We start from the raw sequence: 56,079 nt of genomic DNA, 5'->3' as shown, positions 1-56,079 counted from the left end.
GCCGTGTTTGCCGGCCTGTGCGGCGCCTTCTACGGCTTCGCGCTCGCGCTGCGTGCGCCGGCACTCGGCGGCGCCGTGCTGGGCGCGGCCAGTGTGTGGCTGTTGCTGTCGGGCAGCCTGTTCGAGGTGTTCCTGGTGTGGCTGATCGCGCTGATGCTGCTAGCGTTCTCGGCGTGGCGCACGCGCCGCCACCTGATCACGCTGGCAATGGCGCTGCTGGTCGCCGTGCCGCTGGGGGCGATCTGGCCGGTCGAATTCATGCAGGCCGAGCCGGCGGCGTTCGCGCGCTGGTGGAGCGAGTTCGCGCTTGGCCCATTTAACGGCTTTCACCGGGTGGCGTTCTTCCATGAGGCGGGTTACTACCCGAAGACCGTGCTGTGGTACGCGTTCCCGGCGTGGCCGCTGGCGGTGTGGTCGTTGTGGCGCTCGCGGACCCGGCTCGAACTGCCGAGGTTCCAGTTGCCGGCGCTCGCCTTTGCCGTGATGCTGGTCGTGCTCACCCTCTCTGACCGGCAGTCGACCGAGTCGGCGATGCCGCTGTTGTTGCCGCTGGCCCTGCTGGCGGCCATCGAACTCGATTCCTTGCGCCGTGGTGCGGCGGCCTTCCTCAACTGGTTCGGCGTGATGACCTTCGGCTTCTTCGGCCTCCTGGTCTGGGCGGGCTGGCTCGCGATGAACTACGGCTGGCCGGAACGCTTGGCTGGGCGGGCGCGCTACTTCAGCCCTTACTACACGCCCGAGGTGTCGTGGTGGGCGGCCTTGTTCGCCCTGCTGGCGACCCTGGGCTGGGTGTGGGCGGTGACGCGCCGACACTTGCGCGGCCGTCAGGCGGTCACCAACTGGGCGGCCGGCATCACGCTGTTCTGGTGGCTGGGGATGACGCTGTGGCTGCCCTGGCTGGACGCGGCCAAGAGTTACCGCCCGGTTGTCGAGCGGATGGCCGCCGCCTTGCCGGCCGGACACGGCTGCGTTGCCGTCGCCGAGCAGGCGTGGTCGGCCCGCCTTGCCTGGCCGTACTTTGGCGCACCGGCGCTGACACCGTACGCCGAGGGGCAGGCGGTTCCGTGCGAACTCGAGCTGGTCGTGCGGCACCGGGACGAGGGGGTTGCCGAGCCGGGCTGGCAGGTGTTGTGGAGCGGTAGCCGCCCGCGCGACAAGGATGAAAACTACGCGTTGCTCGAGCGTCTGCCCTGAGCGGTTGGCGCGGGCTTGTCGCTTTGTTTATTCTTTAAAGGTATTTTGTTTCCGGATTTTATTCCGATTAAGATTGTGTTGTCGGCAAGACAGCCCATCTGACAAGGAGACAACCATGCGCATCGCCAATTCGGTCACCGAACTGATCGGTAACACCCCGCTGGTCAAACTCAACCGCGTGACCGAGGGTTGCGTGGCCGAGGTCGCGGTCAAGCTCGAGTTCTTCAACCCTGCGCATTCGGTGAAGGACCGCATCGCGGTCGCGATGATCGACGCGGGCGAACGTGCCGGCAAGATCGGCCCGGATACCGTGATCGTCGAGCCGACCTCGGGCAACACCGGCATCGGCCTCGCGATGGTGTGCGCGGCGCGCGGCTACCGGCTGGTGATCACCATGCCGGAGACGATGAGCCGCGAGCGGCGCATGCTGCTCAAGGCCTATGGCGCGGAACTGGTGCTGACGCCGGGACCCGAGGGGATGGGTGGGGCGATCGCCAAGGCGCGCGAACTGGTCGAGGCGAACCCGGATACCCATTTCATGCCGCAGCAGTTCGAGAACCCGGCCAACCCGGCGATCCACCGCGCGACGACCGCCGAGGAAGTGTGGCGCGATACCGACGGCCAGGTCGACATCTTCGTCGCCGGGGTCGGTACCGGCGGCACCATCACCGGGGTGGGGGGCTTCCTGAAGGAGAAGAAGCCCGGCGTGCAGGTGGTCGCGGTCGAACCTGACGCCTCGCCTGTGCTCTCCGGCGGCGCCAAAGGGCCGCACCCGATCCAGGGCATCGGCGCGGGCTTCGTGCCGCCCATCCTCGACACCGGCGTGTACGACGAGATCGTCCGCGTGAAGAACGACGACGCGTTCGCGACCGCGCGCGCGCTGGCCGCGCAGGAGGGCTTGCTGGTCGGCATCTCCTCGGGGGCCGCGGTGTGGTCCGCGCTCGAACTTGCGCGCCGGCCCGAGAACGCCGGCAAGCTGATCGTCGCGGTGGTGCCGTCGTTCGGCGAGCGTTACCTGTCGACGCCGCTCTACCAGGATCTGGCATGACATCGTGCCAACTTGATTAAAAGGGCTAGAATGAGGGGCATGAAACGACATCTGATATTCCTGCTCCTTGCATTTGTGCTGACCGGCTGCGCCCAGTTGGGCCTCAAGCCGGTCAAGCCGGCGCCGGTGGTGCCGGCCAAGCCCGCGCAGCCGGCGCCCTTGCCGGCGGACCCAAGCGAGCGCCTGCTGTTCGAGGCGAACCGTCTGGCCGAAGAGGTCAGGGATGCCCGGCTGACCCGTACCCAGGCTGCCGACCAGCTGGGTCGCGCGCGTCTGGCGTGGGTCGGGCGCAATCCGGTCGACGACGAGACCTTCCGCCTCTACCGGCAGATCTCGGTCGAGCGGGATACCGGCCAGATCGGCCAGGCCGAGGCGCAGCGCCGGATGGATGAAGCGCTCAAACGCTGGCAGCGGCGCTGGGTGCAGCTGCCGCTGTCGGCACGCCCGGCCAATCCTGCGTTCACCAATTTCCTGATGAAAGTCTACGGACTGCCTCCCCTGCAATGAAAAAACGCGAGAAGAGCGCCGCTTGCCCGTGCGGTAGCGGCTTGCTTCTGTCTGTCTGCTGCGCGCCCAGGCTTGCCGGCGAGCGAGCGGCCGAAACTGCCGAGGCGCTGATGCGCTCGCGCTACACCGCCTACGCGATCGGTGACGAAGCCTACCTGCTCGCCAGCTGGCACCCGTCGACCCGGCCAGACTCACTCGATCTTGCGGCTGACCCGGTCAAGTGGGTGGGGCTGTCCATCGAGTCGTGCACCGACGGGCAGGCAGCTGACAGCACCGGGCGGGTGCGCTTTGTCGCTCGTTACAAGGCAGGCGGCCGCGCGGGGCGCCTCGCTGAAGACAGCAGCTTCGTGCGCGAGGATGGCCGCTGGTATTACGTCGACGGCGAGGTCGCTTAAGGTCGCGCGCGACACCCATCCGCCTTTTGTGCATCAAACCCCTTGGAAAAGCCGGCGGGCGTCGCCAAATGAACGCTTGCCCGTCGCGTGATATACTGCGAACCTTTTGCGGCCGGGTTCGACGGCCGAGGCCGTTTCGGCTGGTAGCCCGTGGGTGCTTCCGGCCTGTCGCGGTCCGGTGCGCGCTCCCCCGTTCACTCCAACCTGTACCTACAAAGTTCAAGGATTCAACATGCAAGTTCAGCTGGAAACGTTGAGCAACCTCGAGCGTCGCCTCAGCATTGCCGTCCCGATGGCAGAAATCGACGCCAAGGCCGCCGAGCGCCTGAAGCGGGTCGCCCGCACCGCCAAGATCCAGGGTTTCCGCCCGGGCAAGGCGCCGCTCAAGATCGTCGAGGCCAACTACGGCCCGCAGATCCGTGAAGAAATCATCGGGGATACCGTCCAGCAGAGCTTCTACCGTGCCGCCGCCGAGCAGAAACTGCGCGTCGCGGGCTACCCGCGTTTCGAGCCGGCAACCGGCGAGGAAGACAAGGAAAACTTCCGCTTCGCGGCCGTGTTCGAAGTGTTCCCGGAAGTGGCTGTCGGTGACCTGTCCGCCGCCGAAGTCGAGAAACCGGTGACCCCGGTGACCGACGCGGAAATCGAGAAGACCATCGATATCCTGCGCAAGCAGCGCACCCGCTTCAACTACGTCGAGCGCGCCGCCCAAGCGGGTGATCGCGTGATCATCGACTTCAAGGGCACCATCGACGGCGAGCCGTTCGCCGGCGGTTCGTCCGAGAACTTCCCGTTCGTGCTGGGCCAGGGCCAGATGCTGGCCGACTTCGAGACCGGCGTGACCGGCCTGAAGGAAGGCGAGGGCAAGTCGGTCGAAGTGGCTTTCCCGGCTGACTACCACGGCCAGGAAGTGGCCGGCAAGACGGCCGTGTTCGAGATCACCCTGAAGAACGTTTCCGAGCCGCTGGTGCCGGAAGTGGACGCAGAGTTCGCCAAGGCGCTGGGCGTGGCCGACGGTGACGTCGAGAAGATGCGCGCCGAAGTGAAGAAGAACGTCGAGCGCGAAGTCAAGCGTCGCCTGGCTGCCCGCACCAAGGAAAACGTGATGCAGGCGCTGATCGACAGCACCAAGATCGAACTGCCGAAGGCGCTGGTCGAGATGGAGATCGGCCGCCTGATGGACCAGGCCCGCCGTGACCTGGAACAGCGCGGCATGAAGGTCAAGGACCTGCCGTTCCCGCCGGAAATGTTCACTGCACAGGCGGAACGCCGCGTCGCGCTGGGCCTGATCCTGTCGGCCGTGGTCGAGGCGAACAAGCTGGAAGCCAAGCCCGAGCAGGTCAAGGCGCTGATCGGCGAATTCGCCGAGAGCTACGAGCAGCCGGAAGACGTCGAGAAGTGGTACTACGAGAGCGCTGACCGCCTCGAGGGTCCGACCTCGATGGTCCTCGAAGACAACGTCGTCGAGTTTGTGCTGTCGCAGGCAAAAGTGGTAGAAAAGGATGTCGCGTTCGACGCCCTGATGGGTAGCAACGCCTGATATTGATGACCGGAGTGGCCGAACTATGTCGATGATGGATCCCAAGGCCCTGGGCCTGGTGCCGATGGTGGTGGAACAGAGCGGGCGCGGCGAACGCGCCTACGATATTTACTCGCGTCTCCTCAAGGAACGCATCGTGTTCCTGGTGGGGCCCGTCACCGACGAGTCGGCCAATCTGGTCGTCGCGCAGCTGTTGTTCCTCGAGTCGGAAAACCCCGACAAGGACATCTATTTCTACATCAATTCGCCGGGTGGTTCGATCACGGCGGGCATGTCGATCTACGACACGATGAACTTCATCAAGCCCGACGTTTCCACCCTGTGTATCGGCCAGGCGGCCAGCATGGGCGCGTTCCTGCTGTCCGCAGGCGCCAAGGACAAGCGCTTTGCGCTGACCAACAGCCGGGTCATGATCCACCAGCCGCTGATCGGCGGCCTGTCTGGCCAGGCGACCGATATCGAGATCCATGCGCGCGAGCTCTTGAAGATCAAGGCGCGCATGAACGAACTGATGGCCTTGCATACCGGCAAGACCATCGAGCAGGTCGAGCGCGACACCGAGCGCGACAATTTCATGTCGGCAGACGAGGCGCAAGCCTACGGACTGATCGACAAGGTGCTGTCCTCCCGCCGGGACGTGACGGCCTAAGCTGACGGATTGATGCATGTCTGAAAAAAAGAGTGGCGACAAACTCCTCTACTGTTCCTTCTGCGGCAAGAGCCAGCATGAAGTGCAGCGGCTGATCGCCGGCCCCCAGGTCTATATCTGCAACGAGTGCGTCAAGCTGTGCGACGACATCATCCTCGAGGAGATGGACAAGGCCGTGCCGGCCGCCATCGAGGGCGAGGCCTCGCGCAAGCTGCCGACGCCACAGGCGATCCGCGACGCGCTTGACCAGCACGTGATCGGGCAGGAGACCGCGAAGAAGTCGCTGGCGGTGGCGGTGTACAACCACTACAAGCGGCTCTATACACCGTCTGCCGCGCAGGACGAGGTCGAGCTCTCCAAGAGCAACATCCTGCTGATCGGGCCGACCGGCTCGGGCAAGACCCTGCTCGCGCAGACGCTGGCGCGCCTTCTGGACGTGCCCTTCGTGATCGCCGACGCGACAACGCTGACCGAGGCCGGCTACGTCGGCGAGGACGTCGAGCACATCATCCAGAAGCTGCTGCAAAAGTGCGACTACGACGTCGAGAAGGCGCAGCGCGGCATCGTCTACCTCGACGAGATCGACAAGATCTCCCGCAAGTCGGAAAACCCGTCGATCACGCGCGACGTGTCCGGCGAGGGCGTGCAGCAGGCGCTGCTCAAGCTGATCGAGGGCACCGTCGCGTCCATCCCGCCGCAGGGCGGGCGCAAGCACCCGAACCAGGAGTTCATCCAGGTCGACACGACCAACATCCTGTTCATCTGCGGTGGCGCCTTCGACGGGCTGGAGAAGATCATCCGCCGCCGCTCCGAGAAGGGCGGCATCGGCTTCGGCGCCGAAGTCTCGTCCAAGGACGAAGGCAAGAGCGTGTCGACGCTGTTCAAGGAAGTCGAGCCGGAAGACCTGATCAAGTTTGGCCTGATCCCCGAACTGATCGGCCGCCTGCCGGTGGTCGCGACGCTGGAAGAGCTCGACGAGGAGGCGCTGGTCTCCATCCTGACCCAACCGAAGAACGCGCTGGTCAAGCAGTACCAGAAGCTCTTTTCGATGGAAGACGTCGAACTCGAGCTCAAGCCTTCCGCCTTGCGCCTGATCGCCAAGCAGGCGATGATCCGCAAGACGGGTGCGCGCGGCCTGCGTTCCATCCTCGAGCGTGCCTTGCTCGACACCATGTACGAACTGCCGTCGATGCAGGACGTGCAGAAGGTGGTCGTCGACGAGAAGGTGATCGACAAGGGGGACAAGCCGGTGTTCGTCTACCGTGAAAACGCGGACGAACGCTCCGCCTGACGGTGATGCCCCCGTCCGGAAACCGCCCCTCGGGGCGGTTTTTTGTTCGTTGGGGGTCGCTTGAAATGCGTCGGCGCTTCCCCATCTGAAAGCTTATTGAAATCCATTTCGGAAATGGTCATACATCATGTCGCAGAGCACCGAACACATTGAAGCGACCACCTTGCCGCTGCTGCCGCTGCGCGATGTCGTCGTCTTCCCCCACATGGTCATTCCGCTGTTCGTCGGGCGGGCCAAGTCGATCCGTGCGCTGGAAATGGCGATGGACGAGGGCAAGGAAATCCTGCTGGTCGCCCAGCGTTCGGCGTCCAAGGACGAGCCGTCCGCCGAGGACCTGTACCAGATCGGCACCGTCGCGCAGGTGCTGCAGATGCTGAAACTGCCCGACGGAACCGTGAAGGTGCTGGTCGAGGGGCGTCACCGCGCTTACGTGCGCGACATCAGCGAGGAAGCCGACTGCTTTGTCGCGACCGTGCTGCCGGTCGGCGCCGAGCCTGCCGAGACCACCGAGAGCGAGGCGATGCGCCGCGCGCTGCTCGGCCAGTTCGAGCAGTACGTCAAGCTCAACAAGAAGATCCCGCCCGAGGTGATGGCGTCGCTCTCCGGCATCGAGGCGTCCGGCCGGCTGGCCGACACCATCGTCGCCCACCTGCCGCTGCGTCTGGAGCAGAAGCAGGAAGTGCTCGAGCTGATCGACGTGCAGCCGAGGCTCGAACACCTGCTCTCGCAGCTCGAGGGCGAGATCGACATCCTGCAGGTCGAGAAGCGCATCCGCGGCCGCGTCAAGCGGCAGATGGAGAAGAGCCAGCGCGAGTACTACCTGAACGAGCAGGTCAAGGCGATCCAGAAGGAACTGGGCGAGTCGGACGAGACCAACGAGCAGGAAGAGCTGCAGAAGCGGATCAAGGCCTCCGGCATGAGCAAGGAGGCGCGCGAGAAGGCGAACGCCGAGCTCAAGAAGCTGGCGATGATGTCGCCGATGTCGGCCGAGGCGACCGTGGTGCGCAGCTATATCGAGACGCTGCTCGAGTTGCCGTGGAAGAGGAAGTCCAAGGTGCTCAAGGACATCGACCAGGCCGAAGAGGTGCTCGACGAGGACCACTACGGGCTGGAGAAGGTCAAGGAGCGCATCCTCGAGTATCTGTCCGTGCAACAGCGCGTCGACCGCCTGAAGGCGCCCATCTTGTGCCTGGTCGGCCCGCCGGGGGTCGGCAAGACCTCGCTCGGCCAATCGATCGCCCGCGCCACCGGACGCAAGTTCGTGCGCATGGCGCTGGGCGGCGTGCGTGACGAAGCCGAGATCCGCGGCCACCGCCGTACCTATATCGGCTCGATGCCGGGCAAGGTGCTGCAGAACATGAGCAAGGTCGGCGTGAGGAACCCGCTGTTCCTGCTCGACGAGGTCGACAAGCTGGGTGCCGACATGCGCGGCGACCCGTCGGCCGCGCTGCTCGAGGTGCTCGACCCCGAGCAGAACCACGCCTTCATCGACCACTACGCCGAGGTCGAATACGACCTGTCGGACGTGATGTTCGTCGCGACCGCCAACTCGCTGAACATCCCGCCGGCGTTGCTCGACCGCATGGAGATCATCCGCCTGTCCGGCTACACCGAGGACGAAAAGGTGCACATCGCGCTGAAGTACCTGGTGCCCAAGCAGATGAAGAACAACGGCGTGGGCGAGGACGAGGCGGTGATCCAGGAGTCGGCGATCCGCGACATCGTCCGCTACTACACGCGCGAGGCCGGCGTGCGCAGCCTCGACCGCGAGATCGCCAAGATCTGCCGCAAGGTGGTGATGGGGCACTCCAAGCGCCAGGGCAAGGGCGGCAAGGTCACCGTCAGCGCGAAGACGCTCGACAAGTACCTGGGCGTGCGCCGCTTCGACTACGGCGTCGCCGAGACCGAGAACCGGCTGGGGCAGGTGACCGGGCTCGCGTGGACCGAGGTCGGCGGCGAATTGCTGACCATCGAGGCGGTCGCGCTGCCGGGCAAGGGCAACATCATCCGTACCGGCCAGCTGGGCGAGGTGATGCAGGAGTCGATCACCGCGGCCTTGAGCGTGGTCAGGAGCCGCGCCGCGTCGCTCGGCATCCGTCCGGATTTCTACGAAAAACGCGACATGCACATTCATGTTCCGGAAGGGGCGACCCCGAAGGACGGGCCGTCGGCGGGCATCGCGATGACCACCGCGATCGTGTCGGTGCTCACCGGCATTCCGGTGCGTGCGGACGTGGCGATGACCGGCGAGATCACGCTGCGCGGTGAGGTGTTGCCGATTGGCGGCCTTAAGGAGAAGCTGCTGGCGGCGCAGCGCGGCGGCATCAAGCGCGTGCTGATCCCGCACGGCAACGTCAAGGATCTCGTTGAAATTCCAGCGAATATCAAGAACAAGCTGGAGATCCACCCGGTCAAGTGGATAGACCAGGTGTTGTCTTTGGCGCTGCAGTCGCAACCGCAGCCGTTGTCAGAGGATGAAAGCTCTGCCAATATCACCCAACCGGCAGAGGGCGCGCAGGCGTCGTCGGTCGTCAAGCACTGAGGGGGGCGGCCCACGGGCCGCGCCTGCTAAAAAAGGGGGGCCCCGGCTGTCTTGCAGCCGGCTCCGGCAAGGCTGGAAGCCGCTTGACACAAGGATTTCAGCCTTGTTATAACACTCGCGGTTTCAAATTCCGCACAATCTAGACTCTGACCGACAGAATGAAGAAAGGGGACTTACGTGAACAAGTCTGAACTGATCGACGCGATCGCTGCCAACGCCGACATTTCCAAGGCTGCTGCCGGCAAGGCGCTGGACGGCATGATCGCCGCCGTGACCGAGACCCTGAAAAACGGCGGCGACGTCACGCTGGTGGGCTTCGGCACCTTCTACGTCGGCGAGCGCGCCGAGCGTACCGGCCGTAACCCGAAGACCGGCGAGTCGATCACCATCCCCGCTGCCCGTGCGCCCAAGTTCCGCGCCGGCAAGGCGCTGAAGGACGCGCTGTAAGTCGCTCCGGTGCCGGCTTGCCGGCACCGTCGCAGGTGAGCATTTACCTGCCCATCTCGGAGCGGTAGTTCAGTTGGTCAGAATACCGGCCTGTCACGCCGGGGGTCGCGGGTTCGAGCCCCGTCCGCTCCGCCAGAATGCAAGGTGAACGGGCCTCCGTTCACCTTTTTCTTTTCGCGCAAGCCCATAAAAATGTTCGATTTCGTCCACAACAACAAGTTCGCCATCAAGATCATCCTCGGTGCCGTCGCGCTGACCTTTGTCGGTTTCGGCGTAGGCAGCTACTCCACTGTGACCGACGACCCCTACCTTGCCAAGGTCGGCGAGCGCAAGGTCGTCAAGGCCGATCTGGACCGCGTGCTTGAGGGGCAGAACGCCAACGCGGCGACCCGCCAGGCGGCGCTCGAGTCGCTGATCCGCCAGAACCTGGTGCTGGCCGACGCCGAGGCGGCTGACCTCGCGGTGGGCGGCGCCGAACTGCGCCGCGTGATCGCGTCCATCCCGGCGTTCCAGCAGGACGGCAAGTTCAGCCCGGAGCGCTACAAGGAATTCCTGGCCAACCGCTACATGAGCCCCGAAGGGTTCGAGGCGCAGGTGCGCCAGGACGTGATGCTGCAAAGCCAGCTGTTGCCGTACACCGGCAGCCACTTCGTCGCCAAGACGGTCGCCCAGCGCATGGCGGCGCTGCTTGGCGAAACCCGCGACGTGCAGGCGCTGGTGATCCGCCCGCAGGCCTTCCTTGCCGAGGTCAAGGTCAGCGACGCGGCGATCAAGGCCTTCTACGAGGCGAACAAGGCACGCTTCCGTACGCCGGAACAGGTCAAGCTCGACTACATCGTCCTCTCGCAGCAGGCGATGGCCGGCAAGCAGAAGGTCGACGAGGCGGCCGTGCGCAAGTACTACGAGGCGCACAAGGCCGAACTCGGCGGCGAGGAGCGCCGTGTCGCGCATATCCTGCTGACGGTCGACTCGGCCGCCGGTGCCGACGCGAAAGCCAAGGTGAAGGCGCAAGCCGAAGCCCTGCTCAAGGAAATCCAGGCCAACCCGGCGCGTTTCGCCGAGCTTGCCAAGGCGCGCTCGCAGGACCCGGGCTCCGCAGCCAACGGCGGCGACCTCGGCTACTTCGGCCGCGGCGCGATGGTCAAACCCTTCGAGGACGCCGCGTTCGCGCTGGACAAGGGGCAGATCAGCACGCTGGTTGAAACCCAGTTTGGCTACCACATCCTCAAGCTGGAGGACGTGAAGGCGCCGTCGTTCGACGCGCTGAGGCCACAGATCGAGGCGCAACTGGCACGCCAGCAGTCGACCGCCGCGTTCCGCGCCGAGGCGGACAAGCTGGGCGAACTTGCGTACCAGCAAGGCGGCTCGCTCGAGCCGGCGAGCAAGGCTTTGGGCCTTACCATCGAGCAGTCCGGCTGGGTGTCGCGCGAGGCGCCGGGGCAGGGCGTGTTGGCCAACCCGAAGTTGCTGGAGGCCGCGTTCAGCGACGACGTACTCAAGGGCAAGCACAACAGCGAGCCTGTCGACGTCGGCGACAACACGCTGGTGGTGGTGCGCGTGAACGCGCACAAGCCGGCCGCGGCGCAGCCGCTGTCCGAGGTGAGCGACGCGATCCGTGCCGAACTTGCGCAGAAGGAAGCGGTCAAGCTGGCCCGTGCCAAGGGCGAGGCCCTGCTCGCCGAGCTTAAGGCCGGCAAGGGCGACGTCGCCGCGGCGTGGGGGCAGATGGTGCCGGTGTCGCGCAAGTCGCCGCAGGGCCTGCCGATGGCCGACGTGCGCGCGATCTTCGCCGCGCCGGCCAAGACGCTGCCGGCTTACGCCGGCCTCGAGCGCGAGGGCGGCGACTACGTGCTCTATCGCGTCGACAAGGTCGAGCCGGCCGCGGCTGCGAGCCCGCAGGAAGTCGCGCAGCTCTCGGCGGTGGTCAGCGAGCTGTCTTCCAACGCGCTGGTCTCCGGCTACCTGCAGGGGCTGCGCCAGAAGTATCCGGTGATGCTCAGCCAGCAGCCGACCGAGTAATCGGCATGCGCGGCGCGCCGTCAGGGGTGTCGCGCGGACATGAAAAAAGCGGCGCCGTCAGGCGCCGCTTTGTGCTGGGGCTGGCCGATCAGGCGAAGTTCGCCGCGACGAAGTCCCAGTTCACCAGCTTCCAGAAGCCCTCGAGGTAGTTCGGGCGGCTGTTGCGGTAGTCGATGTAGTAGGCGTGCTCCCATACGTCGCAAGTGAGCAGCGCCTTCTTGTCGGTGGTCAGCGGGGTGGCCGCGTTGCTGGTCGACATCAGGTCGAGCGAACCGTCGGCATTCTTCACCAGCCAAGCCCAGCCGGAGCCGAAGGTGCCGGCAGCGACCGCGTTGAACGCCTTCTTGAACTCGTCGAACGAGCCCCACTTGGCGTTGATCGCGTCGGCGAGCGCGCCTTCCGGTGCACCCTTGCCGTTCGGGGTCAGGCCGAACCAGTAGAAGGTGTGGTTCCACACCTGCGCCGCGTTGTTGAAGACGCCGCCGGAAGACTTCTTGACGATCTCTTCGAGCGAGGCGTTCTCGAACTCGGTACCCTTGATCAGGTTGTTCAGGTTGGTGATGTAGGTCTGGTGGTGCTTGCCGTAGTGGTACTCGAGCGTTTCCTTGGAGATGGTCGGCGCCAGCGCGTCGAGGGCGTACGGCAGTTCGGGCAGTTTGTGTTCCATGCGGGTCTCCTGGGGCAAAGGTTTTTGCATAATTCTGCTTGCCAGCCAAGTTTACTGGAATTGCCAGTGCGCGGCCAATGGTTGACCTTACAACTAGGGTAAACAATGCAACGTTTTGACGTGATCGTGATCGGAGCCGGCGCCGCCGGCATGATGTGCGCGGCGACCGCCGGCGCGCGGGGCCGGCGCGTGCTGCTGCTTGACCATGCGGTGAAACTCGCCGAGAAGATCCGCATCTCCGGCGGCGGGCGCTGCAACTTCACCAACAGCGGCGCGCGTGCCGACTGCTATCTGTCGGACAATCCGCACTTCTGCCGCTCCGCACTCAGCCAGTACACGCCGCAGGACTTTCTTGCGCTGATGGCACGCCACGGCGTCGCCTGGCACGAGAAGAAGCTCGGCCAGCTGTTTTGTGACGATTCGAGCGAGCAGGTGATCGCGCTACTGGACGCCGAGTGCCGCGCAGGCGGCGTCGATCGGCGCATGGGCGTCGAGGTAGGCGAGGTGGCGCGCGGCGAGGACGGGTTTTTCACGGTGGCGACCAGCGAGGGCAGCTTCGCGGCCGAGTCGCTGGTGGTCGCCACCGGCGGGCTGTCCATCCCGCAGATCGGCGCGACACCCTTCGGTTACCGGCTGGCCGAGCAGTTCGGTTTGCCGGTGACGCCGCTTGCGCCCGCGCTGGTGCCGCTGACCTTCCACACGGACGACGCCGAGCGCTTCGCGCCGCTGGCCGGTGTGTCGCTGGACGCCGAGGTGTCGTGCGGCAAGGCGAGTTTCCGCGAGAACCTGCTGTTCACCCACAAGGGCCTGTCGGGGCCTGCCATCTTGCAGATTTCCTCGTACTGGCAGCCGGGCGACGCGTTGACGGTCGATTTGCTGCCCGGCGTCGACGTGGAGGCCCTGCTCGAGGGCAACGCCGGCAGCGCGCAGCGCCTGGCCAACTTGCTGGGCGAGTACTGGCCCAAGCGTTTTGCCGACGCCTGGCTTGCCCAGCAGCAGATGGACTGGAAGGTGAGCGAAGTGACCGGCCGCCGCGTGCAGAAGTTTAGCGACGCCGTGCACCGCTGGCGGGTGCTGCCCAATGGCACGCAGGGCTACCGCAAGGCCGAGGTCACCCGCGGCGGGGTGTCGACCCGCGCGCTGTCGTCCAAGACCATGGCGGCACGCGAGGTGGCAGGGCTCTATTTCATCGGCGAGGTGGTCGACGTGACCGGGCACTTGGGCGGCTACAACTTCCAGTGGGCGTGGTCGAGCGGCTTTGTCGCCGGCAAAAACTGCTAGAATCGCGCTTTGCTCCCGCGCCCTGCCGGCGACAGCCGGCCCCCCGCCCAATGAACGAACACGAAGAATCCTACGCCGGCGACGTCGCCGCCGTGCGCACGCCGCCCAACTCGGTCGAAGCCGAACAGTCGGTGTTGGGCGGCCTGCTGCTCGACAACAGCGCGTTCGACAAGATCGCCGACGTGTTGTCCGAGGCCGACTTCTACCGGCACGACCACCGGATGATCTTCCGCCATATCTCGCAGCTGGTGGAACTGGCGCGCGCGGCCGACGTGGTGACCGTCTCCGAGCAGCTCGACAAGAACGGCGAGCTCGGTAACGTCGGCGGGCTGGCTTATCTTGCGCAGCTCGCGCAGAGCACGCCGTCGGCGGCCAACATCCGCCGCTACGCCGAGATCGTGCGCGAACGCTCGGTGATGCGTCAGTTGGCGCAGGTCGGCACCGAGATCGTCGAGTCGGCGTACAACCCGCAGGGGCGCGACGCGTCGCAACTGCTGGACGAGGCCGAGGGCAAGGTGTTCCAGATCGCCGAGTCGACCGCCAAGGGCAAGAAGGGCTTCCTCGAGATGCCGGGCCTGCTCAAGGAAGTCGTCGAGCGCATCGACATGCTGTACAGCCGTGACAACCCGGACGAGGTGACCGGCATCCCGACCGGCTTTACCGACCTGGACGCCAAGACGTCCGGCCTGCAGCCGGGCGACCTGGTGATCGTCGCCGGCCGTCCGTCCATGGGTAAGACCGCGTTCTCGATGAACATCGCCGAGCATGTGGCGGTCGAGACCCATCTGCCGGTCGCGGTGTTCTCGATGGAGATGGGCGGCACCCAGCTGGTGATGCGTATGCTCGGTTCGGTCGGCCGGCTCGACCAGCACGTGCTGCGCACCGGCAAGCTGGAGGACGAGGACTGGAGCAAGCTCACCTTCGCGATCGGCAAGCTGTCCGACGCGCCGATGTATATCGACGAGACGCCGGCGCTGACCGCGCTGGAAGTGCGCGCGCGCTCAAGGCGCCTCGCGCGCCAGCACGGCGGCAAGCTCGGCCTGATCGTGATCGACTACCTGCAGCTAATGTCGGGCTCGGGGCGCAGCGACAACCGTACCGCTGAACTTGGCGAGATCTCGCGCGGCATCAAGGGCCTCGCCCGTGAGCTGGAAGTGCCGATCATCGCGCTGTCGCAGCTCTCGCGCGCGGTCGAGCAGCGCCCGAACAAGCGGCCGATGATGTCGGACCTGCGCGAATCGGGCGCCATCGAGCAGGACGCGGACATCATCGTCTTCATGTACCGCGACGAGTACTACAACCCGGATTCGCCGGACAAGGGCCTGGCCGAGGCGATCATCGCCAAGCACCGTAACGGCCCGACCGGCACCGTCCGCCTGGCCTTCGTCGGCAAGTACGCCAAATTCGAGAACGCCGCCTTGCACGGCGCCAGCGGCTGGGCCGACAACGACGGCTGAACCGCACCACAAGGGGAAAACCATGTCTTTTTACCAGCACCATGTGTTCGTTTGCTGCAACCAGCGTGCGCCCGGCGAAGACTGCTGCAACAACCACGGCGCCAGCGAGTTGATGGGCTACATGAAGGACCGCGTGAAGGCGCTGGGGCTCGCCGGCGAGGGTCAGGTGCGCGTCAACAAGGCCGGCTGCCTCGGCCGCTGCGACGACGGCCCGCTGATGGTCGTCTACCCGCAGGAGACCTGGTACACCTTCATCGACCGCGAGGACATCGACGAGATCGTCGATAAGCACCTGGTCGGCGGCGAGGTGGTCAAGAGGCTGGCGCGCTGATGCTCAAGGCGCAGGACGCTCGCATGCTGGCGGGCCCGGTGGGTGATCTGGAAACGCTTGTCGTCGAGCCGAAAGGGGCGGTGACGGGGATTGCCGTGATCTGCCACCCGAACCCGCTGCAGGGCGGCACCAACGGCAACAAGGTGGTGCAGACCGCCGCGCGCGCGCTGTCGCAGCTGGGCTATGTGTGCTACCTGCCCAATTTGCGCGGGGTGGGGGAGAGCGGCGGCGTGCACGACCATGGCGTCGGCGAGGTCGACGACGTGCTCGCGGTCATCGGGCACGCGCGCGCCGCGCACGGCAACCTGCCGCTGGCGCTGGCCGGCTTCTCGTTTGGCGGTTTTGTCGCCGCGCGGGTGCGCGAGCGCTGTGAGGCCGAGCGGCTGCTGCTGATCGGCGTGGCGGTGGGCAAGTACGCGATCCCGACGCCGCCGGTGCCGGCCGACACGCTGGTGATCCACGGCGAAGAAGACGAGGTGATCCCGCTTACTGCCGTGTTCGACTGGGCGCGGCCGCAGTCGCTGCCGGTCCTGGTGCTGCCCGGCGCCGGCCACTTCTTCCATGGCCGCCTGGTGCAGCTGGCCGAGCAGATCCGCCGCCTCTGGTAGCCTGGGGCCAAAACACAACAAGGGCGCCCGCGGGCGCCCTTGATCTTTTGGAGACTCGCTTACTTGAACACCGGCTTGGGCGGCGTGCCCTCGGAGGTGGTCAGGATCTCGTAACCGGTGTCGGTGACAAGGATGGTGTGCTCCCACTGCGCGGACAGGCTGCGGTCCTTGGTGACCACCGTCCAGCCGTCGGCGAGCATGCGCAGGTGGCGCTTGCCCTGGTTGATCATCGGCTCGATGGTGAAGATCATGCCGGCCTGGATCTCGACGCCGGTGCCCGGGCGGCCGTAGTGCAGCACCTGCGGCTCCTCGTGGAACTTCTGGCCGATGCCGTGTCCGCAGAATTCGTGGACCACGCTGTAGCCGGCCTTCTCGGCATGCTGCTGGATCGCGTAGCCGATGTCGCCCAGGCGCGCGCCCGGCTTCACCTTCTCGATCCCCTTCCACATGCACTCGTAGGTGACGCGGCACAGGCGGCGGGCGTGCTCGCCGACTTCGCCGACGTAGTACATGCGGCTGCTGTCGCCGTGGTAGCCGTCCTTGATCACGGTGACGTCGATGTTGACGATCTCGCCATTTTTCAGCGGCTTGTCGTTCGGGATGCCGTGGCAGATCACCGGGCCGACCGAGGTGCACACCGACTTGGGGTAGGGCGTGCCGCCGTCCGGCGCGTAGTTCAGCGGTGCCGGGATGGTGCCTTGCACGTTGACCATGTACTCGTGGCACAGGCGGTCGATCTCTTCGGTGGTGACGCCCGGCTTGACGAAGGGGGTGATGTAGTCGAGCACTTCCGCCGCCAGTCGGCCGGCGACGCGCATTTTCTCGATGTCCTGCTCGTTCTTGATGACGATGCTCATGGCGGTTCGGTTCGGGAAGGTGGAACGCGCCATGTTAACAAAAAACGGGCGCCGAGGCGCCCGTCAACGAAAGGAAGAAGCGTTCAGGCCTTAGAAGTTCACGCGCAGGCCGGCGCCGAAGGCTTGCGGATCGACCCCAGCCGCAAGCTTGGCACCGCTCGTGCCCTGGCCGCTGGTGTAGATCGGGTTGACCGAGAAGTTGGCGTTCTGCGCGCTGCTGTTCTTGATCTTGGTCGCGTACGCAAAGACCTGGGTCTGTTTGGACAGGTCGTAGGTCGCGCCCAGTACCCACTGGCTTGCCTTGTAGTCGTCGGCGTTGACGACGCCGTCGAGCTTGCCGAGCTTGCCGTAGGACGCGCGCACCGACGCGGCGCCGAACTTCTGTACCACGGCGAGGTGCCAGTCGTTCTGCTTGGTATCGGCGGTGGTGACGTTGTCTACGCGCGCCCATTCGTAACCGGCGCCGATAGTGGTGCCGGTGGCGAAGGTGTAGGCGGCGGCCAGTTTGTAGTATTGGGTCTTGTCGATGCTCGGCGTATAAGTGGTTGGGGTCGTCGAGGATGCCTTGAACTTGTCGCCCGCGCGGTCGTAACCGGCGCCGACCTTCAGGCCGCCGTTACTGTACTGGCCGGCCAGCGACCAGCGGTCGTTGTTCTGGCGCTGCTCGCCGGTGGCGGGGGTCGACACGTAGCGGTCTTCGTCGAAGCCGTAGGAGAAGCCGGCGGTGAAGCCGGCCCAGTTCGGGCTGGTCCAGCTGAAGCTGTTCTTCAGGCGGGCGTCGCCGCGGCTGTAGGTCGACTTGTCGCCGTGGGTGTCGGCGGTGGTGTTGCTCATCACGTTGAGGCCGACGTCGGTCAGGCGCTTGTACGCGGAGTCGTAGTTGCCGAGCACGAAGGTGCCGGCAGCGGCGTCGGACAGGCCGACGAAGCTGTTGCGGGTCGCGAAGGTCGCCGATTCGCCCTTGTCGTTGACGCCGCCGTTTTCGAAGTTGCGCAGGCTCTGCTCAAGCTGCCACACCGCCTTCAGACCGCCGCCCAGGTCTTCGCTGCCCTTGAAGCCGATGCGCGAGTTCTCGTCGGTGACGCGGGTGGTGCGCTTGTAGTTGTCGGCAGGCTTGGCCGCGCCGTCGGCCTTGGCCGACTCGACGCCGGCGCTGATGAAGCCGTAGATGTTGACGTCTGCGTGCGCGGGCAGGGTGAAGATCGCGGCCAGCGCGGCCGCCAGGGTGTGCTTGTACATGCGTTGCTCCGTTGTGTTTGTGTGGCGCCGGTTTTTCCGGTCGGCGCCAGTATCCGCACCTGTCATTACAAAGGCATTGCCTGTGGGTGACGGTTTGGTTAACTGCAACACTGTTGGATCAACGCAAAAAACGGGCGCCGTAGCGCCCGTTCTGTCAGCCGGTGAAGGCTTAGAAGTTCACGCGCAGGCCGGCGCCGATGGCTTGCGGGTCGTTGCCTGCGCCATTGTCGAGCTGGTTGACTTGAAACTTCACGTTGGCCTTGGCCTTGTTGTCGATCTTGGTCGCGTAAGCGTAGGCCAGTACAGTCTTGGACAGGCTGTAGGTGCCGCCCAGTACCCACTGCGAGGCCTTGTAGTCGTCGGCGCTGGGGGCGCCGTCGAGCTTGCCGAGCGCGCTGTAGGACAGGCGGACCGAAGCCTTGCCAAAGTTCTGCTGGACGCCGACGGTCCAGTCATCCTGCTTCAGATCGCTACCGACTTTTGCGTCGCCGCGTGCCCACTCGTAGCCGGCGATCAGCAGGGTGTCAGCGATTTTGTACGAGGCGCTCAGCTTATAGAATTCGTTCTTCTTGAGATCTTTTACGGCTGCAAAGGTGGTGTCTGCAGCAGCGACATTTTTCTGCTGATCGTAGCCCAGGCCTACTTTCAGGCCTTCCAGCGTGTACTGGGCAGCGACGGACCAGCGGTTATTGTTGCCGTCAGCTTCGTCGGCTTTGTACGACGCGCTAGCGACCAGACCGTTCCAGTTTTGGCTGGTGTAGCTGATGCTGTTGGTGTAACGGTCTTCGCCGCGGCTGAAGATGTTCTTGGCGCCCTGGTTGCCGGCGCTGGTATTGACCATCAGGTCCTGGCCGGTGTCGGTCAGGCGCTTGTAAGCAGAGTCGAAGCGGCCGAGCACGATGGTGCCGAGGGTGGCGTCGGACAGGCCGACGAAGCTGTTGCGACCGGCCCAGACGTTGCCTGCCCCGTTATCGTAGTTGGACAGAGAGTTCTCTACCTGCCATACGGCCTTCAGGCCGTTGCCCAGGTCTTCGCTGCCCTTGAAGCCGATGCGCGAGTTGTCCGAATTGACGCGGGTGGTGCGCTTGTACTCCTTGGCTGCATCGCCGTTGCCGGTGGCCTTGGCAGACTCGACGCTGGCGGCCATGAAGCCGTAGATGGTCACTTCAGCCTGCGCGACGGCCGGCAGGGCGAACAGGGCAGCCAGGGCGACGGCCAGGGTTTTCTTTTGCATGTTTGCGTTGCTCCGTTGTTTCGGGTGGTCTTGGTCTTGTTTTCGACCGTCGCGCACTGTGACAAATGCATGACAGCCGTGTGCCAATTTAACAACGTGAGCGTCAAATGTGTTGCAAAATAACTAAAGTGGCGGTCAGGGAAAACCCTATTGTTGTTTTTATGCCAGAAACTTGTTCGGGTAGACCTCGTCGATCAGCGTGCGGCAGTCGACCACGCGCAGCTGGTTGTCGCGCGCAAAGTCGATCAGGTAGCTGAAGATGTCCGGGTGCGCCTTTTCCAGCTTCTTGTCGATGGCGACGCAGCGCACGCCTTCGAGCAGCATGGGGCGGACGAACTGGTGGTAGGCGAGCTTCTGGTTTTCGCCGAACGAGGACATCACGCCGGAGAGGCGCTCGGCCCAGTCGCTCGGACGGAAGGTGCGGCCTTCCTCGGTGATGCCCTGGATGACGATTTCGTAGGGGTTGCAGATCATGGTGACGGCGTTGGCCTTGCAGGTCGGGTGTCTCGGTTGTGGCGCCGGGCACGCCGCGAGCGGGTGCCCTTTTAGTTTTCCGTCATTCTATCCGAATTTCAGATGCGCTTGAACGGCGGCAGCGACGCGAGCAGCTTCTTGCCGTAGCGCTGGCGGGTGATCCGGTTATCCAGAATGGTCACCCGTCCCCAGTCGCGCTCGGTGCGGATCAGCCGGCCGACCGCCTGTATCAGCTTGATCGACGCCTCCGGCACCGTCACCTCGATGAAGGGGTTGCCGCCGCGTTTCTCGATCCAGCGCGCCAGTGTCTTGCCGACCGGGTCGTCCGGCATCGCGAACGGCAGCTTGGCGATGATCACGTGCACGCAGGCCTCACCCGGCAAGTCCAGCCCCTCGGAGAAGGAGTCGAGGCCGAAGATCACGCTGGGTTGCCCCTCGCCCAGGCGCCGGTAGTGCGTCTCCAGGAGCACGCTCTTGGGCAGCGCGCCCTGCACCAACAGGTGCTGCTTGAAATTGTCCGGCAGCGTCTCGGCGACCTCCTGCATCTGCTTGCGCGAGGAGAACAGCACCAGGGTGCCGACCGGTTCGGTCTCATCGACCAGCTTGGGCAGCCACTCGACGATCTCGCGGGTGTGCGCGCCCGGGTCTTTCGGGCTGGCGTTCAAGGGCGGCAGATAGAGTTCGCCCTGGGCCGGGAAGTCGAACGGCGAGTCGAGCGCGACGCAACTGACGCCGGGCAGCCACTTGAGGCCGGTCTGCGTCAGTAGCAGGTCGAATTCACCGAGCGAGCGCAGCGTCGCCGAGGTGAGCAGCGCCGCCGCGGCGCGCCGCCACAGCCCGTGCTCGAGGCTGGCCGCCGCGCTGACCGGCGACGCCGAGAACAGGTAGTCGCCCTTGCCGTCGAGCTTGCGGGTGATCCACTTGGCGATTGGCGGCGCCTTGTCGTCGGCCTCGCGCTCGAACAGGTCCCACACCGCGGTGAGCTGCTCGGCGCGGCCGACGATGAAGCCCAAGTCCGTCTGCGCCTTGTCGAGCAAGGGCGCGTCGGCAGGCTTGTCGCGGCGCGCCTCGGCCACCGCGTCGGCCATGCCGGCGATGTTCTTGTACAGCGAGCGCGCGCTGACCGCCATATTGGCGGTCGGCTGCTTCAGGTGCTCGGGCAGGCGGCCGTCGTCGATCAGCCAGGTCGGGTCGCCCCCCTCGACGGGCGAGAGTGCTTCCTCGCCGCCGAGCAGCCACAGCCATTCGGTCAGCGTCTCGGCGCAGGCGGCCGCCGCGTCGGCGGCGCCGGCGGTCAGCTCGGGCTTGTCGACCAGCGCTTCGACGCGGCTGGCGAGCTGCGGCAGCTTCTCCAGCCAGCTCATCGCCTGCGCGAGGCTGTGCTCGGCGGCGAACTGGTTGACCGCCTTCTTGGCCAGGTGGTGCGCCTCGTCGATGCAGTAGAAGCTGTCGTCGGGCGCGGGCAGGATCACGCCGCCGCCCATCGCCACGTCGGCGAGCAGCAGGTCGTGGTTGGCGACGACGACGTCGACCGTCTCCAGCACGTCGCGCGCGAGGTAGAACGGGCATTCGGCGCGGTTGGGGCAGGCGGTCTTCAGGCAGCCGTGACGGTCGTTGGTCACGCGCAGCCACAGGCTGTCGTCGACGATGGCCGGCCAGCTGTCGCGGTCGCCGTTCCAGCTGCGTGCGTAAAAGGCGTCGGCGAATTCGCGCAGGGTGTCGAGTTCGGCCTGTTCGGGCTTCTTGTCCCACAGCGCGAGCACCGGGTCCGGCGCGAGCAGTTCGCCCTGCGCGTGGCCGGCGGTCAGCCCGAACAGGCGGTACGGGCACAGGTAGCGCCCGCGACCCTTGGCCAGCGCGAAGGTCAGCGGCAGACCGCTCTTCTCGACGACGAAGGGCAGGTCACGGTCGACCAACTGCTCCTGTAGCGCGACGGTCGCGCTGGTGACCACCAGCTTCTTGCCGCGCATGGTCGCCATCACACCGCCGGCGATCAGGTAGGCGAGGCTCTTGCCGACGCCGGTCGGCCCTTCTACCACCACGATGCTCTCGCCCTCGCGTTCGGGCAGTTCGCCGTCGACCACCGGCAGGCTGCGCGAGAAGGTGTTGGCGATCTCGGCGAGCATCTGCCGCTGTGCGGCGCGTGGGCGGAAACCCGGCAGGTTGTCGGTGAGGGTCTTGTAGCGGTCGCGGATGGCGGCCTTTTCGGCGTCGGAAAGCATGGCGCGATTGTAGCCCAGCGTGTGCGATGTGCGGCTGCAAAATGACGCGCCGCCGGCATGCGGTTACAGTAGCTGTTCATGACAATAAGATGCGGCGCCGAAGCGCCGCAGGGGAGCAAAAACCATGTCGTCCATCAATTGCCGGATCGCGATCGTCAGCCAGGACGCGGCGTGGGCCGCCGCCGCCTGCGAGGCGCTGCAAAAGGCCGGTACCAGGCTGGCCAACCCTTTTGGGCTGTGTTTTGCCGCGTGCAGCAGCCGTGCCGAGGTGCAGTCGCTGATCGAGGGCGACGGCGAGGTGCAGGGCGTGCTGGTCGACCACGCCTTGGCAGGTGTGGGCGCCGACCCGGCGATGGCCCTGATCGAGTCGCTGTGGGCGCTGCGCCCGGAGCTGTCGTTCTACCTGGTGCTCGCCGGCGACGAGGAGGAGGGCGAGGCCGAGCTGCTGTCGCCGGTCGAGCTCTCCGGCTGCTTCTACCGGGACGAGGCCGATTTTGCCGGCTGGTTCCGCATCCTGAGCGCCGAGATGGCCGAGCGTTCGGCGACGCCGTTTTACGATGCGCTGCGCGAGTATGTGGCGATGGCGAAGGACGCGTGGCACACGCCGGGGCATTCGGGGGGCGAGTCACTGCTGGGCAGCCCGTGGGTCGAGGACTTCCACGACTTTGTTGGCGAGAACATGCTGCGTGCCGACCTGTCGGTATCGGTGCCGGAACTCGATTCGCTGCTGCACCCGACCGGCGTGATCCTGGAGGCGCAGGCGCGCGCGGCCAAGGCGTTCGGCGCGCGCGAGACCTTCTTCGCGACCAACGGCTCGTCGACCGCCAACAAGGTGATCCTGCAGTCGCTGCTCTCGCCGGGCGACGTGCTGCTGCTCGACCGCAACTGCCACAAGTCGGTGCATCACGCGGTGATCCTCTCCGGCGCGCGGCCGGTCTATCTGGACGCGTCGCTGAACCGCCGCTACGGCATTTTCGGCCCGGTGCCCAAGGCGCGCATTCTTGATGCGATCGAGGCGAACCCCGAGGCGAAGGCGCTGATCCTCACTTCGTGCACCTACGACGGGCTGCGTTACGATCTGGCGCCGCTGATCGAGGCCGCTCACGCGGCCGGCATCAAGGTCGTGATCGACGAGGCGTGGTTCGGCCACGCGCGTTTTCACCCGCAACTGCGCCCGACCGCGATGGAAGCCGGCGCCGACTACGCGACGCAGAGCACGCACAAGGTGCTCTCGGCGTTTTCGCAGGCGAGCATGATTCATGTCCAGGACCCCGACTTCGACGCGCACCTGTTCCGCGAGTGTTTCAACATGCACGCGTCGACCAGCCCGCAGTACGGCCTGATCGCCAGCCTCGACGTCGCCCGCCGCCAGGCGGTGATGGAGGGCTACCGGCTGCTGTCGCGGGCGCTGAAGCTTGCCGCCGAACTCAAGCGCAAGATCGACGGCACCGGCGTGTTCCGCGTGCTCGAGATGGAGGAATTGCTGCCCGACGAGATCCGCGGCGACGGCGTACGGCTCGACCCGACCAAGCTGACGGTCGACATCTCGCGCTGCGGCTGGCGCGCCGACGAATTGCAGCGCGCGCTGTTCGAGCGCTTCAACATCCAGGTCGAGAAGACCACCTTCAACACGCTGACCCTGTTGCTGACCATAGGCACGACCAAGAGCAAGGTGACGCGGCTGTGCGACGCGTTCGGCCGCCTCGCGCGCGAGGCTCGGCCACCGCTCGAAGTGGCCAGGCTGCCCGAAATGCCGGCGTTCACACAGCTTGCCTGCCTGCCGCGCGACGCGTTCTACGAGGCGGGCGAACGCCTCACACTGCTCGACGACGACGGCCGGCCAAACCAGGCGCTGATCGGGCGGGTGTCGTGCGACCAGATTGTCCCGTATCCGCCGGGTATCCCGGTGCTGGTGCCCGGCCAGCTGATAGACGAGGCGGTGCTGGTGTACCTCGCCCGGCTGATCAAGCGGCAGAAGGGGGTCGAGATCCACGGAATGGCCAGCGTGCAAGGCGAGGAGGCGGTTCGCGTGCTGAGCGTGGCCGAGCTTGAACGGGTTAGGCCAAGATAAATACGTCATAAAGGCTTGCGACGCAGATGGATTTAGTATACATATATCGGTGTCGCAAAAATGTAAAACATGACATTGGTTTTGCTGGCGACACCCGTTCAAATAGATGCTCACCGTCGGGCCGCGTAGCGCGCTGACGCGGTGTTTTTCTGGAAACCTGATGAAACCTGTCTGGCAAACCCAGCTTATCGGCACCCCGGCCCCGGCGGCGGCACCGTGCGTACGCGCACGGCGTCAGGTGCGACGAAGCACCGCGGGCGAATGCTGTTGTTCGCTGCCGGGACTGCCCGCGGCGCTCGACTGAAGTTTGCCCGCCGTCCGGCCTTTTTTGCCGGGCGAACCGAACAAGCATGAGTCAGCCGCCACCTAGCCGTACCACGGCCGGCGGCAACAGGAAAAACCGGAAGAAAGAAGCACTATGTCTGACATCAAGAAAGTCGTCCTCGCCTACTCGGGTGGCCTCGATACCTCCGTCATCCTCAAGTGGCTGCAGGATACCTACCAGTGCGAGGTGGTGACCTTCACCGCCGACATCGGCCAGGGCGAGGAAGTCGAACCCGCACGCCAGAAAGCGGTCGCGCTGGGCATCAAGCCCGAGAACATCTTCATCGACGATCTGCGCGAAGAGTTCGTGCGCGATTTCGTGTTCCCGATGTTCCGCGCCAACACCATTTATGAGGGCGAGTACCTGCTGGGCACGTCGATCGCGCGCCCGCTGATCGCCAAGCGGCAGATCGAGATCGCCCGCCAGGTCGGCGCCGACGCGGTCAGCCACGGCGCGACCGGCAAGGGCAACGACCAGGTGCGCTTCGAGCTGGGCTACTACGCGCTGCAGCCCAACATCCATGTGATCGCGCCGTGGCGCGAGTGGGACCTCCTGAGCCGCGAGAAGCTGCTCGCCTACGCCGAGACCCATGGCATCGACATCAGCAAGCGCAAGAGCGGCGCAAGCCCGTACTCGATGGATGCCAACCTGCTGCACATCTCCTACGAGGGCCTGGCGCTGGAGAATCCGGCGGCCGAGCCCGAAGAAGACATGTGGCTGTGGAGCAACTCGCCGGAGAACGCGCCGGATGCGGCCGAGTATGTCGAGCTCGAGTACAGCAAGGGGGACATCGTCGCCATCAACGGCGTCGCGATGAGCCCGGCGCAGGTGCTCACCAAGCTCAACCAGCTGGGCGGCAAGCACGGCATCGGCCGCCTCGACATCGTTGAGAACCGCTACGTCGGCATGAAGTCGCGCGGCTGCTACGAGACCCCGGGCGGCACCATCATGCTCAAGGCGCACCGCGCGATCGAGTCGATCACGCTCGACCGCGAAGTCGCGCACCTGAAGGACGAGCTGATGCCCAAGTACGCCAAGCTGATCTACACCGGCTACTGGTGGAGCCCGGAGCGTCACATGCTGCAGACGATGATCGACGAGAGCCAGCAGACGGTGAACGGCTGGGTGCGCGTCAAGCTGTACAAGGGCAACGTGATCGTCGTCGGCCGCGAATCGAAGACCGACTCACTGTTCGACCCGAACATCGCGACCTTTGACGAAGATGGCGGCGCGTACAACCACGCTGACGCCGCAGGCTTCATCCGCCTGAACGCGCTGAGGATGCGCATCGCCGCCAACGCCAAGCTCAAGCGCGGCTAAGACGCCGTCTTGACAGGAAAAGCCCGCCGGACCGGCGGGCTTTCTTCGTTTGTGCAGAGGGCTTCGCTACCGGCACCGACCTCGGCGGGGAGTCTGCCAACGAGCACATCGGCCCCGCTGGCGGTCGTCTCCAGCAGGCGAGTCCCCAGTTAGGCGCACAGGCGCCATACGGCTTGTTCCCGAGCAGCAGACGGTTCAACGGTAGCAGAACGCAGCCTGCGTTCCGCTACCGTTTTCCCATGATTCTTGTCTGTCTCCGTGGTAAGACAAATAGGGGTGTCACCTAAGCCTATTAATGACGAAATATTACGTGGGGTGCTGGCCATGGCGCTGATCCTGGTAGACGAGCATGACCGGCCGCTGGGGACGGGAGAAAAACTCGCAGTGCACGAGGCGGGGCTGTTGCACCGCGCGTTCTCGGTGCAGGTGTTCGATCGTGCGGGGCGCTGGCTGTTGCAGCGGCGTGCCGCCGTCAAGTATCACGGTGGCGGCCTGTGGTCGAACACCTGCTGCAGCCATCCGCTGGTGGGAGAGGACACCCTGTCGGCCGCGCACGCGCGCCTCGCCTTCGAAATGGGCTTCGATTGTCCGCTCGGCTTCGAGTACAGCTTTGTCTACCGGGCGACGATCCCACCCGAAGGCCTGATCGAGCACGAGTTCGACCATGTGTTTGCCGGACGCTTCGAGGGAGATCCCAGCCCCAATCCCGACGAAGTCGACGCGTGGCGCTGGGTCGCGCCGGACGCGCTTGGCGAGGAACTCTCTGCGCATCCCGCACATTTCACGCCGTGGTTCGCCCTGATCCACGCGACGCTCAGCCGGCGTCAGCCGGCGTGCCGCTGACGCACAGCGTGCGCCCGTGCTGTGCCGGGTCGGCCAGCAACGCGAGGATGGCCAGCGCAAGGTCGGCGCGCGGCAGCGGTGCACCGCTGCCGTCTGCGCCGTCGTGCAACTGCCAGCGCCCGCAGCCCGCCGAGTTGCTCAGGCCGCCGGGGCGCAGCAAGGTGGTGGTCAGCGGACCGGCCCGCCAGCGCGCCTCGGCCCGAGTCTTCGCACGGATCGCCTCGCCCAGCATCGCCTGCGCCTGCACCGAAAGCAGCGGGTAGAGCTCGCCGCAACCGAAACTGGTCACCAGCAGCGCGTGTTCGACGCCGGCAGCCTCGCAGGCGGCGATCACGTTGACGTTGCCGGTTTCGTCCACCCGCCGCCCATCCGCCGATTTGCCGCCGAGCAGGCTGACCACCTGGCGCGGCCTGGCCACCTCGAGTGCTTGCTCGCAGTCTTCGGGGTTGAACGCGTCGCCAGTGACAACCGCCACGCCGGCCGCCTTAAGTGCGTCGCCGCGCCTGGGCCTGGCCAGCGCCACGACGTCCAGCCCGGCTTCGCGGGCGGCCAGGGCGAGCAGCAGGCCGCTGTTGCCGCTTGCGCCGAAAACAAGCACGTCGCTCATGCGTGGGCCGCCATCAGCGCGTGCAGTGCGGCGAGTTGCGACTGCTTCAAAGAGCCGTCGGCTTCGCGGCCGGCGAACACCTTGAACATCACCCCGCCGTCGCCGTTGGCGAATAGAAGGCTTGCGCTGTCGCGGCCCATGAACGGCCGCTCGACCAGGTAGACCGCCTGGCAGCGCCCGGCACGCAGGTGGCCGTGCAGGCCCTGTTTGCCGTGCAGGTTGTAAAAGCCGTGCCCAGTCTCGCCTGCGGGGAAGGCGCCGCCGATCTCGAAGATGCCGTCGGCGGTGTGCATGATCACGGTGACGTCCCCCAGCGCGGGCAGCGCTTCGAGTACGGCCACGCAATGGCGGCCGTCCACCTTGCGCCACATCGCCTCAGGCAGGCATTCGATCAGCTGGGCCATGGTGAGGTTGCTGCCCTCGGCAAGCTTCTCGAGCACGACGCCGGGGTTCCTAGCGAGGCGTTCTTTCATCTGTACGAATGGGGTGTCGTTCATGCGGTCTCCTTGAGCGGATGGTGAAGGGTGAGCGGGCGGGCGTGGTCCGCGCCGGCCGGGGCGATGCGTTCGGCCAACTCGCGGATCATCGTCGGCCCCCAGAAGCGGCCATCGACGGTCAGCTCGGCGTGCTCATGGGTGAGCGTGAGCAGGCCAAGCGCCGCCCAGTGTTCGATCAGTGGCCGCGTCTGGGCGGGCAGCGGCGCGAGCGCGATGCGGCCGGTTTCGACCGCGCCTTGCAGCGTGGCCAGCTGGCCCGAGGCGTCGCCGCGGGCCAGGCGGGCGATGGGTTTTTGGTTGGCGGGGCATGCGAGGTAGCCTTCGAGGTCGGGTTCGACCGCGTAGCTGAAGGCGCCGCGTTTGCCGCCGGCGCCCGAACCGAAGGCGAGGCAGTCGGCGCCGGCCTTGATGGCCAGGTTGTAGCGGTTGCGTTCGCGCGCACACGGCGCGCCGAAATGGCTGTTCGACAGTTGCGCCCAGCCGGCCTGCGCGAACTCGCGGCAGGCGGTGCGGTACTGCGCAAGTTGCTCGGTGAGCGAGCCGGCCGGCGGCAGCGCGCCCTTTTCGATCATGCGCACGATGGGCAGTTGCGGCATCAGGTTGAACGCGTACACGTCGATGCCGGAGAGCCCCAGCGACAAGGCGGTGGCGAGATCCTGCCGCCAGAGGCCGTCGTCCTGGCCGGGCAGGCCGAACATCAGGTCGGCGACGACGACCTGGCCGCTGTGCGCGGCCAGCCATTCAAGGTAGCGGGCGGCTTCGTCGCCCGGGTGCTTGCGGCCGAGCCGGCGGCGGATGTGCGTGGCGAAGGTCTGCACGCCGATCGAGAAGCGGTTGGCGCCAGCTTTGATGCAGGCGTCGACCTTGTCTTCGCCGAAGTGCGAGATGCGGCCCTCGACGGTGATCTCGCAGTCGTCGCTCAAGGGCAGCTTGGCCCTGAGAGCCTGCAGCAAACGGCCCAGGTCGTGCGCAGAGAGCAGGGTCGGCGTGCCGCCGCCCAGGTAGAGCGCGCTGACCTGACCGCCGCTTTGGCGGCTGGCCGCGTCGTGCTCGATCTCGGCAATCAGCCGGTCCACGTAGCGCGACGCGGTCTCGGCTTTCCAGCCGTTGCGGTAGAAGCCGCAGAACACGCAGTGGTTCGCGCAGAACGGGATATGCACGTAGGCGAGGCTGTCACGGGGCAGCGGCTGCCCTTGCAGGGATTGCCAGGTTGCCGGCCAGCGCTCTTCAGGTAGAGGCGCCTGCCCCCACATCGGCATCAGCGCGCGGCGCTCTTTGAAGGGCAGGGGCTCGGGCAGGGTGTCGTACATTTCGTCTCCAGCGATTCAGGGGTGAGGATGGCTGGCGGCGGCTGGCTTTTTTCAGGCTAAACGAGAATGTGTCGCAATTGCAACACTGTTGTTTCTGGTGTTGTCTTGAGAAATGATAATCGTTATCATTTGAAAAAATCATCGAGGGACAGCATGAACCACACGACACCGCCCACGGCGCCCAAGCCGGTAGAAAGTCCGCATCTGCAAAGCACGCGGCTGTTCGGCCGCGCTCGCGAAGTGACCATCGAGCACGCCGGCGAAATCTACCGGCTACGCCTGACCAGCAATAACAAGCTGATCCTGATCAAGTAAACCCGGGGCCCACCCCGCCCAGCCAGCCAGCGCCCAGCGCGAGCCAGCCAACAACCCGACAAGGAAGTTTGCATGGCCCGCTTTCGTCTGACCCCGCTCTTCATCGGCCTCGCCTCGGCGTGGCCGGCCTTCGCCGAAACCTCGGTCCAACTGGACAGGATGGAAACGGTCGAGGTGACTGCGCACCGCAGCGAGAAATCGCTCGCCGAGACGGCACCCAACACCGTGGTGGTGTCGCGCCACAAGCTCGACGCGACGCTCGCCGAAGACATGGCCGAAGCCGTCAAGTACGAGCCGGGCGTCGAGGTCGCCAGCGACCCGGCCAGACGCGGCAACGCCGGCTATACCATCCGCGGTATCGACGGCAACCGAATCCTGATGCTGGTCGACGGCATCCGTCTGCCCGACGCCTACGCCGGCGGCGGCAACGCCAACGGCTTTGTTTCCGGCCGCGAGTACATCGACCTGGAGACGCTGCGGGCGATCGACATCGTCAAGGGCCCGTTCTCCAGCCTGTACGGCTCGGACGCGATCGGCGGGGTGGTCGGCTACCGCACCTTGCAGGCGGAAGACCTGCTGGCGCCGGGCGAGGCTGTCGGTGGCGGCGTGAAAGTTCTTGGCGCGTCGGCCGACGACTCGGCTGGCCTCTCGGCCAAGCTCGCGCTCAAAGGCGAGCGCACCGACGCCATGCTGCTGGCGACGCACCGGCGCGGCCACGAAACCAGTAACCAGGGCGACAACGACGCGAGCACGCCCGCCAGCGCCAAGACGCGCACCGCCCCCAACCCGCAGGACTGGACGAGCGACAGCGTACTCGCCAAGTTTGGCTGGCAGCCACTGGCCGGCCAGCGGCTTGAGCTTGCGCTCGAACACTACCGCCGCAGCACTGACATCGACGTCGTCAGCGCGCGCACCGCGCCACGCAAGATGGGGCCTGTCAGCGTTGCCGGTGTCGACCGGCTGGACGCCACCGATACCGTCCGCCGCGACCGTGTCTCGCTGGCGTGGCAGGGTAAGGATCTGGGCGCGCTCGAACAGCTGGACGTCAAGCTGTACGCGCAGAAGCTCGACAACAGTGACGACAGCTTGGAGTGGCGCAGCGACGGCGCGCGCCGCGTCTCCGATTACGGCTTCGAGCAAACCAGCCGCGGCCTGAGCCTCGACGCTCGCCAGCGTTTCAATTGGGCAGGCCTCGAACACAGCTTGGTGTGGGGGCTGGACGGGAGCCGCACCGAGACCAGCCGCCCGCGCGAAAAGGTCGAGATCAAGGCGAACGGCAGCACAAGCAATGTTGTCGGCGGCGAAACCTTCCCGAGCAAGACCTTCCCGGACAGCACGTCCGACCGGGTCGGCGTCTTCGTGCAGGACGAGATCGCGCTGCCCGGCGGTGTGCTCGCCTCGCCCAGCCTGCGCTGGGATTACTACCGCATGCGTGCCCACACCGATCAGGCCTACCTCAACGCCAACCCGGGCGGTGCCGTGCCTTCGTTCAGCGATCAGGCGTTCTCGCCGAAGTTCGGCCTGTCCGTGCCGTTCGCCGGACATTACACCGGCTTTGTGCAGTTCTCGACCGGGTTCAGGGCGCCGCCGTTTGACGACGCGAACATGGCGTACGCGAACCAGGCGCACGGCTACGAGGTGGTCGCCAACCCGCACCTCAAGTCGGAAACCAGCCGCGGCGTCGAACTCGGCCTCAAGGGTCAGTGGGCGGACGTCGACTTCGGGCTGACCGCCTACGCCAACCGCTACCGCGACTTCATCGAACTGGTGACGCTGTCGGGCGACAGCAACGGCAACGGCATCGGTAGCGCGGGGCTCCCCGGCACATTCGAGTCGCAGTACCAGAATATCGGTCGCGTCAGCATCCACGGCGCCGAAGCCAAGGCCGGTTGGCGGTTTGCCCCGGGCTGGCGCCTCGCCGGCAGCGTCGCCTGGGCGCAAGGCAGCAACCAGAGTGACGAGCGGCCGCTTAACTCGGTCGCGCCGCTGACCGCGGTGGCCGGCCTGCGCTACGACAGCGAAAGCTGGGGCGCCGAGGCCTTCGTCAAGGCCGTCGCGCAAAAGCGCCGCGTGGCCGAAGAAGGGCAATTCAAGGCGCCCGGCTACGCGACGCTCGACCTGACCGCGTACTGGCAACCCGACCGCCACAGCACGCTGCGCGTCGGCGTGTTCAACCTGACCGACCGCAAGTACTGGAACAGCGCCGACGTGCGCGGCCTTGCCGCGAACGACACGGTGCTGGACCGCTACACCCAGCCCGGCCGCAACGTCAGCGCGAGCTACTCGTACAACTTCTGAAGCCGCAGAACGGCCCCCTGCAACAAGGAGAACCACCATGGACATGGCGAACCTGAGCCTGATCGAACAACTCGCCCGCCTGCGCGAACAGGTGCCCGGCGTCTACCCGCGCGACGCCGCGTGTCACTTGGGCGTCACCGAGTGCGAACTCGTGCACGCCGACCCGGGCGCGACCGCGCTGGATGCGGCGGATTTACCGGCGCTGCTCTCGGCGATCGAGCCCTTGGGCGAAGTGATGGCGCTCGCGCGCAACGACGCCTGCGTGCACGAACTGGTCGGGCGCTACGGCAACGTCCAGTTTGAAGGCAAGGTCGGTCTCGCGATCAACGAGGTGATCGACCTGCGCTTCTTCCTCTACGGCTGGGCGTACGCGTATGCGCTGGTGACCAACGACGCTCGCGGCGAGCGCCGCTCGCTGCAGTTCTTCGACAAGCACGGCACCGCGATCCAGAAGGTGTTCCTGCGCCCGGACAGCGACGTTGCCGCGTTCGACGCGCTGGTCACGCGCTTTGCCAGCGGGCGCAGCGAGTGTCGCCCCGAGCCTGCCGCGCCGGCAGCGGCCGAACTTGCCGACAGCGAAATCGACGCGGCGGCGTTCCAGGCCGAATGGCTGGCCCTGCGCGACGTGCACGGCTTCCATTCGCTGCTGCGTCGCCACCGGCTCTCGCGTCGCCAGGCCTTCCGCCTCGCGCCGCCCGGCCAGGCGTGGCGGGTGCGCACCGACGCGGTCGAGACCTTGCTGCGTCGCGTGGCGGCGACCCGGGTGCCGATGATGGCGTTTGCCGGCAACGGCGGGGTGATCCAGATCCATACCGGCACCATCGACCGGGTCGAGGTGCGCGGCAACTGGCTGAACATCCTCGACCCTGCCTTCAGCCTGCACCTTGACATGCCCAAGGTGACCGAGGCGTGGGTCGCCCACAAGCCGGGCGAGAATGGTGTCGTCACCTCGCTCGAACTGTTCGACGCCGCCGGCGTGTCCCTGCTCACATTGTTCGGCGAGCGCAAGGGTGGCCACAGCGAGCGGCCCGAGTGGCGCAAGCTCTTGTGCGAACTTTCGGTGCTGGAGGGCGAAGATGCGTAAGAGCCTGCTTGCCTTCGCGCTCGCGGCAGGCGTGCTCGCCCCCGGCGCGCACGCGGCCGAGCGCATCGCGGTGCTCACCAGCGACGTCGCCGAGATCGTCGTCGCGCTCGGTGCCTCCGGCGAGGTGGTCGCCCGCGACCGTGCCAGCCGCATGCGTGAGTTGGCGCACGCCAGCGAGATCGGCTTCATGCGCTCGCTGTCGGCCGAGACCATCGCGAGCAGCCGGCCGACGCTGGCGATCGGCAGCAGCGCGGCGCAGCCGCCGACGCTGTGGCCGCAACTGCGCGCGGTCGGCGTACGCGCCGAGCAGGTGTCGCTCGCCGAGGATGGTAGCGATTTTGCGCAAGCGATCCGCCGGGTCGGTTCGCTGATCGACAAGCGCGCCGCGGCCGACGCGCTGGCGCGCGACTGGCAGGCGAAGATGTCGCCCCGCAAGCCGACCGCCCGCCGCTACCTCGTCAGCTACGACGGCGCGATGGTCGCCGGGCGCGGCACGCCAGCCGACACGCTGATCGCTGCCGCAGGCGGCGTCAACGCGGCAGCCGGCATCCAGGGCTACAAGGTGTTGTCGCGCGAGGCGTGGCGCACGCTCGCGCCGGACGTGATCGTGCTGGCCGCGCACAACACGCCGGTGCACGGTGGTGCCGCGCAGTTCGCCAAGCGCCCGGAAATCGCCGCGACCGCGGCGGGACGCAGCGGCAAGGTCGTCGAGATGAGCGCACGCGACGCGATGATGGTCACGCTGGATAGCCCGGCCGTCGTCGACCGCCTGCGGAGGCTGTGACATGGCGCTGACGCTTGCGCGACCGGTCGGGGGTGCCCGCATGGGGCCGATGGCGCTGCTGTGTGCGGCCCTGTCTGCCGCGACGCTGCTGCTGCCGCTACTCGCCCTCTCAAGCCAGGGCGGGGGCCTGGCCTGGCCGGATTTGGCCGACCCGCTGACACAGGCGCTGCGCGTGCCGCGCATCCTGACCGCGCTGACGGTCGGCGCGGCGCTCGCGGCCAGCGGCGCCGCCTTGCAGGCGCTGTTCCGCAACCCGCTGGCCGACCCGGGGCTGGTCGGAACTTCCAGCGGCGCCGCGCTCGCGGTGGTGTGCGTGCTCGCGCTGGGCGCGGGCAGCCTGTCCTTGCCGCTGGCGGCCTTCGGCGGCGGCCTTGCGGCGACCTGGCTGATCCTCGCGCTGTCGCGCCTGGTGCGCGGCGGCCTTGCCGGCTTGCTGCTGATGGGGCTGGTGGTCGGCGCCTTCTGCGGCGCGCTGATCAGCCTGATCCTCTTCATGTCCGACGATCTGACGCTGCGCTCGGCCAGCGCGTGGCTGGCCGGCAACCTCGCCGCGGCGACCGGCGAGCGCCTTATCGCGTGCACGGCGGCCGCGCTGGCGGGGCTGCTGCTGTTGCTGTGGATCGCGCGCGACCTCGACTGCCTGCTGCTGGGCGAGGACGCCGCGCGCTCGCTCGGCGTCGACGTGCGCCGCACGCGGCGCCTGGCCGCCATCGGCGCGGCGCTGGCGACCGGCGGCGCGGTCGCGCTCTCCGGCGTGATCGGCTTTGTCGGCATGATGGTGCCCAACCTGGTCGCGGTGCTGGTCGGCGGCTGCCGCCGCCGGCTGATCCTGCTCTCGGCGTGGGCGGGTGCGCTGTTCCTGCTCGCGGCCGATACGCTGGCGCGCACGCTGGTGTGGCCGGTCGACCTGCCGGTCGGGCTGGTCGCCGCGTTTGCCGGCCCGCCGTTTTTCGTCTGGATGTTCGCCCGCCAGCAAAGGAGCCTGATCGATGGCTGACACCGCTTTCGAAGTGAACGCGGCGAGCGTGCGCCTGGGCGCGCGTGAGGTGCTCTCAAGCGTCAGCCTTGCGCTGCCCGCCGGGCAGCTATGCGCGCTGTTGGGGCCGAACGGAGCCGGCAAGACGACGCTGCTGCGCCTGCTCGCGGGGCTGCTTGCGCCCGAAGGGGGGGAAGTGAGGCTGTTTGGCGAGCCGGTGCACGCGATGAGCGGCGCCGAGCGTGCGCGGCGCATCGCCTACGTGCCACAGCATGTGCCCGCCGGCCTGCCGCTGACCGTCGCCGAATTCGTGATGCTGGGGCGCATCCCGCACCTGGGACCGTTTTCCCGGCCGAAACCGGCCGACCGTGCCGCGGTCGGTGAAGTGCTCGAACAGTGCGAGTTGCAGGCGATGGCGGACAAGCGGCTCGACGCGCTCTCCGGCGGCGAGCGCCAGCGCGCGGCCATCGCGCGGGCGCTCGCGCAACAGGCGCGGGTACTGCTGCTGGACGAGCCGACCAACCACCTCGACCTGCGCCAACAGTACCGGCTGCAGCGGCTGCTGCAAAGGCTGGCCGCCGCGGGGCACACCGTCGTCGAGGTGCTGCACGACCTGACACTGGCCGCCAACCACGCAAGCTGCCTTGCGCTGATGGATGGCGGGCGGCTGGTCGCCTGCGGCAGTCCCTGCATGGTCCTCGACGCGCAAAGGCTCTCCCGTGTCTACGGCTGGCCCTTGGCCGTCGGCCGCGGCGAGGCCGGCTGGCAACTGGCGAGTGCAGCGGCGCACCGCGACTGAGCGAGGGGCGACAAACATGAAGGCGCAGCAAGTTTGAACTTGCTGCGCCTTTTTTTGCGTCGTGTGCCTTAGCCGCGGACGTTTTCCAGTTCGCGCTCGGTGACAAACATGGTCATGGTACGGCCGCGGATGTACAGGCCGTCGCCGACACGGTCGAGCGTCACCATCGCCTTGCGTTCGGTGTCGATGATCAGGCCGTTCTTCTCCAGGTCTGCCACCGCACGGGTCTTGCCGCGGCGGGTCATGGCCTTGAGGATGTCGCCCTTGCGCAGCGAGAAGCTGACGTTGGGGACGCGGGACTTGAATTCGATCTTGCCGCCTTGCTCATAAGCGCGGATCTTGGTCAGCTTTCCGTCGACGGAGCCTGCGTGGCTTGTTGCCGGGAAAATCGAGAAGGCCGCCACAAACAGCGGAATGATCAGTTTTTTCATGTTCAGCCCTTTTGGGGAGTGCTTGGGTTCATGCGGAGGCTGCGCGCATGGATGCGCGGCCCTGCCTTGCGCGTGCATCCTGGCGTACGGTCGCGGTGGCGACCTTCGCGAGGGTTCCTGATGAGGAGGGCGGCATCTTGGCACGCAGATTGCGCGCTCGACAGTCGCTGTGAACTATTTCACAGACGGCGGGCATGGCCGTGCGCTGTGCAGGCGTTCGGCAGGACCTGGGCGGGAGGGCGGTAGCAATGAAAACCGCCCGCGTTAAGCGGGCGGTTTGGCGGGAAGGGCAGGGCTTAGTTGCCTGCCGAGCTGCGGATCAGGTGGTCGAACGCGCCAAGCGAAGCCTTCGCGCCTTCGCCCATGGCGATGATGATCTGCTTGTATGGCACCGTGGTGCAGTCGCCGGCGGCAAACACGCCCGGCAGCGAGGTCTGCCCGCGGGCGTCGACGACGATCTCGCCGCGGTTCGACAACTCCAGCGTGCCCTTGAGCCAGTCGGTATTCGGCAACAGGCCGATCTGCACGAACACGCCTTCCAGTTCGACATGGCGCGCCTCGCCGCTGACGCGGTCGAGGTAGGCGAGGCCGTTCACCTTGCCGTTGTCGCCGGTCACCTCGGTGGTCTGCGCACTCTTGACGACGGTCACGTTGGGCAGGCTGGCAAGCTTCTGCTGCAGCACCGCGTCGGCGCGCAGCGCGCTGTCGAATTCGAGCAGCGTGACATGGCTGACGACACCGGCCAGATCAATCGCCGCCTCGACGCCGGAGTTGCCGCCGCCGATCACGGCGACGCGCTTGCCCTTGAACAGCGGGCCGTCACAGTGCGGGCAGTAGGCGACGCCGCGGCCGCGGTATTCTTTCTCGCCCGGCACGTTCATCTCGCGCCAGCGCGCGCCGGTGGCGATGATCACCGACTTGCTCTTCAGCACCGCGCCGTTCTCCAGCGTCACCTCGATCAGATCGCCCGCGGTGAGCCCGGTTGCCTTTTGCAGGTTCATCACGTCGACGTCGTACTGCTTGACGTGTTCTTCGAGCGCCATTGCGAGCTTCGGCCCTTCGGTCTCCTTCACCGAGATGAAGTTCTCGATCGCGAGGGTGTCCATCACCTGCCCGCCGAAGCGCTCGGCGGCGACGCCGGTGCGGATGCCCTTGCGCGCGGCGTAGATCGCGGCGGAAGCGCCGGCCGGGCCACCGCCGACCACCAACACGTCGAACGCGTCTTTCGCCCCCAGTTTTTCCGCGTCGCGGCCGGCGGCGCCGGTGTCGAGGCGGGCGACGATTTCCTCGATGCCCATCCGGCCCTGGCCGAAGTGTTCGCCGTTGACGAATACGGTCGGCACCGCCATCACCTGGCGGCGGTCGACTTCGCCCTGGAACAGCGCGCCGTCGATCATGGTGCTGGTCGCCCCCGGGTTGAGCACGGCGATCAGGTTGAGCGCCTGCACCACGTCCGGGCAGTTATGGCAGGACAGCGAGACGAAGGTCTCGAAATTGAGCGGGCCTTGCAGCGCGCGGATCGCGGCGATGGTGTCGGCCTCGACCTTGGGCGGGTGGCCGCCGGTCTGCAACAGCGCGAGCACCAGCGAGGTGAACTCGTGCCCCATCGGCACGCCGGCGAAGTGGACGCGCGGCGCTTCGCCTTGGCTCGCGATGCCGAACGACGGGCGCAGCGCGTGCTGGCCGTCGTCGCGGAGGCTGACCTTGTCCGACAGCGCGGCGATTTCGCCCAGCAGCGTGCGCATTTCCTGCGCCTTCGCGCTGTCGTCCAGGCTGGCGACCAGTTCGATCGGGCGCTGCAGTTTTTCGAGATAGGCGGCAAGCTGGGTCTTGATCTGTGCGTCGAGCATCACGGTTTCCTCAGTGGGCATTCATTGAAAAGCGGCCTGGGTGAGGCCGCTTTGCGGTGAAAACCCCGGCCGCCCGGGGGGGCGGCGGGATTTTGGCGGGTCGCTTAGATCTTGCCGACCAGGTCGAGCGACGGGGCCAGGGTGGCGTCGCCTTCCTTCCACTTGGCCGGGCACACTTCGCCCGGGTGGCTGGCGACGTACTGGGCCGCCTTGACCTTGCGCAGCAGTTCCAGCGCGTCACGGCCGATGCCGCCGGCGTTCACTTCGATGATCTGAACCTTGCCTTCCGGGTCGATCACGAAGGTGCCGCGGTCTGCCAGGCCGGCTTCTTCAATCATCACGCCGAAGTTGCGGGTGATGGTGCCGGTCGGATCGCCGATCATCGGGTACTGGATCTTGCCGATGGTGTCGGAGGTGTCGTGCCACGCCTTGTGGGTGAAGTGGGTGTCGGTCGACACGGCGTAGATTTCGACGCCGAGCTTCTGGAATTCGGCGTAGTTGTCGGCCAGGTCGCCCAGTTCGGTCGGGCACACGAAGGTGAAGTCGGCCGGGTAGAAGAACACCACCGACCACTTGCCCTTCAGGTCAGCGTCGGACACGGTGATGAACTTGCCGCCGTGGAAGGCCTGGGCGGTGAACGGCTTCACTTCGGAATTGATCGAGATCATGCTGTTTTCTCCTTTTGGGTGGTTCGGTTGGCTTTCGATGCGTGCATCTTACGCAGCGCAGATACTGCAATCCAATTAATTGATTGGATTGCACTGATAGTCACAGTCTATCTATAAGTCTTTTGGAATACAATGATTGTATATTTTCTCCAGCTTTAGTTCCACGTGTGTTCGGGCATCCTGCGCGGAGGCCGCCTAAAGTGAATGTCATCACCACCTGGCCTGACCGGAGCGTCCGATGCCGCTGTTTGCCCTGTTGTTGTTCGCCGTACTGGCGGTTGGCTTTGTCGCGCTGAACTGGCCGGCGATCGTCGCCGTCAGCGACCTCTCCTTCGGCTTCTTCCACTTCCAGGCGCCGCTGGGGCTGATCCTGCTCGGGGTCGCCGTGATCGAGGCGGCACTGTTCCTCGTCTATATCGTCTGGCTGCAAGGCGGCGTGCTGCTCGAGGCCCGCCGCAATTCGCGCGCGCTCGCCGACGCGCGCGCGCTGGCCGAGCAGGCCGAAGCCTCGCGCTTTTCCGAACTCAAGCACCAGTTGAGCGCGTCGCTCGCCGAGCAGGCCGACGCGCAGCAGCAGGGCTTCGCGCGGCTCGCAGAGAAAATCGACGAGAGCGCCAACGGCGTCGCCGCCAGCGTCGGCGAACTGGAGGACCGGCTGTTCCGCGGCGCACCCGGCGACACGGCGCGTGGCGGTTGAGCGCTCTTTTTAGCGCCTTGTCATTATTGCTGGCAGGGCTATTTTTAGAGCAGCACCGCCGAATGCCGGCGGACGCGCCTGCCTATGGATGCCGCCATGCCCGCCTTCTTGCCGAACAACCAGGTCCCGGACTGCCTGCCCGACCCGTGGGCCGACGACCCCTTGTTGCAGCAGGTACTCGCCGGCTGTGACGCACAAGAGCGCAGCCGCCTTGCCGCGTTCGGCCGGGTGCTCGCCGGCGAAGAGGCGGCGGGCTGGGCGTGCGACGCGAACGCCTGCGTGCCGCAACTGGTGAGCCACGACGCGCGCGGCGAGCGCGTCGACACGGTGCGCTTTCATCCGGCCTGGCACGCGCTGATGGCGCTGTGGCGGAGGGAGGGCCTGCACCGGATGCCCGAGCGCGGCAACGCCGACGGCTTCCTTGTGCGCGGCGCGGCCTTCTTCATGGCCGGCCAGCTCGAGGCCGGCGCGCTGTGCCCGACCACCATGACCTTCGCCGCACAGCCCTTGCTCGCCTCGTCCGCCTACGGCGTCGCCTGGTTGCCGGGGGCGGTGGCGGAGGGCTACGACCCGCGCGATATCCCGTGGCGCGACAAGCACGCGCTGGTGCTGGGCATGGGGCTGACCGAGCGGCAGGGCGGCTCGGACTTGCGCGGCAACGAGACGCGCGCGGTGGCGTCGGACGACGGCTGCTACCGCCTGTCCGGCCACAAGTGGTTCTATTCGGCGCCGATGGCGGACGGCCACCTGGTGCTCGCCCGCCAGGCGGACGCGGACGACGCGCTGTCGTGCTTCTTGCTGCCGCGCTGGCGGCGCGACGGTGCGCGCAACGGTGTGGCGATCACCCGCCTGAAGGACAAGGTCGGCAACCGCTCGAACGCCAGCGCCGAGGTGGTGTTCGACGGCGCCGAGGCCTGGCCGTGCGGCGAGGCCGGGCGGGGCATCCGCACCCTGATCGAGATGGCGACCTACACCCGGCTCGACTGCGTGCTGGGCAGCGCGGCGCTGATGCGCGGCGCGACCGCGCAGGCCGTCCACCACGCGCGCTGCCGGTACGCGTTCGGCCGCGCGCTCGCTGCGCAGCCGCTGATGCAGGCGGTGCTTGCCGACCTCGCGCTGGAAACCGAGGCGGCCAGCCGACTGGCGCTCGCGCTGGCCGCCGCGTTCGGGCGGGCGGACGCCTTGTCGCTCGCTTGGCGGCGCATCGTGACGCCGGCGGCCAAGTTCTGGGTATGCAAGCGTGCCGAGGCGCTCTGCGCCGAGGCGATGGAGGTGTGCGGCGGCAACGGCTACGTCGAGACGGGGCCGCTCGCACGGTATTTCCGCGAGGCGCCGGTCAATTCGATCTGGGAGGGTTCGGGCAACGTGATGTGCCTGGACGTGCTGCGCGCGCTGCGCCAGGCGCCGGAAATGGCCGAAGTGTTGCTGGCCGATCTGGCCGCCGGCGTCGCCGCCGACAAGCCGATGCGGCACGCGCTGGGCGAGTTGCAGCGACTGCTCTCGCTGGAAGAAGCAGCGCTTGAGGCGCGCGCGCGCACCGTCGCCAGCACGCTCGCGCTCTTGGTGCAGGGCGTGCTGATGCGGCGCGGCGCGCCGGGCGCGCGTGCCGACCTGTTCGTCGCGAGCCGCTTCGGGGAAGGCGGCGCGCTGTTTGGCGCGCTGGACGCCGACGCGGCCACCTATACGTCGGTTTGCGCCGGACTCTACCCGGAGCGCGCGTGAGCGGCGCGAGGGTTCTGCCGGGGACGGGCGTGCCGCTTGGGCGGTTGCGCGCGCGCTTGTCCGCCTGCCTCAGGGTGCAGCAAGCCGCCGGGGTCGGCGGCTGGGAGGTCGACCTCGAGCGCCGGCGGGTGCGCGCGGACGCGCAGTGCTGGCGGATGTTCGGTTACGCGGCGTACGCGTTCGAGCTGGACGCAGACGACGCGCTCGCGCGGGTGCACCCGGAGGACATCGGTCTGCTCGGCGCCGAGGCGGCCGAACAACTGCGCTTGAGCGGCCGCTTCGAGACCGAGTTCCGCGTCCGCCACCGCGACGGGCAGTGGCTGTGGCTGGTGGCGCGCGGCAGCGTCGGCGCGCGCGCGGCGGACGGCACGCCCGTATTGCTGGTCGGCGCGCTGGCCGACATCACCGAGCGCAAACGCTCAGAACAGCGCGCGTCCCGCCTCGCTTACTACGACGCGCTGACCGGCCTGCCCAACCGGCGCTTGCTGCTCGACCGGCTGGCGCTCGCGCAGGCCGGTTTCCAGCGCAACCGGCGCCTGGGCGCGCTGATCTATATCGACCTCGACTACTTCAAGCAGCTGAACGACACGCTCGGGCACGACGCGGGCGACCAGGTCTTGTGCGAGACGGGGCGGCGGCTGATCGACTGCGTGCGTACCGCCGACACCGTCGCGCGCATCGGCGGCGACGAATTCGTGGTGATGGTCGAGGCGCTCGCGCCCGACGCGCACGGCGCGGGGCTGCAGGCCGAGGCGGTCGCGCGCAAGATCCTGGCCGGACTGTGCCGTCCGTTCGAGCTGTCCGGCCACGCGCACCTGCTGGGCGGCAGCCTCGGCGTCGCGCTGTTCGGAGGCGACGAGACGGTGCCGGAGAGCCTGTTGCAGCGGGCGGACCTCGCGATGTACCACGCCAAGCGCGCCGGGCGGCACGCGATCCGCTTCTTCGACCCTCAGATGCAGGCCGAGGTCGAGGCCCGCGCCCGCCTGGCCGCCGCGCTGGCCGACGCGATGGAAGACGGCGCCCTGCAACTGCACGTGCAAAGGCAGTTCGACGCGGCGGGCAAGGTGACCGGCGCCGAGGCGCTGCTGCGCTGGCAGCACCCCGAGCATGGCTGGTTGCGCGGGCGCGAGATCATGGCATTGGTGCAGGAGAGTGCCTTAGCCTCCCGGCTCGGGCGCTGGGTGCTCGAGGCGGCGTGCGCCGAGCTTTCCCGCTGGCAGCGGGACGCCGTGCGCCGGCAGTGGACACTGGCGGTCAACCTGAGCGAGGCGCAGCTCTACCACCCGGATTACCCCGGCGAACTCGCCGCCGTACTGGCCCGCCACGAGGTGCCGCCCGCGCGCCTGCAGCTGGAAATCGGCGAGCCGCTATTGGCCAGGCGGCCCGAGGCTGTCGGCGAGCGGTTGTGCGCGCTTGCCAAGGTTGGCGTGGGTCTGGTGCTCGACGACTTCGGCAGCGGGCTGACCGCGCTCTTCTCGCTGCGCCACCAGCCCTTTGTCGCGTTCAAGGTCGACTGCCGGGTGCTGTTCGAGGCGATGGACGGCGAGAGCGCGCCGACGCTGTGCCGTGCCTTTTTGTCGCTCGCCGAGTCGATGCGCGTCGAGATGGTCGCGCGCGGCGTCGAGACCGCCGCGCAGCACGCGCTGCTCAGCCGGGCAGGCTGCCGGCGTTTCCAAGGCGAACTCTTTGCGCCGGTCGAGCCCAGCCGGTCCTAGAGGTCGCCGCCCTGTTCGATGACGTAGCGCGCGCCCGCATCGAGCGCGAGCTTGCCGGCAAGGTAGGGCATCACTTCGGCGAGCGTTGCCGGCAGCGTCCACGGCGCGTTGAGGATGAACATTCCGCTACCGTACATGCCGAAGCCGTCGGCGGCGGGCGTTGCAACATCCAGCCGCACGTTCAGCCAGTTCTTCGCCGGCAGCTTCTTCAAGGCGGCGACCATGTCGCCGACTTCGCGGCGGGCGAGGCAGGGGTACCACACCGCGTACACGCCGGTGGCGAAACGGCGCAGCGCGTCTTTCAACGCCGATGCGACCCGCTGGTAGTCGCGCTTGTCCTCGTACGGCGGGTCGATCAGCGTCAGCGCGCGGCGCGGCGGCGGCGGCAAGAGGCTCTTGATCGCCTCGAAGCCGTCGGCCTGCTGCACCTGCACCCGGCGTTTCTGGTCGTCGAAGTTGCCGGCAAGCAGCGGCGCGTCGCTCGGGTGCAGCTCGAAGAGGCGCAGCTTGTCGGTGCCGGCCATCGCCTCGGCGGCGACCCAGGGCGAGCCCGGGTAGTGGCGAAGCACGCCGTCCGTGTTCAGCCGGCGCACCAGCTCGACGTAGCGTGTCACCGCCTCGGGCGCGTCGGTCTCGTCCCACAGCCGCGCGATGCCGCCCGCGTACTCGGCGTTCTTGGCGGCGAAGCCTTCGGTCAGCGCGTAGACGCCGGCGCCGGCATGGGTGTCGATATACCAGAACGGCTTGCCCTTGAGCGACAGGTAGTCGATCAGCGCAAGTTCGGTCAGGTGCTTGAGCACGTCGGCGTGGTTGCCGGCGTGAAAGCCGTGTCGGTAGCTGAGCATGGCGTATCCCGTAAATTCAGGGGGCGGATTGTAGCAAGGCAGCCGCCAGCGCGTCCTGCCAGCCAAGTTCGCCGATGACGCGCGCGAAGCGCCCACTGACCGGCGCGTTGACGGTGAGCGTGCCGCCGTCCGGGTGCGGGAAGGTCAGCCGCGCGCAGTGCAGCAGCATGCGGTCGGCGCCGAAGGCGGACGCGAAGTAGCGGTTGTGCGCGCCGCGGCCGAAGGTCGAGTCGCCGATGATGGGGTGGGCGATATGCTTGAGGTGGCGGCGCAGCTGGTGGCGACGGCCGGTCTCGGGCAAGAGCTTGACTAGCGCGTAGCGGCTTTGCGGGTAGCGTTCGACCAGCACCGGCAGTTCGGCACGCGCGAGCGTGCGGTAGCGGGTGCGGGCGTCCTGCGCCTCGCCGCGTTTTTCGGGCGGCACCTGCTCGATATCGTCGTAGCGGCGGCTGAGTGCGTAATCGATCAGGCCTTCGTCGTCGGGCCAGCCGCGCACCACCGCGAGGTAGGTCTTGTCGACCTGTTGCGCCTCGAACGCCTGGCCGAGGGTGCGCGCCGCGTCCTTGTCCAGCGCGAAGGCGAGCACGCCGGAGGTGCCCTTGTCCAGGCGGTGTACCGCGTACACCCTTTGCCCTAACTGGTCGCGCAACAGCTGCAGCGCGAAGCGCGTCTCGTGCCAGTCGAGCACGGAGCGGTGGACGATCAGGCCGGAGGGCTTGTCGATGACGGCAAGCCGCGAATCCAGGTGGAGAATGTTCAGCATGCGCGCACTGTAGCCGATCGCGCTCGCGCGCGAAATCAGCGCGCCTCGTCGCTGCCCTGCGCCCAGATCGCGGCGACCGCCTTGTGGCGGATCTTCTTGCGGTTGGCGATCGCCCAGTACTGCTCGAACACGCCGTCGATGTCGCCGACCTTCTCGACGCCGAAGTGGCCGGTGATGTCGGCGCTGGCAAACGACGGGGCAGGGAACAGCCCGAAACCGCGCCCGCCGAAGGTCTTCATCAGCGCACCGTCCTCGAATTCGCCGACTACCCGCACGCGCACGCCGATTTCCGAGAGCCACGCCTCGACCTGACCGCGCAGCACGTTGTCGCGGGTCGGCATCAACAGCGGCGCGCCGGCGAGCGAAGCGGGGAAGCCTTGCCGGAAGCGGTGTGCCAATTCCGGCGTGCCGTAGATGCCGACCCGGCAGCGCGCGAGCAGGTGCGACTCGAACTGCGCCTGTCCGGCCAGCGCCGGACGGTCGGAGAGCACGATGTCCAGCCGGTGCAGCGCCAGCTCGTTCAGCAGCTCGTCAAAGCTCCCCTCGCGGCAGGTCAGCCTGAGGGCGTCGGTTGCGGTGAGCGCCGGTTCGAGCAGGTGGTAGCTGACCGTCTTGGGGACGACGTCGGCGACGCCGGCGCTCAGGCGCAGCGTACGCTCGAGCGACGCGTCGCGCAGCGCGTCGGTCAGCTGCTCGCCCAAGAGGAAGATCTGGTCGGCGTAGCTGAGCGCGGCACGGCCGGCCTCGGTCAGTTCCAGCGTGCGGCCGACCTGCGTGAACAGTGCCTGCCCGAGCGCGGCTTCCAGCCGCGACACCTGGCCGCTGACGGTCTGCGCGCTCATGCCCAGCCTTTCGGCGGCGCGGGTGACGCTGCCTTCGCGCGCGACGGCCCAGAAGTAACGCAGGTGGTGGTAGTTCAGGGTCTCTATCATCTGAAAAACTCGGATTTATTCTCAGAAATTATCCGATTTTATCATTCAATCATCTCCGCTAACATGAACTTATGTCAGTGGGCTCGGTCTACCGGCCCATGAACCTGAAAGGAAAGACAAAGTGAAACGCGTGATTCTGCTGATCGCGACCAATATCGCGGTGATGCTGGTGCTCAGCGTGGTGGTGCAGGTGCTGGGCATCAACCGCTTCCTGACCGCCAACGGCCTCAACCTCGGCATGCTGCTGGTGTTCTCCGCCGTGCTCGGCTTCGGCGGCGCCTTCATCTCGCTGGCGATGTCCAAGACCATCGCCAAATGGTCGACCGGCGCGCAGGTGATCCAGACCCCGCACAACGAGACCGAAGCGTGGCTGATGCAGACCGTGCACAAGCTCGCCACCCGCGCCAACCTGCCGATGCCCGAAGTGGCGGTCTACGAGGGCGCGCCCAACGCGTTCGCGACCGGCGCGAGCAAGTCGAGCTCGCTGGTCGCGGTGTCGACCGGGTTGCTTACAAGCATGACGCACGAGGAAGTCGAAGCGGTGCTCGCGCATGAAGTCGCGCACATCGCCAACGGCGACATGGTGACGCTGACCCTGATCCAGGGCGTGGTCAACACCTTCGTGTTCTTCCTGGCCCGCGTGGTCGGCTACCTAGTCGACAGCTTCCTGCGCCGCAACGACGAGGAGTCGTCCGGCACCGGCATCGGTTACTTCGTGACGGTGATCGTCTGCGAGATCCTGTTCGGCATCCTCGCGTCGATGATCGTGATGTACTTCTCGCGCCAGCGCGAATTCCGCGCCGACGCGGGGGCCGCCACCCTGATGGGCTCGCCGGTGCCGATGGCCCACGCGCTGCAGCGTCTGGGCGGCCTGACCCCGGGCGCCTTGCCGCAGAACATGGCCGCGTCGGGCATCGCCGGCGGTGGTGGCCTGATGGCGCTGTTCGCGTCGCACCCGAGCATCGAAGAGCGCCTCGCGCGCCTGGCTGCCCGCTAAACGGATTCCCTCTCTCCACCCTTGGTGGTTTTGCTCCCGGGGCGCTTTGCGGCCCGTTTTTTTGTCTAATCATTCGAAAAAATGGGATTATTGTTAGTATTAATCCGCATTATTCGATAATCAATTCGGGTGTACACTGGCAGCGTACCGTGGCGTTTGTGCGGTGCGGCCAACATTGAGAGTGAACCATGGAATTGATGACTGTGATGTTTGTCGGCTACCCGCTGTGGGTGTGGCTGATGTTCTTCCTGATCGTGATCGCCTTGCTCGCGTTCGACCTGGGCGTGCTGCACAAGGAGCAGCGCGAGATCACCGTCAGCGAAAGCCTGAAGCTGTCCGCGTTCTATATCGCGCTGGGTCTGGCCTTCGGCGGCTGGATCTGGTGGTACAAGGGGGCGGACGCCGGGATGGCCTACCTGACCGGCTACGTGGTCGAGAAGTCGCTGTCGATGGACAACGTGTTCGTGATCGCGCTGATCTTCTCCAGCCTCGCCGTGCCGCGCATCTACCAGCACCGCGTGCTGTTCTGGGGCATTTTGGGCGTGATCCTGATGCGCGCGGTGATGATCGGGCTGGGCGCGGTGCTGGTCGCGCAGTACCAGTGGGTGCTCATGGTGTTCGGCGCCTTCCTGGTGTTCACCGGCGTCAAGATGCTGTTCGCCGACGACGAGCACCCGGACATCGAGCACAACAAGCTGTACCGCTGGCTGCGCAACCACATGCGCTTCACGCCGACCCTGCACGGCGAGAAATTCTGGGTGCGCGGCGAGGCGCACGGCCTCGAACGCGGCTGGTGGGCGACCCCGCTGCTGCTCGCGCTGGTACTGGTCGAGAGCGCGGACCTGATCTTCGCGGTCGACAGCATCCCGGCGATCTTCGCGATCACGCAGGACCCGTTCCTCGTGTACACGTCGAACATCTTTGCGATCCTTGGTCTGCGCGCACTTTACTTCGCGCTGGCCGCGATGGTGCACCGCTTCCACTACCTGAAGTACGCGCTGTCGCTGGTGCTGGTGTTCATCGGCGTGAAGGTCGCGCTGGTCTACCTGAACGATATCGGGATGGTCGCGCTGAAAGTGCCGACACCGCTGTCGCTGGGCGTGACCTTCGGCCTGCTGTTCGCCGGTGTCCTCTACTCGCTGTACAAGACGCGCAACGACCCGCCGGCGGTTTGATCCTCCCTGCGTCGCCGCGATGGCGGCGCCTTGTACCGGAGCCCCTGATGGGGCTCCGTTTTTATTGGTGCGGGTTCAAAGGCCTGGGCGTCATCGGCAAAGGTGGGCGAGGTGCGTCAACTTGTATATGCTGAATGCAAAGGATGGCTTGGTCTTTTGCGTCGCCCAATGTCGATAAAGTGCCATTCCAATGGCTGTCCGCCTTGTGGTGGCTTACGGGTTTATTGATAAGACTATAATCATCCGCTTTCATTTTGAACCTTTGAAGGTAAACCGATGATTGCCTTGCTGGAAGCCAAGCGCGCCGGCCTTTTCAATACGCGCGCGCAGTGGCTGAACAATATCGTCGCCGGCCTGATCGTCGGCGTCGTAGCCCTGCCGCTGGGGATGGCGTTCGCCATCGCGTCCGGCGCCAAGCCCGAGCAGGGCCTGTACACCTCGATCGTCGCCGGCCTGCTGATCTCTGTGTTCGGCGGCAGCCGCGTACAGATCGCCGGGCCGACCGGCGCCTTCATCGTGATCCTCGCCGCGATCACCGCCAAGTACGGCATCGCTGGCCTGCAGATCGCGACGATGATGGCGGGGGTGATCCTGCTGGCAATGGGGTTGGCCCGCATGGGTGCGGTGATCAAGTTCATACCGGCGCCGGTGATCGTGGGCTTCACCGCCGGTATCGGCGTGATCATCTGGGTCGGCCAGTGGAAGGACTTCTTCGGCTTGCCTGCCGTTTCCGGCGAGCACTTCCACGAGAAATTCTGGCACCTGGTGCAGGCCTTGCCCGACCTGCACCCGGCGACCACCGCCCTTGCGCTGTTGAGCCTCGCGCTGGTGGTGTTCACGCCGAAAATCCCTTACCTCAAGCGCCTGCCCGGGCCGCTGGTCGCGATGGTGGTCGCTACCCTGCTGCAGTCGGTCTTCGTGTTTGACGGTGTCGCGACCATCGGCAGCGCGTTCGGCGGCATCCCGCAGGGCCTACCCAGTTTCGAGATGCCGCAGGTGACGCCGGCGCTGCTGGTCGAGTTGATCGGCCCCGCGTTCACCATCGCCATGCTGGGTGCGATCGAGTCGCTGCTCTCGGCGGTGGTCGCCGACGGCATGGCCGGCTCCCGCCACAACTCGAACCAGGAGCTGATCGGGCAGGGCGTCGCCAATATCGTGACCCCGCTGTTCGGCGGCTTCGCCGCGACCGGCGCGATCGCGCGCACGGCGACCAATATCCGTAACGGCGGCTCGTCGCCCCTGGCCGGCATTACCCATTGCGTGCTGCTGCTGCTGATCGTGCTGGTGCTGGCGCCGGCGGCGGCGAACATTCCGCTGGCCGCACTGTCGGCGATCCTGTTCGTCGTCGCCTACAACATGAGCGAACTGCGCCACTTCAAGCACATGCTCACCCACGCGCCGCGCGCCGATGTCGCGATCCTGCTGATCACTTTCTTCCTGACCGTGTTCACCGATCTGGTGGTGGCGGTGAATATCGGCGTGATCCTGGCGACGCTGCATTTCCTGCGCAAGATGGCGCTGTCGGTCGACGTGCAGCGTGTCGAGGGCGACGACTTGGCGATGGAGCTGCGCCACCACGGCGTCGACGCCTTGCCCGACGACGTGCTGGTGTATTCGGTGGAGGGGCCGTTCTTCTACGGCGCGGTCGAGACCTTCGCGCGCGCGCTGGGCGAGACCCATACCGAACCGAGGGTGCTGATCCTGCGCCTCAAGCGCGTGCCCTTCATCGACGGTACCGGGCTCTCCACGCTGGAAGAAGTCTGCGACAAGCTGGCCGAGCGCGGCGTTCGCGTGGTGCTGTGCGACGCGAGCCCCGAGGTGCGTCTCGAACTGGTGCACTCCGGCATCGCCGGGAAGCTTGGCCCGCACGGCGTCTACCGCAAGCTGATCCACGCGATCCGCGCGTGCGTGCCGCAATCGCGCACCGGCGCGGACACGCCGCCGGCCGAGGGCTGAGCCCGCCACTTCCGTCCAGCAGCCCGGCCGCGTGCGCGCCGGGCTGTTTTTTTGCACGCATGAAAAAGGCCACCCCGCGGGGTGGCCTGTCGTTTTGCCTGCGGGCGCTTACAGCTTGCCGCCGACAAATGCCTCGACGCTCGCGAGCGCTTCGGCAAGGCCGCTCGCGTCGGTAGCGCCGGCCTGCGCGAAGTCCGGGCGGCCGCCGCCCTTGCCGCCCAGCTGCTGGGCGACAAAGTTGACGAGCTCGCCGGCCTTGAGCTTGCCGGTGAGGTCGGCGGTCACCGCGGCGACCAGCGCGACCTTGCCGTCGATCTGGGTGGCGAGCACCAGCGCGCCGCTGCCGATGCGGTCCTTCAGCTTCTCGGCGGTTTCCTTCAGGCCCGCGTTGTCGAGGCCTTCCAGTTCGCTGACGATCAGCTTCGCGTCGCCGATGCGGGTCGCGTTCTCGGCGAGCTCGGCGCTGGCGGCGGCGGCAAGCTTGACCTTCAGCTTGGCCATTTCCTTCTCGAGCGCCTTGAGGTCGGACTGCAGCGCGCCGATCTTGGTGACGACTTCGCCGACCCCCTGCGCCTTCAGCGCGGTGGCGGCGTCTTTCAGCATCGCATCCTGCGCCTGCGCCCACAGCACCGCGCCTTCGCCGGTCACCGCCTCGATGCGGCGCACGCCGGCGGCGATGCCGCCTTCGGAGACGATCTTGAAGAAGCCGATGTCGCCGGTGCGGTTCACGTGGGTGCCGCCGCACAGTTCCATCGAGTGCTCGCCCATCTTCAGCACGCGCACCTCGTCGCCGTATTTCTCGCCAAACAGGCCGGTGGCGCCAGCCTTCATCGCGTCGTCGTACGGCATCACGGTCGCGCTCACGTCGACGTTGTGCGCGACGATGCGGTTGACCACGCGCTCGATCTCGGCGATCTCGTCCGCGGTCACCGCCGCGCCGTGCGAGAAGTCGAAGCGGGTGCGCTCGCGGGTCACCAGCGAACCCTTCTGCGCGACATGTTCGCCCAGCACGTGGCGCAGCGCGGTGTGCAACAGGTGGGTCGCCGAGTGGTTGCGCGCGGTGGCCAGACGGTTGTGCAGGTCGATGGTGGCGACCACTTCGTCGCCGACCTTCAGCGCGCCGCGGGCGAGCACGCCCTTGTGGCCGAATACCGCCGCCTGGATCTTCTGGGTGTCGGTGACGTCGAACAGCGCGCCCACGCCGCCCGTGACCGAAATCTCGCCGACGTCGCCGACCTGGCCGCCGCCTTCCGCGTAGAACGGGGTGTTGTCGAGCACGACGATGCCTTCGTCGCCGGCGGCCAGCGCCTCGACCGGCTGGCCGTCCTTGTAGAGCGCCAGCACGCGAGCCTCGCTGCTGTGCTCGGCGTAACCCTCGAAGCAGGTGTCGGCGCCGCTGTACTCGACGTTGCCGGCCATCTTGAAGGTCGACGCGGCGCGCGCGCGTTCACGTTGCGCGTTCATCTCGCGCTCGAAGCCTTCCATGTCGACGCCGATCTCGCGCTCGCGGCAGATGTCGGCGGTCAGGTCGACCGGGAAGCCGTAGGTGTCGTACAGCTTGAACACGGTCTCGCCACCCAGCTCCTTCGGGCTGTCCTTCAGCGCGGACTCCAACAGGCCCATGCCCTTGTCCAGCGTCTCGGCGAACTTGATCTCTTCGGCTTTCAACGCGTCCTCGATCTGCGCCTGGCGGATGCGCAGCTCGGGGTAGGCGTCGCCCATCTCGGATGCGAGGTCGGCGACCAGCTTGTGGAAGAACAGGCCCTTCTGGCCGAGCTTGTAGCCGTGGCGGATCGCGCGGCGGATGATGCGGCGCAGCACGTAGCCGCGGCCGTCGTTCGACGGCACCACGCCGTCGGCGATCAGGAAGGCGCAGGCGCGGATGTGGTCGGCGATCACCTTCAGGCTCGGCACGTCCAGGCTGAACGGCACGCTGGTCTCGCGCGCGGCGGCGCGGATCAGCGACTGGAACAGGTCGATCTCGTAGTTTGCGTGCACGCCCTGCAGCACGGCCGAGATGCGCTCAAGCCCCATGCCGGTGTCGACCGAGGGCTTGGGCAGCGGGTTCATGGTGCCGTCTTCGGTGCGGTTGAACTGCATGAAGACGTTGTTCCAGATCTCGATGAAGCGGTCGCCGTCCTCTTCCGGGCTTCCCGGCGGGCCGCCCCAGATGTGGGCGCCGTGGTCGTAGAAGATCTCGGTGCACGGGCCGCACGGGCCGGTGTCGCCCATCTGCCAGAAGTTGTCGGACGCGTATGGTGCGCCCTTGTTGTCGCCGATGCGCACGATCTTGTCGGCCGGCACGCCGATTTCCTTGTTCCAGATCTCGTACGCCTCGTCATCCGACGCGTAGACGGTGACCATCAGCTTTTCCTTGGGCAGGCCGAGCCACTTGGGGTCGGTCAGGAATTCCCAGGCGTAACGGATCGCGTCGTGCTTGAAGTAGTCGCCGAAGCTGAAGTTGCCCAGCATCTCGAAGAAGGTGTGGTGGCGTGCGGTGTAGCCGACGTTTTCCAGGTCGTTGTGCTTGCCGCCTGCGCGCACGCACTTCTGCGAGGTGGTCGCGCGGCTGTACGGACGCTTGTCAAAGCCGAGGAACACGTCCTTGAACTGGTTCATGCCGGCGTTGGTGAACAGGAGCGTCGGGTCTTCCCACGGGACCAGCGAGCTCGAAGCGACCACTTCGTGTCCCTTGGACGCGAAGAAGTCCAGGTATTTCTGGCGGATTTCGGAGGTTTTCATTGTGTGCTATCGCGATACGAATTGTATGGTTGGCCCCTGAGGTGCGCGGGGCGGGCAGCCTTGTCCGGATTGTGGCAAGGGCAGGGGGGCGGACGCAAGCATTTGCGGCGTTGGCAGGCCGTTTAGTCGTCGTGACTGTGGCCGGCTTCGGCGAGCACCTTGCGTACCACGTCGGCCGGGAAGCCGCGCGCGGCGAGAAAACGCATTTGCCTAGCCTTCTCTTGCGCGTCGGCGGGGGCTGTGCCGAACTTTTTCTGCCACAGCCCGCGGCAGGCGGCCAGGTCGTCGATCCCGTCCAGCGCCTCGGCGATGGTGTCGCGGTCGACGCCCTTGCTGCGCAGGGCCTGCGCGAGGCGGGTGCTGCCCCAGCGTCCCTGCTTGCTTTGCGCGAGCGCCTGCGCGTAGCGCTCGTCCGACTGCCAGTGACGCTCGGCAAGTTCGGCGAGCACCGCCTCGATTTCGTCCGGGTCTGCCGCGTGCGGCTTGAGGCGGGCGAACAGTTCGCGGCGCGAATACTCGCGCCGGGACAGCAGTTCGACCGCCCGCGCCATCAGGCTTTTTTCGGCCACGCTCAGAACATGTCGTCGGCGAGCGCTTCGTCGTCGCCTTCGCTGGCCACCACGGCGGTGCTCACGCCGACCTTGTCGCGGATCTTGGCTTCGACTTCGCCGGCGATGGCCGGGTTGTCCTTCAGCCACACGCGGGTGTTGTCCTTGCCCTGGCCGATCTTCTGGCCGCCATAGCTGTACCAGGCGCCCGACTTCTCGATGAAGCCCTGCTCGACGCCCATCTCGACGATCTCGCCCTCGCGGCTGATGCCTTCGCCGTACAGGATGTCGAAGTTCGCCTGCTTGAACGGCGGGGCGACCTTGTTCTTGACGACCTTGACGCGGGTCTCGTTGCCCAGCACTTCGTCGCCCTTCTTGATGGCGCCGACGCGGCGGATGTCGAGGCGCACCGACGCGTAGAACTTCAGCGCGTTGCCGCCGGTGGTGGTTTCCGGGTTGCCGAACATCACGCCGATCTTCATGCGGATCTGGTTGATGAAGATCACCAGCGTGTTGGTGCGCTTGATGTTGCCGGTCAGCTTGCGCAGGGCCTGGCTCATCAGGCGTGCCTGCAGGCCGACGTGGCTGTCGCCCATCTCGCCTTCGATTTCGGCCTTGGGCACCAGCGCCGCGACCGAGTCGATCACGATCACGTCGAGGCCGCCGGAGCGCACCAGCATGTCGCAGATCTCGAGCGCCTGCTCGCCGGTGTCCGGCTGCGAGATCAGCAGGTCTTCGACGTTGACGCCGAGCTTTTGCGCGTAGACCGGATCGAGCGCGTTTTCCGCGTCGATGTAGGCGCAGGTGCCGCCCAGTTTCTGCGCCTCGGCGACCACCTGCAGGCACAGCGTGGTCTTGCCCGACGATTCCGGGCCGTAGATTTCGACGACGCGGCCGCGCGGCAGGCCGCCGACGCCGAGCGCGAGGTCGAGGCCGAGCGAACCGGTGGAGATGACCTGCAGGTTCTCCTGGATCTGGTTGTCGCTCATGCGCATGATCGAGCCCTTGCCGAACTGCTTTTCGATCTGTGCGAGCGCGGCGCTCAGGGCTTTGCTTTTCTCATCGGCGCGTTTGTTGTCGTCGGCCATGCAAGTCTCCAAATACGGCTGGGGTCATTAACCGGACGATTATCGCATAACTGGCGCCGCCGTTTCGACTTCGGGCGCGGCCCCTTGTTTTGCGGGTGTTTGCGCCCACTTTGATTCGGACACGCCCATGCGGCAGAATGAAACCATGCTGAACGAACGCGCCCAACGCCTGCTCAAGACCCTCGTCGAACGCTATATCGTCGACGGCACCCCCGTGCCTTCGCGCACGCTCGGGCAACTGGCGGGGCTCGAACTCTCTCCGGCGTCGATCCGCAACGCGCTGGCCGACATGGAGGCGATGGGGCTGGTCGCGTCGCCGCACACCTCGGCCGGGCGGGTGCCGACCGCGCGCGGCTACCGCGTGTTCGTCGACCGCCTGCTCACCCTGGGCCCGCTCGAGGGCGCGCTGGTGCGCGAACTCGAGGACAACCTGCACCCGGACAGCCCGCAAAGGCTGGCGCAGGCCGCCTCGCAGGTGCTCTCCGAACTCACCCATTTCGCCGGGGTGGTGGTCACCCCGCAACGCGCCGACATCGCCTTCCGCCAGATGGAGTTTCTGCGCCTGTCGGAGCGGCGGGTGCTGCTGATCCTAGTGACGATGGACGGCGACGTGCAGAACCACATCCTCACCACCGAGCGTGACTACGGGCCGTCCGAGCTGGTCGAGGCGGCCAACTTCATCAACCAGCATTACGCGGGACAGGGCTTGTCCAGCGCGTCCGAGCGGGTCGAGGCCGAACTGCGCACCCTGCAGTCGGACATCAGCTCGCTGATGGCGCTGGCGATCAACCTCGGCCGCCAGACGCTGGCCGAGCAGACCGGCGCGATGGTGATCGCCGGCGGCAACAACCTTTTGAATGTGCGCGACCTGTCGGAAGACCTGACCCGCTTGCGCGACCTGTTTGCCGCCTTCGAGCGCAAGACCGAACTTCTGAACCTGCTCGAGCAAAGCCGCAACGCGCAGGGGGTGAGCCTGTATATCGGCGAGGAGTCCGGCGTGACCCCGCTTGGCGACTGCTCGGTGGTCAGCGCGCCTTACCGCATCAACGGACAGGTCGTCGGTTCGCTCGGCGTGATCGGGCCGACCAGAATGAACTACGAGCATGTGATTCCGATCGTAGACATCACTTCGCGCCTGGTTTCCAGCGCGCTTTCCTACAGCCATTGATACGGATGTCCCGACCGGAATGACCAGACTGACTACCCGCCGCACGCTCGCCGTGCTGCTTGCCTTACTGCCCCTGAGCGCCGTTGCCGACGCCGATTTCCTTGGCCGTGCCGACGTGCAGCGCTATATCGACGAACAGGTGGCCAGCGGCACCTTCGACCGCCCCTACCTGGAGTCGGTATTCGCCAACGTGGAAACCAAGCCCGCGATCATACGCGCGCTCGACAAGCCGTCGACCTCGCGCCCGTGGTACCAGTTCCACCCGGGCTTTCTCAACGAAAAGACCGTCGACGGCGGCGTAGCGTTCTGGCAACAGCACGCGCCGGTGCTCGCCGCGGCCGAGCGCCGTTACGGCGTGCCGCCCGAGATGATCGTCGCCATCATCGGCATTGAGACGCGCTACGGCGGCAATACCGGCAGCTTCCGCGTCGCCGACGCGCTGTCGACCGTCGCCTTCGATTACCCGCGCCGCGCGCAGTTCTTCCGGGGCGAGCTGACCGAGTTTTTGCGCCTGGCGCGCGAGGAGGGCAAGAACCCGCTCCTGCTCAAGGGCAGCTACGCCGGCGCGATGGGCTGGCCGCAGTTCATGCCGTCAAGCTACCGCAAGTGGGCGGTCGACTTCGATGGCGACGGCCACCGCGACATTTGGGACAATCCGGCCGACGCCATCGGCAGCGTCGCCAACTACTTCAAGGTGCACGGCTGGCAGAAGGGCGACGACGTGGTGATCCCGGCGGTGGTCACGCCGGGGCCGAAGATCGACGCGCTGGTCTCGGACAAGTTCAACCTGCATTACACGGTGGGCGAACTAAAGAAAATGGGCGTCGTCCCGCAGGGTGAAGTCGCCGACAACGTGCCGGCGGTGCTGTTCCCGCTCGAGGTCGCTCCCGGCGTCACCGAGTACTGGCTTGGCCTGAACAATTTCTACGCGATCACCCGCTACAACCGCAGCACGCTGTACGCGAAGGCGGCCGAGGAGTTGGCCGAGCAGATCCGCGAGCGCTACCTCGCCCAGACGATGGCCGGCACGGTCGCCGACTGACGCGGCGGCGGCACGCGGTCATCCTCGTGCCGCCGTCTTCCTGCTAGAATCGTCCCCCATGAGCTATCAAGTCCTCGCCCGCAAGTGGCGTCCCAAGCGCTTCGCCGACCTGGTCGGCCAGGAGCATGTCGTGCGTGCGCTGAGCAACGCGCTGACCGGCGAGCGCCTACACCACGCCTACCTACTGACCGGCACGCGCGGGGTGGGCAAGACCACCATCGCGCGCATTCTCGCCAAGAGCCTCAACTGCGAGACGGGGATAGGCGCCGAGCCGTGCGGCGTATGCGACGCGTGCAGGCAGATCGACGCCGGGCGTTTTGTCGACCTCTTGGAGATCGACGCCGCGTCGAACACCGGCATCGACAATATCCGCGAGGTGCTGGAGAACGCCCAGTACGCGCCGACCTTCGGCCGCTTCAAGGTCTACATCATCGACGAAGTGCACATGCTCTCGAAGAGCGCGTTCAACGCGATGTTGAAGACGCTGGAGGAGCCGCCCTCGCACGTGA

Annotated in this window: 50 protein-coding genes and 1 tRNA gene (2 of these 51 only partly in view); 33 read left to right on the top strand and 18 right to left on the bottom strand. The window is 66.6% G+C overall.

Translation table 11 applies throughout. The features are described 5' to 3' along the window. The 11 genes from E5K04_RS06880 to E5K04_RS06830 form a co-directional block, all read left to right on the top strand. Window positions 1–1,194, top strand: the 3' portion of a protein-coding gene (locus tag E5K04_RS06880) for an ArnT family glycosyltransferase (protein WP_136552320.1). 453 nt of this gene lie to the left of the window's left edge; only the last 1,194 of its 1,647 coding nucleotides appear in the window; the start codon falls outside the window, past its left edge; the stop codon is at window positions 1,192–1,194. A 115-nt stretch (window positions 1,195–1,309) separates the two neighbouring features. Further along, entirely contained in the window at window positions 1,310–2,242 is a 933-nt protein-coding gene (cysK, locus tag E5K04_RS06875; RefSeq protein WP_136552318.1) for a cysteine synthase A, read from the top strand. A 39-nt stretch (window positions 2,243–2,281) separates the two neighbouring features. Next, window positions 2,282–2,749, top strand: a complete 468-nt coding sequence (locus E5K04_RS06870; protein WP_136552316.1) for a lipoprotein — start codon at window positions 2,282–2,284, stop codon at window positions 2,747–2,749. Continuing rightward, entirely contained in the window at window positions 2,746–3,144 is a 399-nt protein-coding gene (locus E5K04_RS06865; RefSeq protein ID WP_136552314.1) for a YchJ family protein, read from the top strand. The genes E5K04_RS06870 and E5K04_RS06865 overlap by 4 nt, the downstream gene beginning before the upstream one ends. A gap of 232 nt (window positions 3,145–3,376) precedes the next feature. Beyond that, window positions 3,377–4,684, top strand: a complete 1,308-nt coding sequence (gene tig, locus E5K04_RS06860) for a trigger factor (RefSeq protein ID WP_136552311.1) — start codon at window positions 3,377–3,379, stop codon at window positions 4,682–4,684. 25 nt (window positions 4,685–4,709) lie between these two features. Continuing rightward, window positions 4,710–5,333, top strand: coding sequence for an ATP-dependent Clp endopeptidase proteolytic subunit ClpP (clpP, locus tag E5K04_RS06855; protein ID WP_136552309.1), 624 nt, complete (start codon window positions 4,710–4,712; stop codon window positions 5,331–5,333). A 16-nt stretch (window positions 5,334–5,349) separates the two neighbouring features. Beyond that, complete coding sequence (gene clpX / locus E5K04_RS06850; RefSeq protein WP_136552307.1) at window positions 5,350–6,624, top strand: ATP-dependent Clp protease ATP-binding subunit ClpX; 1,275 nt, start codon at window positions 5,350–5,352, stop codon at window positions 6,622–6,624. Between the two features lie 127 nt (window positions 6,625–6,751). Continuing rightward, window positions 6,752–9,166 (top strand): endopeptidase La, encoded by a 2,415-nt coding sequence (lon, locus tag E5K04_RS06845; protein ID WP_136552305.1) that lies wholly within the window; start codon window positions 6,752–6,754, stop codon window positions 9,164–9,166. Window positions 9,167–9,343: 177 nt separating this feature from the next. Beyond that, window positions 9,344–9,613, top strand: coding sequence for an HU family DNA-binding protein (locus E5K04_RS06840; protein ID WP_136552303.1), 270 nt, complete (start codon window positions 9,344–9,346; stop codon window positions 9,611–9,613). Window positions 9,614–9,671: 58 nt separating this feature from the next. Continuing rightward, window positions 9,672–9,748, top strand: a tRNA-Asp gene (locus E5K04_RS06835). A 57-nt stretch (window positions 9,749–9,805) separates the two neighbouring features. Then, window positions 9,806–11,632 carry a SurA N-terminal domain-containing protein gene (locus E5K04_RS06830; protein WP_136552300.1) on the top strand — a complete coding sequence of 609 codons (1,827 nt, stop codon included), beginning with the start codon at window positions 9,806–9,808 and terminating at the stop codon, window positions 11,630–11,632. Window positions 11,633–11,720: 88 nt separating this feature from the next. On the opposite strand, the gene sodB is transcribed toward E5K04_RS06830, so the two are convergent. Further along, on the bottom strand, window positions 11,721–12,299 hold the full coding sequence (gene sodB / locus E5K04_RS06825) for a superoxide dismutase [Fe] (RefSeq protein WP_136552298.1): 579 nt from the start codon (window positions 12,297–12,299) through the stop codon (window positions 11,721–11,723). 105 nt (window positions 12,300–12,404) lie between these two features. Here sodB and E5K04_RS06820 point away from each other — a divergent pair, with 105 nt between their 5' ends. From E5K04_RS06820 to E5K04_RS06805, 4 genes are read left to right on the top strand one after another with little or no spacing between them, the layout of a single operon-like run. Further along, entirely contained in the window at window positions 12,405–13,580 is a 1,176-nt protein-coding gene (locus E5K04_RS06820) for a BaiN/RdsA family NAD(P)/FAD-dependent oxidoreductase (RefSeq protein ID WP_136552296.1), read from the top strand. 50 nt (window positions 13,581–13,630) lie between these two features. Next, on the top strand, window positions 13,631–15,037 hold the full coding sequence (dnaB, locus tag E5K04_RS06815) for a replicative DNA helicase (RefSeq protein WP_136552294.1): 1,407 nt from the start codon (window positions 13,631–13,633) through the stop codon (window positions 15,035–15,037). Between the two features lie 22 nt (window positions 15,038–15,059). Continuing rightward, entirely contained in the window at window positions 15,060–15,368 is a 309-nt protein-coding gene (locus E5K04_RS06810; RefSeq protein WP_136552291.1) for a (2Fe-2S) ferredoxin domain-containing protein, read from the top strand. Further along, a complete protein-coding gene (locus E5K04_RS06805) occupies window positions 15,368–15,976 on the top strand; it encodes an alpha/beta hydrolase (RefSeq protein WP_136552289.1) in 609 nt (202 codons plus the stop codon). Before E5K04_RS06810 ends, E5K04_RS06805 begins: the two co-directional genes overlap by 1 nt. A 59-nt stretch (window positions 15,977–16,035) precedes the next feature. Here the strand turns inward: E5K04_RS06805 and map are convergent, their stop codons facing one another. The 5 genes from map to dinG form a co-directional block, all read right to left on the bottom strand. Next, on the bottom strand, window positions 16,036–16,833 hold the full coding sequence (gene map / locus E5K04_RS06800; RefSeq protein WP_136552287.1) for a type I methionyl aminopeptidase: 798 nt from the start codon (window positions 16,831–16,833) through the stop codon (window positions 16,036–16,038). A 90-nt stretch (window positions 16,834–16,923) separates the two neighbouring features. Then, window positions 16,924–18,072, bottom strand: coding sequence for a porin (locus E5K04_RS06795; RefSeq protein ID WP_136552285.1), 1,149 nt, complete (start codon window positions 18,070–18,072; stop codon window positions 16,924–16,926). Between the two features lie 169 nt (window positions 18,073–18,241). Then, window positions 18,242–19,306 (bottom strand): porin, encoded by a 1,065-nt coding sequence (locus E5K04_RS06790; RefSeq protein WP_136552283.1) that lies wholly within the window; start codon window positions 19,304–19,306, stop codon window positions 18,242–18,244. Between the two features lie 159 nt (window positions 19,307–19,465). Beyond that, window positions 19,466–19,780, bottom strand: coding sequence for a DUF3579 domain-containing protein (locus tag E5K04_RS06785; RefSeq protein ID WP_136552282.1), 315 nt, complete (start codon window positions 19,778–19,780; stop codon window positions 19,466–19,468). Window positions 19,781–19,878: 98 nt separating this feature from the next. Beyond that, the gene (gene dinG / locus E5K04_RS06780; RefSeq protein ID WP_136552280.1) at window positions 19,879–22,002 is read right to left on the bottom strand and encodes an ATP-dependent DNA helicase DinG; all 2,124 of its coding nucleotides are present in this window, start codon (window positions 22,000–22,002) and stop codon (window positions 19,879–19,881) included. 124 nt (window positions 22,003–22,126) lie between these two features. Between dinG and E5K04_RS06775 the strand changes: the two genes are divergently transcribed. From E5K04_RS06775 to idi, 3 genes are all read left to right on the top strand, one after another. Next, window positions 22,127–24,073: an aminotransferase class I/II-fold pyridoxal phosphate-dependent enzyme gene (locus tag E5K04_RS06775; protein ID WP_136552278.1), complete on the top strand. Its 1,947-nt coding sequence runs from the start codon at window positions 22,127–22,129 to the stop codon at window positions 24,071–24,073. A gap of 418 nt (window positions 24,074–24,491) precedes the next feature. Continuing rightward, entirely contained in the window at window positions 24,492–25,718 is a 1,227-nt protein-coding gene (locus tag E5K04_RS06770; RefSeq protein ID WP_136552276.1) for an argininosuccinate synthase, read from the top strand. Between the two features lie 324 nt (window positions 25,719–26,042). Continuing rightward, window positions 26,043–26,561 (top strand): isopentenyl-diphosphate Delta-isomerase, encoded by a 519-nt coding sequence (gene idi, locus E5K04_RS06765; protein WP_136552274.1) that lies wholly within the window; start codon window positions 26,043–26,045, stop codon window positions 26,559–26,561. Here idi and E5K04_RS06760 read toward each other — a convergent pair. Genes E5K04_RS06760 through hutW form a run of 3 tightly spaced genes read right to left on the bottom strand, consistent with a single transcriptional unit; the run spans window position 26,533 to window position 28,975 of the window. Next, window positions 26,533–27,168, bottom strand: a complete 636-nt coding sequence (locus E5K04_RS06760; protein WP_136552272.1) for an NAD(P)H-binding protein — start codon at window positions 27,166–27,168, stop codon at window positions 26,533–26,535. The genes idi and E5K04_RS06760 overlap by 29 nt on opposite strands. After that, complete coding sequence (hutX, locus tag E5K04_RS06755) at window positions 27,165–27,665, bottom strand: heme utilization cystosolic carrier protein HutX (RefSeq protein ID WP_136552270.1); 501 nt, start codon at window positions 27,663–27,665, stop codon at window positions 27,165–27,167. The genes E5K04_RS06760 and hutX overlap by 4 nt, the downstream gene beginning before the upstream one ends. Continuing rightward, window positions 27,662–28,975, bottom strand: a complete 1,314-nt coding sequence (hutW, locus tag E5K04_RS06750) for a heme anaerobic degradation radical SAM methyltransferase ChuW/HutW (protein WP_136552268.1) — start codon at window positions 28,973–28,975, stop codon at window positions 27,662–27,664. Before hutW ends, hutX begins: the two co-directional genes overlap by 4 nt. Before the next feature lie 153 nt (window positions 28,976–29,128). On the opposite strand from hutW, the gene hemP reads away from it, so the two are divergent. The 6 genes from hemP (at window position 29,129) to E5K04_RS06720 (ending at window position 35,231) form a co-directional block, all read left to right on the top strand. Continuing rightward, the gene (gene hemP, locus E5K04_RS06745) at window positions 29,129–29,290 is read left to right on the top strand and encodes a hemin uptake protein HemP (RefSeq protein ID WP_136552266.1); all 162 of its coding nucleotides are present in this window, start codon (window positions 29,129–29,131) and stop codon (window positions 29,288–29,290) included. Between the two features lie 72 nt (window positions 29,291–29,362). Then, the gene (locus E5K04_RS06740; protein ID WP_136552264.1) at window positions 29,363–31,588 is read left to right on the top strand and encodes a TonB-dependent hemoglobin/transferrin/lactoferrin family receptor; all 2,226 of its coding nucleotides are present in this window, start codon (window positions 29,363–29,365) and stop codon (window positions 31,586–31,588) included. 37 nt (window positions 31,589–31,625) lie between these two features. After that, entirely contained in the window at window positions 31,626–32,672 is a 1,047-nt protein-coding gene (locus E5K04_RS06735; RefSeq protein ID WP_136552262.1) for a hemin-degrading factor, read from the top strand. Further along, window positions 32,665–33,456 carry a heme/hemin ABC transporter substrate-binding protein gene (locus tag E5K04_RS06730; protein ID WP_136552260.1) on the top strand — a complete coding sequence of 264 codons (792 nt, stop codon included), beginning with the start codon at window positions 32,665–32,667 and terminating at the stop codon, window positions 33,454–33,456. The genes E5K04_RS06735 and E5K04_RS06730 overlap by 8 nt, the downstream gene beginning before the upstream one ends. Window positions 33,457–33,496: 40 nt before the next feature. Next, window positions 33,497–34,453 carry a FecCD family ABC transporter permease gene (locus E5K04_RS06725; protein WP_136552457.1) on the top strand — a complete coding sequence of 319 codons (957 nt, stop codon included), beginning with the start codon at window positions 33,497–33,499 and terminating at the stop codon, window positions 34,451–34,453. Then, window positions 34,446–35,231, top strand: a complete 786-nt coding sequence (locus tag E5K04_RS06720; protein ID WP_136552258.1) for an ABC transporter ATP-binding protein — start codon at window positions 34,446–34,448, stop codon at window positions 35,229–35,231. The genes E5K04_RS06725 and E5K04_RS06720 overlap by 8 nt, the downstream gene beginning before the upstream one ends. A 68-nt stretch (window positions 35,232–35,299) precedes the next feature. On the opposite strand, the gene E5K04_RS06715 is transcribed toward E5K04_RS06720, so the two are convergent. The 3 genes from E5K04_RS06715 to ahpC all read right to left on the bottom strand — a co-directional run bounded on the left by E5K04_RS06715 (window position 35,300) and on the right by ahpC (window position 38,180). After that, window positions 35,300–35,662: a hypothetical protein gene (locus E5K04_RS06715; RefSeq protein WP_136552256.1), complete on the bottom strand. Its 363-nt coding sequence runs from the start codon at window positions 35,660–35,662 to the stop codon at window positions 35,300–35,302. A gap of 296 nt (window positions 35,663–35,958) precedes the next feature. Beyond that, window positions 35,959–37,512 (bottom strand): alkyl hydroperoxide reductase subunit F, encoded by a 1,554-nt coding sequence (gene ahpF, locus E5K04_RS06710; protein WP_136552254.1) that lies wholly within the window; start codon window positions 37,510–37,512, stop codon window positions 35,959–35,961. Between the two features lie 104 nt (window positions 37,513–37,616). Further along, window positions 37,617–38,180, bottom strand: coding sequence for an alkyl hydroperoxide reductase subunit C (ahpC, locus tag E5K04_RS06705; protein ID WP_136552252.1), 564 nt, complete (start codon window positions 38,178–38,180; stop codon window positions 37,617–37,619). Window positions 38,181–38,418: 238 nt separating this feature from the next. On the opposite strand from ahpC, the gene E5K04_RS06700 reads away from it, so the two are divergent. The 3 genes from E5K04_RS06700 (at window position 38,419) to E5K04_RS06690 (ending at window position 42,314) form a co-directional block, all read left to right on the top strand. Beyond that, a complete protein-coding gene (locus E5K04_RS06700; RefSeq protein ID WP_136552250.1) occupies window positions 38,419–38,877 on the top strand; it encodes a LapA family protein in 459 nt (152 codons plus the stop codon). A 96-nt stretch (window positions 38,878–38,973) separates the two neighbouring features. After that, complete coding sequence (locus E5K04_RS06695; RefSeq protein WP_136552248.1) at window positions 38,974–40,599, top strand: acyl-CoA dehydrogenase family protein; 1,626 nt, start codon at window positions 38,974–38,976, stop codon at window positions 40,597–40,599. Beyond that, window positions 40,596–42,314: a putative bifunctional diguanylate cyclase/phosphodiesterase gene (locus E5K04_RS06690; protein WP_168929171.1), complete on the top strand. Its 1,719-nt coding sequence runs from the start codon at window positions 40,596–40,598 to the stop codon at window positions 42,312–42,314. The genes E5K04_RS06695 and E5K04_RS06690 overlap by 4 nt, the downstream gene beginning before the upstream one ends. Here the strand turns inward: E5K04_RS06690 and E5K04_RS06685 are convergent. The 3 genes from E5K04_RS06685 to E5K04_RS06675 are packed head-to-tail and all read right to left on the bottom strand — an operon-like array spanning window position 42,311 to window position 44,854. After that, window positions 42,311–43,159, bottom strand: a complete 849-nt coding sequence (locus E5K04_RS06685) for a 23S rRNA (adenine(2030)-N(6))-methyltransferase RlmJ (RefSeq protein WP_136552244.1) — start codon at window positions 43,157–43,159, stop codon at window positions 42,311–42,313. The genes E5K04_RS06690 and E5K04_RS06685 overlap by 4 nt on opposite strands. A gap of 16 nt (window positions 43,160–43,175) precedes the next feature. Next, complete coding sequence (locus E5K04_RS06680; RefSeq protein ID WP_136552242.1) at window positions 43,176–43,922, bottom strand: pseudouridine synthase; 747 nt, start codon at window positions 43,920–43,922, stop codon at window positions 43,176–43,178. Window positions 43,923–43,957: 35 nt separating this feature from the next. Then, on the bottom strand, window positions 43,958–44,854 hold the full coding sequence (locus E5K04_RS06675; protein ID WP_136552240.1) for a LysR family transcriptional regulator: 897 nt from the start codon (window positions 44,852–44,854) through the stop codon (window positions 43,958–43,960). Between the two features lie 121 nt (window positions 44,855–44,975). Here E5K04_RS06675 and htpX point away from each other — a divergent pair, with 121 nt between their 5' ends. From htpX to E5K04_RS06660, 3 genes are all read left to right on the top strand, one after another. Continuing rightward, complete coding sequence (gene htpX, locus E5K04_RS06670) at window positions 44,976–45,851, top strand: protease HtpX (RefSeq protein WP_136552238.1); 876 nt, start codon at window positions 44,976–44,978, stop codon at window positions 45,849–45,851. Between the two features lie 197 nt (window positions 45,852–46,048). After that, window positions 46,049–47,026 (top strand): TerC family protein, encoded by a 978-nt coding sequence (locus E5K04_RS06665; RefSeq protein ID WP_407920077.1) that lies wholly within the window; start codon window positions 46,049–46,051, stop codon window positions 47,024–47,026. A gap of 276 nt (window positions 47,027–47,302) precedes the next feature. Next, window positions 47,303–48,982, top strand: a complete 1,680-nt coding sequence (locus tag E5K04_RS06660; RefSeq protein WP_136552234.1) for a SulP family inorganic anion transporter — start codon at window positions 47,303–47,305, stop codon at window positions 48,980–48,982. Between the two features lie 108 nt (window positions 48,983–49,090). Here the strand turns inward: E5K04_RS06660 and alaS are convergent, their stop codons facing one another. The 3 genes from alaS to recA form a co-directional block, all read right to left on the bottom strand. Further along, complete coding sequence (gene alaS, locus E5K04_RS06655; protein ID WP_136552231.1) at window positions 49,091–51,724, bottom strand: alanine--tRNA ligase; 2,634 nt, start codon at window positions 51,722–51,724, stop codon at window positions 49,091–49,093. Between the two features lie 122 nt (window positions 51,725–51,846). Then, window positions 51,847–52,293: a recombination regulator RecX gene (gene recX / locus E5K04_RS06650; protein WP_235844299.1), complete on the bottom strand. Its 447-nt coding sequence runs from the start codon at window positions 52,291–52,293 to the stop codon at window positions 51,847–51,849. Window positions 52,294–52,295: 2 nt separating this feature from the next. Beyond that, the gene (gene recA / locus E5K04_RS06645; RefSeq protein ID WP_136552229.1) at window positions 52,296–53,360 is read right to left on the bottom strand and encodes a recombinase RecA; all 1,065 of its coding nucleotides are present in this window, start codon (window positions 53,358–53,360) and stop codon (window positions 52,296–52,298) included. Between the two features lie 127 nt (window positions 53,361–53,487). Here recA and hrcA point away from each other — a divergent pair, with 127 nt between their 5' ends. The 3 genes in view from hrcA to dnaX are tightly spaced (at most 58 nt apart) and all read left to right on the top strand, a layout consistent with a single transcriptional unit that may run on beyond the window. Then, window positions 53,488–54,528 carry a heat-inducible transcriptional repressor HrcA gene (gene hrcA / locus E5K04_RS06640; RefSeq protein WP_235844297.1) on the top strand — a complete coding sequence of 347 codons (1,041 nt, stop codon included), beginning with the start codon at window positions 53,488–53,490 and terminating at the stop codon, window positions 54,526–54,528. A 19-nt stretch (window positions 54,529–54,547) separates the two neighbouring features. Continuing rightward, on the top strand, window positions 54,548–55,570 hold the full coding sequence (mltB, locus tag E5K04_RS06635; protein ID WP_136552226.1) for a lytic murein transglycosylase B: 1,023 nt from the start codon (window positions 54,548–54,550) through the stop codon (window positions 55,568–55,570). Window positions 55,571–55,628: 58 nt separating this feature from the next. Next, window positions 55,629–56,079, top strand: the start of a protein-coding gene (gene dnaX / locus E5K04_RS06630; RefSeq protein WP_136552224.1) for a DNA polymerase III subunit gamma/tau. The gene runs 1,469 nt beyond the window's last position; the window shows 451 of its 1,920 coding nt (coding positions 1–451); the start codon lies at window positions 55,629–55,631; its stop codon lies off the right edge, out of view.

Origin of the sequence: Crenobacter intestini (assembly GCF_004919095.1) — a bacterium.
GTDB lineage: Bacteria > Pseudomonadota > Gammaproteobacteria > Burkholderiales > Chromobacteriaceae > Craterilacuibacter > Craterilacuibacter intestini.
The sequence above is the reverse complement of the archived record's forward strand: the minus strand, read 5'-3'. Positions and strand labels throughout refer to the sequence as shown.

Bases quoted from the DNA above. Each gene is read 5' to 3' on its own strand.
- sodB (WP_136552298.1), bottom strand. From the start codon at position 12,299: ATGGAACACAAACTGCCCGAACTGCCGTACGCCCTCGACGCGCTGGCG.
- idi (WP_136552274.1), top strand. From the start codon at position 26,043: ATGGCGCTGATCCTGGTAGACGAGCATGACCGGCCGCTGGGGACGGGA.
- E5K04_RS06715 (WP_136552256.1), bottom strand. From the start codon at position 35,662: ATGAAAAAACTGATCATTCCGCTGTTTGTGGCGGCCTTCTCGATTTTC.
- tig (WP_136552311.1), top strand. From the start codon at position 3,377: ATGCAAGTTCAGCTGGAAACGTTGAGCAACCTCGAGCGTCGCCTCAGC.
- E5K04_RS06795 (WP_136552285.1), bottom strand. From the start codon at position 18,072: ATGTACAAGCACACCCTGGCGGCCGCGCTGGCCGCGATCTTCACCCTG.
- E5K04_RS06820 (WP_136552296.1), top strand. From the start codon at position 12,405: ATGCAACGTTTTGACGTGATCGTGATCGGAGCCGGCGCCGCCGGCATG.
- hemP (WP_136552266.1), top strand. From the start codon at position 29,129: ATGAACCACACGACACCGCCCACGGCGCCCAAGCCGGTAGAAAGTCCG.
- E5K04_RS06720 (WP_136552258.1), top strand. From the start codon at position 34,446: ATGGCTGACACCGCTTTCGAAGTGAACGCGGCGAGCGTGCGCCTGGGC.
- mltB (WP_136552226.1), top strand. From the start codon at position 54,548: ATGACCAGACTGACTACCCGCCGCACGCTCGCCGTGCTGCTTGCCTTA.
- clpX (WP_136552307.1), top strand. From the start codon at position 5,350: ATGTCTGAAAAAAAGAGTGGCGACAAACTCCTCTACTGTTCCTTCTGC.
- E5K04_RS06730 (WP_136552260.1), top strand. From the start codon at position 32,665: ATGCGTAAGAGCCTGCTTGCCTTCGCGCTCGCGGCAGGCGTGCTCGCC.
- ahpF (WP_136552254.1), bottom strand. From the start codon at position 37,512: ATGCTCGACGCACAGATCAAGACCCAGCTTGCCGCCTATCTCGAAAAA.
- E5K04_RS06785 (WP_136552282.1), bottom strand. From the start codon at position 19,780: ATGATCTGCAACCCCTACGAAATCGTCATCCAGGGCATCACCGAGGAA.
- lon (WP_136552305.1), top strand. From the start codon at position 6,752: ATGTCGCAGAGCACCGAACACATTGAAGCGACCACCTTGCCGCTGCTG.
- E5K04_RS06735 (WP_136552262.1), top strand. From the start codon at position 31,626: ATGGACATGGCGAACCTGAGCCTGATCGAACAACTCGCCCGCCTGCGC.
- E5K04_RS06830 (WP_136552300.1), top strand. From the start codon at position 9,806: ATGTTCGATTTCGTCCACAACAACAAGTTCGCCATCAAGATCATCCTC.
- E5K04_RS06760 (WP_136552272.1), bottom strand. From the start codon at position 27,168: ATGAGCGACGTGCTTGTTTTCGGCGCAAGCGGCAACAGCGGCCTGCTG.
- recA (WP_136552229.1), bottom strand. From the start codon at position 53,360: ATGGCCGACGACAACAAACGCGCCGATGAGAAAAGCAAAGCCCTGAGC.
- E5K04_RS06865 (WP_136552314.1), top strand. From the start codon at position 2,746: ATGAAAAAACGCGAGAAGAGCGCCGCTTGCCCGTGCGGTAGCGGCTTG.
- E5K04_RS06665 (WP_407920077.1), top strand. From the start codon at position 46,049: ATGACTGTGATGTTTGTCGGCTACCCGCTGTGGGTGTGGCTGATGTTC.
- E5K04_RS06805 (WP_136552289.1), top strand. From the start codon at position 15,368: ATGCTCAAGGCGCAGGACGCTCGCATGCTGGCGGGCCCGGTGGGTGAT.
- E5K04_RS06675 (WP_136552240.1), bottom strand. From the start codon at position 44,854: ATGATAGAGACCCTGAACTACCACCACCTGCGTTACTTCTGGGCCGTC.
- hutW (WP_136552268.1), bottom strand. From the start codon at position 28,975: ATGTACGACACCCTGCCCGAGCCCCTGCCCTTCAAAGAGCGCCGCGCG.
- clpP (WP_136552309.1), top strand. From the start codon at position 4,710: ATGTCGATGATGGATCCCAAGGCCCTGGGCCTGGTGCCGATGGTGGTG.
- hrcA (WP_235844297.1), top strand. From the start codon at position 53,488: ATGCGGCAGAATGAAACCATGCTGAACGAACGCGCCCAACGCCTGCTC.
- E5K04_RS06680 (WP_136552242.1), bottom strand. From the start codon at position 43,922: ATGCTGAACATTCTCCACCTGGATTCGCGGCTTGCCGTCATCGACAAG.
- dinG (WP_136552280.1), bottom strand. From the start codon at position 22,002: ATGCTTTCCGACGCCGAAAAGGCCGCCATCCGCGACCGCTACAAGACC.
- E5K04_RS06725 (WP_136552457.1), top strand. From the start codon at position 33,497: ATGGGGCCGATGGCGCTGCTGTGTGCGGCCCTGTCTGCCGCGACGCTG.
- E5K04_RS06740 (WP_136552264.1), top strand. From the start codon at position 29,363: ATGGCCCGCTTTCGTCTGACCCCGCTCTTCATCGGCCTCGCCTCGGCG.
- E5K04_RS06775 (WP_136552278.1), top strand. From the start codon at position 22,127: ATGTCGTCCATCAATTGCCGGATCGCGATCGTCAGCCAGGACGCGGCG.
- cysK (WP_136552318.1), top strand. From the start codon at position 1,310: ATGCGCATCGCCAATTCGGTCACCGAACTGATCGGTAACACCCCGCTG.
- hutX (WP_136552270.1), bottom strand. From the start codon at position 27,665: ATGAACGACACCCCATTCGTACAGATGAAAGAACGCCTCGCTAGGAAC.
- E5K04_RS06810 (WP_136552291.1), top strand. From the start codon at position 15,060: ATGTCTTTTTACCAGCACCATGTGTTCGTTTGCTGCAACCAGCGTGCG.
- E5K04_RS06700 (WP_136552250.1), top strand. From the start codon at position 38,419: ATGCCGCTGTTTGCCCTGTTGTTGTTCGCCGTACTGGCGGTTGGCTTT.
- E5K04_RS06660 (WP_136552234.1), top strand. From the start codon at position 47,303: ATGATTGCCTTGCTGGAAGCCAAGCGCGCCGGCCTTTTCAATACGCGC.
- E5K04_RS06870 (WP_136552316.1), top strand. From the start codon at position 2,282: ATGAAACGACATCTGATATTCCTGCTCCTTGCATTTGTGCTGACCGGC.
- dnaB (WP_136552294.1), top strand. From the start codon at position 13,631: ATGAACGAACACGAAGAATCCTACGCCGGCGACGTCGCCGCCGTGCGC.
- E5K04_RS06685 (WP_136552244.1), bottom strand. From the start codon at position 43,159: ATGCTCAGCTACCGACACGGCTTTCACGCCGGCAACCACGCCGACGTG.
- ahpC (WP_136552252.1), bottom strand. From the start codon at position 38,180: ATGATCTCGATCAATTCCGAAGTGAAGCCGTTCACCGCCCAGGCCTTC.
- map (WP_136552287.1), bottom strand. From the start codon at position 16,833: ATGAGCATCGTCATCAAGAACGAGCAGGACATCGAGAAAATGCGCGTC.
- E5K04_RS06790 (WP_136552283.1), bottom strand. From the start codon at position 19,306: ATGCAAAAGAAAACCCTGGCCGTCGCCCTGGCTGCCCTGTTCGCCCTG.
- E5K04_RS06770 (WP_136552276.1), top strand. From the start codon at position 24,492: ATGTCTGACATCAAGAAAGTCGTCCTCGCCTACTCGGGTGGCCTCGAT.
- alaS (WP_136552231.1), bottom strand. From the start codon at position 51,724: ATGAAAACCTCCGAAATCCGCCAGAAATACCTGGACTTCTTCGCGTCC.
- E5K04_RS06695 (WP_136552248.1), top strand. From the start codon at position 38,974: ATGCCCGCCTTCTTGCCGAACAACCAGGTCCCGGACTGCCTGCCCGAC.